Annotated in this window: 58 protein-coding genes and 2 tRNA genes (2 of these 60 cut by a window edge); 18 read left to right on the top strand and 42 right to left on the bottom strand. The window is 65.1% G+C overall.

Annotation, left to right across the window (positions count from 1 at the left end; translation table 11 throughout):
- The 3 genes from ACVWY6_RS05375 to ACVWY6_RS05365 form a co-directional block, all read right to left on the bottom strand.
- On the bottom strand, positions 1–328 hold the start of the coding sequence (locus ACVWY6_RS05375) for a sulfate ABC transporter substrate-binding protein (protein WP_030171908.1). Its footprint begins 740 nt before the window's first position; 328 of the gene's 1,068 nt are visible here — the first part of the coding sequence; the start codon lies at positions 326–328; its stop codon lies off the left edge, out of view.
- 145 nt (positions 329–473) lie between these two features.
- Positions 474–563 carry an Ms4533A family Cys-rich leader peptide gene (locus ACVWY6_RS05370; protein ID WP_317615613.1) on the bottom strand — a complete coding sequence of 30 codons (90 nt, stop codon included), beginning with the start codon at positions 561–563 and terminating at the stop codon, positions 474–476.
- 142 nt (positions 564–705) lie between these two features.
- Positions 706–906 (bottom strand): hypothetical protein, encoded by a 201-nt coding sequence (locus ACVWY6_RS05365; RefSeq protein WP_197037973.1) that lies wholly within the window; start codon positions 904–906, stop codon positions 706–708.
- 147 nt (positions 907–1,053) lie between these two features.
- Between ACVWY6_RS05365 and ACVWY6_RS05360 the strand changes: the two genes are divergently transcribed.
- Positions 1,054–3,066 (top strand): glycoside hydrolase family 15 protein, encoded by a 2,013-nt coding sequence (locus ACVWY6_RS05360; RefSeq protein WP_399511249.1) that lies wholly within the window; start codon positions 1,054–1,056, stop codon positions 3,064–3,066.
- An 81-nt stretch (positions 3,067–3,147) separates the two neighbouring features.
- On the opposite strand, the gene ACVWY6_RS05355 is transcribed toward ACVWY6_RS05360, so the two are convergent.
- A complete protein-coding gene (locus ACVWY6_RS05355; protein ID WP_457536534.1) occupies positions 3,148–4,182 on the bottom strand; it encodes an aldo/keto reductase in 1,035 nt (344 codons plus the stop codon).
- 90 nt (positions 4,183–4,272) lie between these two features.
- Between ACVWY6_RS05355 and ACVWY6_RS05350 the strand changes: the two genes are divergently transcribed.
- Complete coding sequence (locus ACVWY6_RS05350; RefSeq protein ID WP_457536532.1) at positions 4,273–4,878, top strand: TetR/AcrR family transcriptional regulator C-terminal ligand-binding domain-containing protein; 606 nt, start codon at positions 4,273–4,275, stop codon at positions 4,876–4,878.
- On the opposite strand, the gene ACVWY6_RS05345 is transcribed toward ACVWY6_RS05350, so the two are convergent.
- A complete protein-coding gene (locus ACVWY6_RS05345; RefSeq protein ID WP_457536530.1) occupies positions 4,867–6,897 on the bottom strand; it encodes a M3 family metallopeptidase in 2,031 nt (676 codons plus the stop codon). The genes ACVWY6_RS05350 and ACVWY6_RS05345 overlap by 12 nt on opposite strands.
- A gap of 50 nt (positions 6,898–6,947) precedes the next feature.
- Complete coding sequence (lepA, locus tag ACVWY6_RS05340) at positions 6,948–8,810, bottom strand: translation elongation factor 4 (RefSeq protein ID WP_033335880.1); 1,863 nt, start codon at positions 8,808–8,810, stop codon at positions 6,948–6,950.
- A gap of 79 nt (positions 8,811–8,889) precedes the next feature.
- Between lepA and ACVWY6_RS05335 the strand changes: the two genes are divergently transcribed.
- Together ACVWY6_RS05335 and ACVWY6_RS05330 are read left to right on the top strand one after the other, a co-directional pair.
- Positions 8,890–9,531 (top strand): alpha/beta hydrolase family protein, encoded by a 642-nt coding sequence (locus ACVWY6_RS05335; protein ID WP_457536528.1) that lies wholly within the window; start codon positions 8,890–8,892, stop codon positions 9,529–9,531.
- Positions 9,532–9,556: 25 nt separating this feature from the next.
- Positions 9,557–10,063 (top strand): type II toxin-antitoxin system PemK/MazF family toxin, encoded by a 507-nt coding sequence (locus ACVWY6_RS05330; protein WP_457536909.1) that lies wholly within the window; start codon positions 9,557–9,559, stop codon positions 10,061–10,063.
- Positions 10,064–10,084: 21 nt separating this feature from the next.
- On the opposite strand, the gene ACVWY6_RS05325 is transcribed toward ACVWY6_RS05330, so the two are convergent.
- The 4 genes from ACVWY6_RS05325 to ACVWY6_RS05310 all read right to left on the bottom strand — a co-directional run bounded on the left by ACVWY6_RS05325 (position 10,085) and on the right by ACVWY6_RS05310 (position 14,296).
- Positions 10,085–10,555, bottom strand: coding sequence for an OsmC family protein (locus tag ACVWY6_RS05325; RefSeq protein WP_457536526.1), 471 nt, complete (start codon positions 10,553–10,555; stop codon positions 10,085–10,087).
- Between the two features lie 68 nt (positions 10,556–10,623).
- A complete protein-coding gene (locus ACVWY6_RS05320) occupies positions 10,624–11,472 on the bottom strand; it encodes a transglutaminase family protein (protein WP_023954018.1) in 849 nt (282 codons plus the stop codon).
- On the bottom strand, positions 11,469–12,449 hold the full coding sequence (locus ACVWY6_RS05315; protein WP_457536907.1) for an alpha-E domain-containing protein: 981 nt from the start codon (positions 12,447–12,449) through the stop codon (positions 11,469–11,471). Before ACVWY6_RS05315 ends, ACVWY6_RS05320 begins: the two co-directional genes overlap by 4 nt.
- Positions 12,449–14,296 carry a circularly permuted type 2 ATP-grasp protein gene (locus ACVWY6_RS05310; RefSeq protein ID WP_457536524.1) on the bottom strand — a complete coding sequence of 616 codons (1,848 nt, stop codon included), beginning with the start codon at positions 14,294–14,296 and terminating at the stop codon, positions 12,449–12,451. The genes ACVWY6_RS05315 and ACVWY6_RS05310 overlap by 1 nt, the downstream gene beginning before the upstream one ends.
- A 157-nt stretch (positions 14,297–14,453) precedes the next feature.
- Here ACVWY6_RS05310 and rpsT point away from each other — a divergent pair, with 157 nt between their 5' ends.
- Positions 14,454–14,714: a 30S ribosomal protein S20 gene (gene rpsT / locus ACVWY6_RS05305; RefSeq protein WP_023954022.1), complete on the top strand. Its 261-nt coding sequence runs from the start codon at positions 14,454–14,456 to the stop codon at positions 14,712–14,714.
- A gap of 157 nt (positions 14,715–14,871) precedes the next feature.
- Here rpsT and holA read toward each other — a convergent pair whose 3' ends face one another.
- The 16 genes from holA to ACVWY6_RS05225 all read right to left on the bottom strand — a co-directional run bounded on the left by holA (position 14,872) and on the right by ACVWY6_RS05225 (position 31,805).
- A complete protein-coding gene (holA, locus tag ACVWY6_RS05300) occupies positions 14,872–15,834 on the bottom strand; it encodes a DNA polymerase III subunit delta (RefSeq protein ID WP_030171945.1) in 963 nt (320 codons plus the stop codon).
- A 30-nt stretch (positions 15,835–15,864) separates the two neighbouring features.
- Positions 15,865–17,274, bottom strand: a complete 1,410-nt coding sequence (locus ACVWY6_RS05295) for a ComEC/Rec2 family competence protein (protein WP_457536521.1) — start codon at positions 17,272–17,274, stop codon at positions 15,865–15,867.
- Positions 17,271–18,194: a helix-hairpin-helix domain-containing protein gene (locus tag ACVWY6_RS05290; protein WP_457536520.1), complete on the bottom strand. Its 924-nt coding sequence runs from the start codon at positions 18,192–18,194 to the stop codon at positions 17,271–17,273. The genes ACVWY6_RS05295 and ACVWY6_RS05290 overlap by 4 nt, the downstream gene beginning before the upstream one ends.
- A gap of 91 nt (positions 18,195–18,285) precedes the next feature.
- Positions 18,286–19,134 carry a DegV family protein gene (locus tag ACVWY6_RS05285; RefSeq protein ID WP_457536518.1) on the bottom strand — a complete coding sequence of 283 codons (849 nt, stop codon included), beginning with the start codon at positions 19,132–19,134 and terminating at the stop codon, positions 18,286–18,288.
- Positions 19,131–19,892, bottom strand: a complete 762-nt coding sequence (gene octT, locus ACVWY6_RS05280) for a diglucosylglycerate octanoyltransferase (RefSeq protein WP_457536516.1) — start codon at positions 19,890–19,892, stop codon at positions 19,131–19,133. The genes ACVWY6_RS05285 and octT overlap by 4 nt, the downstream gene beginning before the upstream one ends.
- A gap of 7 nt (positions 19,893–19,899) precedes the next feature.
- Positions 19,900–20,568: a histidine phosphatase family protein gene (locus ACVWY6_RS05275; protein ID WP_051406300.1), complete on the bottom strand. Its 669-nt coding sequence runs from the start codon at positions 20,566–20,568 to the stop codon at positions 19,900–19,902.
- A 40-nt stretch (positions 20,569–20,608) separates the two neighbouring features.
- On the bottom strand, positions 20,609–21,016 hold the full coding sequence (gene rsfS, locus ACVWY6_RS05270; protein ID WP_023954034.1) for a ribosome silencing factor: 408 nt from the start codon (positions 21,014–21,016) through the stop codon (positions 20,609–20,611).
- Entirely contained in the window at positions 21,013–21,669 is a 657-nt protein-coding gene (gene nadD, locus ACVWY6_RS05265) for a nicotinate-nucleotide adenylyltransferase (protein WP_062799765.1), read from the bottom strand. The genes rsfS and nadD overlap by 4 nt, the downstream gene beginning before the upstream one ends.
- Before the next feature lie 39 nt (positions 21,670–21,708).
- Positions 21,709–23,103 carry a vWA domain-containing protein gene (locus tag ACVWY6_RS05260; protein WP_457536513.1) on the bottom strand — a complete coding sequence of 465 codons (1,395 nt, stop codon included), beginning with the start codon at positions 23,101–23,103 and terminating at the stop codon, positions 21,709–21,711.
- 8 nt (positions 23,104–23,111) lie between these two features.
- Positions 23,112–23,993, bottom strand: coding sequence for an AAA family ATPase (locus tag ACVWY6_RS05255; RefSeq protein ID WP_457536512.1), 882 nt, complete (start codon positions 23,991–23,993; stop codon positions 23,112–23,114).
- Between the two features lie 51 nt (positions 23,994–24,044).
- Complete coding sequence (locus ACVWY6_RS05250) at positions 24,045–25,340, bottom strand: glutamate-5-semialdehyde dehydrogenase (RefSeq protein WP_457536510.1); 1,296 nt, start codon at positions 25,338–25,340, stop codon at positions 24,045–24,047.
- A complete protein-coding gene (locus ACVWY6_RS05245; RefSeq protein ID WP_457536509.1) occupies positions 25,337–26,146 on the bottom strand; it encodes a crotonase/enoyl-CoA hydratase family protein in 810 nt (269 codons plus the stop codon). The genes ACVWY6_RS05250 and ACVWY6_RS05245 overlap by 4 nt, the downstream gene beginning before the upstream one ends.
- Before the next feature lie 84 nt (positions 26,147–26,230).
- Positions 26,231–27,115, bottom strand: coding sequence for a ribokinase (locus tag ACVWY6_RS05240; RefSeq protein ID WP_457536507.1), 885 nt, complete (start codon positions 27,113–27,115; stop codon positions 26,231–26,233).
- Positions 27,116–27,144: 29 nt separating this feature from the next.
- Positions 27,145–27,786: an HNH endonuclease family protein gene (locus ACVWY6_RS05235; RefSeq protein ID WP_051721867.1), complete on the bottom strand. Its 642-nt coding sequence runs from the start codon at positions 27,784–27,786 to the stop codon at positions 27,145–27,147.
- A 49-nt stretch (positions 27,787–27,835) separates the two neighbouring features.
- Complete coding sequence (gene recG, locus ACVWY6_RS05230; RefSeq protein ID WP_457536506.1) at positions 27,836–30,139, bottom strand: ATP-dependent DNA helicase RecG; 2,304 nt, start codon at positions 30,137–30,139, stop codon at positions 27,836–27,838.
- A gap of 13 nt (positions 30,140–30,152) precedes the next feature.
- Complete coding sequence (locus ACVWY6_RS05225; RefSeq protein WP_457536906.1) at positions 30,153–31,805, bottom strand: DAK2 domain-containing protein; 1,653 nt, start codon at positions 31,803–31,805, stop codon at positions 30,153–30,155.
- 237 nt (positions 31,806–32,042) lie between these two features.
- Here ACVWY6_RS05225 and rpmB point away from each other — a divergent pair, with 237 nt between their 5' ends.
- Together rpmB and ACVWY6_RS05215 are read left to right on the top strand one after the other, a co-directional pair.
- Positions 32,043–32,234 carry a 50S ribosomal protein L28 gene (rpmB, locus tag ACVWY6_RS05220; RefSeq protein WP_023954059.1) on the top strand — a complete coding sequence of 64 codons (192 nt, stop codon included), beginning with the start codon at positions 32,043–32,045 and terminating at the stop codon, positions 32,232–32,234.
- A gap of 4 nt (positions 32,235–32,238) precedes the next feature.
- On the top strand, positions 32,239–33,060 hold the full coding sequence (locus tag ACVWY6_RS05215; RefSeq protein WP_457536504.1) for an enoyl-CoA hydratase/isomerase family protein: 822 nt from the start codon (positions 32,239–32,241) through the stop codon (positions 33,058–33,060).
- Between the two features lie 33 nt (positions 33,061–33,093).
- Here ACVWY6_RS05215 and ACVWY6_RS05210 read toward each other — a convergent pair whose 3' ends face one another.
- The 3 genes from ACVWY6_RS05210 to ACVWY6_RS05200 are packed head-to-tail and all read right to left on the bottom strand — an operon-like array spanning position 33,094 to position 35,338.
- Positions 33,094–33,774: a uracil-DNA glycosylase gene (locus tag ACVWY6_RS05210; protein WP_457536502.1), complete on the bottom strand. Its 681-nt coding sequence runs from the start codon at positions 33,772–33,774 to the stop codon at positions 33,094–33,096.
- A gap of 32 nt (positions 33,775–33,806) precedes the next feature.
- The gene (locus ACVWY6_RS05205; protein ID WP_030171991.1) at positions 33,807–34,328 is read right to left on the bottom strand and encodes a gamma carbonic anhydrase family protein; all 522 of its coding nucleotides are present in this window, start codon (positions 34,326–34,328) and stop codon (positions 33,807–33,809) included.
- Between the two features lie 44 nt (positions 34,329–34,372).
- A complete protein-coding gene (locus tag ACVWY6_RS05200) occupies positions 34,373–35,338 on the bottom strand; it encodes a thiamine-phosphate kinase (protein WP_457536905.1) in 966 nt (321 codons plus the stop codon).
- A 70-nt stretch (positions 35,339–35,408) separates the two neighbouring features.
- Here ACVWY6_RS05200 and ACVWY6_RS05195 point away from each other — a divergent pair, with 70 nt between their 5' ends.
- Together ACVWY6_RS05195 and ACVWY6_RS05190 are read left to right on the top strand one after the other, a co-directional pair.
- Complete coding sequence (locus ACVWY6_RS05195) at positions 35,409–35,717, top strand: Lrp/AsnC ligand binding domain-containing protein (RefSeq protein ID WP_051406303.1); 309 nt, start codon at positions 35,409–35,411, stop codon at positions 35,715–35,717.
- On the top strand, positions 35,714–36,250 hold the full coding sequence (locus ACVWY6_RS05190; protein ID WP_023954071.1) for a DUF3515 domain-containing protein: 537 nt from the start codon (positions 35,714–35,716) through the stop codon (positions 36,248–36,250). Before ACVWY6_RS05195 ends, ACVWY6_RS05190 begins: the two co-directional genes overlap by 4 nt.
- A 10-nt stretch (positions 36,251–36,260) precedes the next feature.
- Here the strand turns inward: ACVWY6_RS05190 and ACVWY6_RS05185 are convergent, their stop codons facing one another.
- Positions 36,261–37,256 carry an NAD(P)H-dependent glycerol-3-phosphate dehydrogenase gene (locus ACVWY6_RS05185; protein WP_457536903.1) on the bottom strand — a complete coding sequence of 332 codons (996 nt, stop codon included), beginning with the start codon at positions 37,254–37,256 and terminating at the stop codon, positions 36,261–36,263.
- Between the two features lie 156 nt (positions 37,257–37,412).
- Between ACVWY6_RS05185 and cofC the strand changes: the two genes are divergently transcribed.
- The 3 genes from cofC (at position 37,413) to ACVWY6_RS05170 (ending at position 41,255) form a co-directional block, all read left to right on the top strand.
- Positions 37,413–38,087 (top strand): 2-phospho-L-lactate guanylyltransferase, encoded by a 675-nt coding sequence (gene cofC, locus ACVWY6_RS05180; protein ID WP_023954077.1) that lies wholly within the window; start codon positions 37,413–37,415, stop codon positions 38,085–38,087.
- A 91-nt stretch (positions 38,088–38,178) separates the two neighbouring features.
- Positions 38,179–40,335 (top strand): RNA degradosome polyphosphate kinase, encoded by a 2,157-nt coding sequence (locus ACVWY6_RS05175; protein WP_152537948.1) that lies wholly within the window; start codon positions 38,179–38,181, stop codon positions 40,333–40,335.
- Positions 40,332–41,255 (top strand): NUDIX hydrolase, encoded by a 924-nt coding sequence (locus tag ACVWY6_RS05170; RefSeq protein ID WP_030172001.1) that lies wholly within the window; start codon positions 40,332–40,334, stop codon positions 41,253–41,255. Before ACVWY6_RS05175 ends, ACVWY6_RS05170 begins: the two co-directional genes overlap by 4 nt.
- 108 nt (positions 41,256–41,363) lie before the next feature.
- On the opposite strand, the gene ACVWY6_RS05165 is transcribed toward ACVWY6_RS05170, so the two are convergent.
- The 3 genes from ACVWY6_RS05165 to leuC form a co-directional block, all read right to left on the bottom strand.
- Positions 41,364–41,981, bottom strand: a complete 618-nt coding sequence (locus ACVWY6_RS05165; RefSeq protein ID WP_415668961.1) for an HU family DNA-binding protein — start codon at positions 41,979–41,981, stop codon at positions 41,364–41,366.
- A 147-nt stretch (positions 41,982–42,128) separates the two neighbouring features.
- The gene (gene leuD, locus ACVWY6_RS05160; RefSeq protein ID WP_023963784.1) at positions 42,129–42,737 is read right to left on the bottom strand and encodes a 3-isopropylmalate dehydratase small subunit; all 609 of its coding nucleotides are present in this window, start codon (positions 42,735–42,737) and stop codon (positions 42,129–42,131) included.
- A gap of 30 nt (positions 42,738–42,767) precedes the next feature.
- Complete coding sequence (gene leuC / locus ACVWY6_RS05155) at positions 42,768–44,189, bottom strand: 3-isopropylmalate dehydratase large subunit (RefSeq protein WP_030172007.1); 1,422 nt, start codon at positions 44,187–44,189, stop codon at positions 42,768–42,770.
- Positions 44,190–44,275: 86 nt separating this feature from the next.
- Between leuC and ACVWY6_RS05150 the strand changes: the two genes are divergently transcribed.
- Together ACVWY6_RS05150 and ACVWY6_RS05145 are read left to right on the top strand one after the other, a co-directional pair.
- Positions 44,276–44,995 carry an IclR family transcriptional regulator gene (locus tag ACVWY6_RS05150; protein WP_030172009.1) on the top strand — a complete coding sequence of 240 codons (720 nt, stop codon included), beginning with the start codon at positions 44,276–44,278 and terminating at the stop codon, positions 44,993–44,995.
- Between the two features lie 88 nt (positions 44,996–45,083).
- Complete coding sequence (locus ACVWY6_RS05145; protein WP_023963788.1) at positions 45,084–45,590, top strand: pyridoxamine 5'-phosphate oxidase family protein; 507 nt, start codon at positions 45,084–45,086, stop codon at positions 45,588–45,590.
- 28 nt (positions 45,591–45,618) lie between these two features.
- Here the strand turns inward: ACVWY6_RS05145 and ACVWY6_RS05140 are convergent, their stop codons facing one another.
- Positions 45,619–45,843 (bottom strand): hypothetical protein, encoded by a 225-nt coding sequence (locus ACVWY6_RS05140; protein WP_030172013.1) that lies wholly within the window; start codon positions 45,841–45,843, stop codon positions 45,619–45,621.
- Positions 45,844–45,987: 144 nt separating this feature from the next.
- On the opposite strand from ACVWY6_RS05140, the gene ACVWY6_RS05135 reads away from it, so the two are divergent.
- A complete protein-coding gene (locus tag ACVWY6_RS05135) occupies positions 45,988–46,218 on the top strand; it encodes a hypothetical protein (protein ID WP_030172015.1) in 231 nt (76 codons plus the stop codon).
- A 39-nt stretch (positions 46,219–46,257) separates the two neighbouring features.
- Positions 46,258–47,289, top strand: a complete 1,032-nt coding sequence (locus ACVWY6_RS05130; RefSeq protein ID WP_062801089.1) for a peptidoglycan recognition protein family protein — start codon at positions 46,258–46,260, stop codon at positions 47,287–47,289.
- 99 nt (positions 47,290–47,388) lie between these two features.
- Here the strand turns inward: ACVWY6_RS05130 and ACVWY6_RS05125 are convergent.
- The 5 genes from ACVWY6_RS05125 to ACVWY6_RS05105 all read right to left on the bottom strand — a co-directional run bounded on the left by ACVWY6_RS05125 (position 47,389) and on the right by ACVWY6_RS05105 (position 50,788).
- Positions 47,389–47,461 (bottom strand) — tRNA-Glu (locus ACVWY6_RS05125).
- A gap of 27 nt (positions 47,462–47,488) precedes the next feature.
- Positions 47,489–47,560 (bottom strand) — tRNA-Gln (locus tag ACVWY6_RS05120).
- A 101-nt stretch (positions 47,561–47,661) separates the two neighbouring features.
- On the bottom strand, positions 47,662–49,134 hold the full coding sequence (gene gltX, locus ACVWY6_RS05115; protein WP_062801091.1) for a glutamate--tRNA ligase: 1,473 nt from the start codon (positions 49,132–49,134) through the stop codon (positions 47,662–47,664).
- A 48-nt stretch (positions 49,135–49,182) separates the two neighbouring features.
- On the bottom strand, positions 49,183–50,010 hold the full coding sequence (locus tag ACVWY6_RS05110) for an alpha/beta fold hydrolase (protein WP_457536498.1): 828 nt from the start codon (positions 50,008–50,010) through the stop codon (positions 49,183–49,185).
- A gap of 1 nt (position 50,011) precedes the next feature.
- Positions 50,012–50,788 (bottom strand): fumarylacetoacetate hydrolase family protein, encoded by a 777-nt coding sequence (locus tag ACVWY6_RS05105; protein ID WP_457536496.1) that lies wholly within the window; start codon positions 50,786–50,788, stop codon positions 50,012–50,014.
- 120 nt (positions 50,789–50,908) lie between these two features.
- Here ACVWY6_RS05105 and ACVWY6_RS05100 point away from each other — a divergent pair, with 120 nt between their 5' ends.
- Positions 50,909–52,150: an MFS transporter gene (locus ACVWY6_RS05100; protein WP_457536494.1), complete on the top strand. Its 1,242-nt coding sequence runs from the start codon at positions 50,909–50,911 to the stop codon at positions 52,148–52,150.
- Positions 52,151–52,178: 28 nt separating this feature from the next.
- Here the strand turns inward: ACVWY6_RS05100 and ACVWY6_RS05095 are convergent, their stop codons facing one another.
- A complete protein-coding gene (locus ACVWY6_RS05095; RefSeq protein ID WP_023963802.1) occupies positions 52,179–53,192 on the bottom strand; it encodes a 3-isopropylmalate dehydrogenase in 1,014 nt (337 codons plus the stop codon).
- Entirely contained in the window at positions 53,189–54,784 is a 1,596-nt protein-coding gene (gene serA, locus ACVWY6_RS05090) for a phosphoglycerate dehydrogenase (protein ID WP_023963804.1), read from the bottom strand. Before serA ends, ACVWY6_RS05095 begins: the two co-directional genes overlap by 4 nt.
- 257 nt (positions 54,785–55,041) lie before the next feature.
- Here serA and ACVWY6_RS05085 point away from each other — a divergent pair, with 257 nt between their 5' ends.
- On the top strand, positions 55,042–55,704 hold the full coding sequence (locus ACVWY6_RS05085; RefSeq protein WP_023963806.1) for a S1 family peptidase: 663 nt from the start codon (positions 55,042–55,044) through the stop codon (positions 55,702–55,704).
- A 290-nt stretch (positions 55,705–55,994) separates the two neighbouring features.
- Here ACVWY6_RS05085 and ilvC read toward each other — a convergent pair whose 3' ends face one another.
- On the bottom strand, positions 55,995–56,383 hold the end of the coding sequence (ilvC, locus tag ACVWY6_RS05080) for a ketol-acid reductoisomerase (RefSeq protein ID WP_200866421.1). The gene runs 613 nt beyond the window's last position; only the last 389 of its 1,002 coding nucleotides appear in the window; its start codon lies off the right edge, out of view; it ends in the stop codon at positions 55,995–55,997.

Here is a 56,383-nt window from a genome sequence, read left to right as displayed (position 1 = left end):
ACTGCTCGGCCCAGTCCTTGTCCACCACCCCTTCTTTCACCAAGCGGGTGATGTCGGGTGCGACGGAGAAGTTGACGACATCGGCCGGGACGCGGCGGGCGACCTTACGTGACTGGTCTCCGGACGCGCCGTACGACTGCGAGAAGCCGATGCCCTTGCCCTCCTCGGTGTCGCGGAAGGCCGGGATGATCGCGTCATAGCCGATCTTCGGCACTGCGTACGCGAAGAGGTTGAGGTGCCGTGAACCGCTGGAGATGTCCTGGCCGCCGGGCTCGTCGGTGGAACCGCCGCCGCAGGCCGAGAGCACCAGCGCGGACACGGTCAGCATGGTGAGGATCCCGGCCGACGATCTCCGAGCGCGCCTTCGCGTACTCGTTCGGCGGGAGAGACGGAAAAGCACGGTTGTGTCCCCTTGTTTCAGGTCGGATGTGTTCGAGTCGAATCAGCGCAGGGCAATGCCCTGGAAATCGTGTTCAGCGACAGAGCGCGTCGAAAACGCAGCGATAATCGACCGCGAACAACGCCAGGGTGTGGCGTACGCGGTAACCGACGGCTGCAGACATAGGCCGAAGACTAGCAGGATGAATTGGTCGGCAAACGCACCAAAGAGGGTCGGATGAGCCCCTGGTCAGCCGAGCAACAGCCAGGCCACCACTACCAACAGGATCAAACCGATCAGGGCCATCGTGACCTTCGAGCGAGGCATCAGTGTTCTCCGGAATCGGATTCGGTGGACTCGCGCCGGTCGACAACCCGAAATGAGGTGTCTACCAGCAGATTCATCAGATAGGACAGGCCGATGGCCAGCGGTACGACCACCGCGGCGCAGACAAGAATCTGGGGGACGAACGACAACGACGTCAGCCACTCCTCGACGCCGTCCCACCACGTTGTCATCGCATCCACCACATCAGCCTAGCCCGACGACTTTTGTTCACCGTGATTCAAAATCGGCCGGGACTGTGTTTGGTGGAGTCGGACGCTGTGCGGCTCGCCCCTACGAGTATCGCTGCATCGGTGGCATGGGGCATCGCGCAACCGCATGATAGAGCGATGACAACCCCAACCGAGGGCAGCAGCATCTCTGACCTCACCGGCAACACAGCGGTCCCCCGCCTGCATGTGAGCCATTCCGCCCTCAGCGGCGCGGCCCCCCATCAGTCCGCTCCAGTGGTGCAATCTGCGTTCCCACCCATCGGTGACTACGCCTTCTTGTCCGATTGCGAAACCAATTGCCTGATCGCCCGGAACGGATCTGTGGAGTGGATGTGCGTTCCGCGGCCGGACTCCCCCAGTGTGTTCGGTGCGGTGCTCGACCGTAGTGCCGGACATTTCAAACTGGCCCCTTACGGGGTGAACGTCCCCGTCGACCGACGGTACCTTCCGGGAAGTCTGATGGTGGAGACCACCTGGCAGACGGATACCGGTTGGTTGATCGTGCGCGACGCACTGGTGATGGGACCGTGGCACGACAACGATGCCCGCTCCCGCACCCACAAGCGGACACCTACCGACTGGGACGCCGAACACATCTTGCTGCGGACCGTGCGGTGCGTGAACGGCACCGTCGAATTGGCGATGAGCTGCGAGCCGGCATTCGACTACCACAAGGGTGGCACGAAGTGGGAGTACTCCGGACCGGCGTACGGAGAGGCGATCGCCACCGCGACCGGGGTGACCGGCGACTTCCCGGCACTCAAACTCACCACCAATCTCAAGATCGGCCTCGAAGGTCGTGAGGCCCGGGCCCGCACCCGGATGACCGAGGGAAGCGAGATCTTCGTCGCCCTGAGCTGGGGTAGTCCGCCCGCCCCGCAGACCTGGGAAGATGCGGCCCAGATGATGTGGGAGACCTCCGAATCCTGGCGGCAGTGGATCAACGTCGGCAGCTTCCCCGATCACCCGTGGCGAAATCATCTGCAGCGCAGCGCACTGACCCTCAAAGGGCTCACCTACTCGCCCACCGGTGCACTCTTGGCCGCTGCGACCACCTCGTTGCCGGAAACACCCAAGGGCGAACGCAATTGGGACTACCGCTACGCGTGGGTTCGCGACTCCACATTCGCCCTGTGGGGCCTGTACACCTTGGGCTTGGACCGCGAGGCCGGCGATTTCTTCTCGTTCATCGCCGATGTGTCGGGCGCAACGAACGGTGAGCACCATCCCCTCCAGGTCATGTACGGGGTGGGCGGCGAGAGAACTCTTGAGGAATCCGAGCTCAATCACTTGTCCGGTTACGACGGGGCACGCCCGGTGCGGATCGGCAACGGCGCCTACAACCAGTCACAGCACGACATCTGGGGCACGATGCTCGACTCCGTCTACCTGAACACCAAGACCACCGAAACCGTCTCGGAGACATTGTGGCCGGTGCTGAAGGCACAGGTCGAAGAAGCCATCAAACATTGGCGCCACCCCGACCGCGGGATCTGGGAGGTGCGTGGCGAACCGCAGCACTTCACCTCGTCGAAGGTGATGTGCTGGATCGCACTCGACCGGGGGGCCAAACTGGCTGCCATCCACGGTGAGACGTCGTACGCCAAGACGTGGGCCGAGAAGGCTCAGGAGATCAAGGCCGACATCCTCGAGTTCGGGGTCAACGATCGCGGGATCTTCACTCAGCGCTACGGCAGCGACGCCCTGGACGCGTCTCTTCTGCTCGTGCCGTTGCTGAGGTTCCTGCCCGCCGAGGACCCCCGCGTGCGCAACACCGTGCTCGCGATCGCCGACGAACTGAGCGAGAACGGTCTGGTGCTCCGATACCGGGTGGAGGAGACAGACGACGGCTTGTCCGGCGAAGAGGGCTCGTTCACCATCTGTTCCTTCTGGCTGGTGTCCGCCCTGGTGGAGATCGGTGAGCTGCCGCGGGCAAAAGCCTTGTGCGAGCGTCTGTTGTCGTTCGCGAGTCCGCTGAAGCTCTACGCCGAAGAGATAGAACCCACCACCGGCCGCCAGCTCGGCAACTTCCCGCAGGCCTTCACTCACCTGGCGTTGATCAATGCGGTGATGCATGTGATCAGGGCCGAGGAAGCCCAGGGCCACGGGATGTTCATCCCCGCCAACTGAACCCGATGATGTGCGGTTCTGGCGACGAAACCGCCAGGTCGGCACCGCCAGAACCCCACATCATCGGAGAGCCTGCGGCGATCAGACCATCGGCGGGTTGAGTCGGGCGAACCCCTCCTGCCGGTGATACGGAAAGTAGGGGTAGGGCGCCTCGCGAACACTGACCGCGTCGAGCCGGGCGATCTGTTCGGCGTCGAGGCGCCAACCCACTGCACCCAGGTTGTCGCGAAGCTGCTGCTCGTTGCGAGCGCCGACGATCACCGAGGAGACGGTCGGTCGGCGCAACAACCAGTTGAGAGCGACCTGCGCGACCGTGTGCCCGGTCTCGGCTGCGACGTCGGCGAGCGCATCAACGATGTCGAAGAGCAGCTCGTCGTCGACGGGCGGGCCCGCATCGGCGGTCGCGTGCAACCGGCTTCCTTCCGGCAGGGGTTCGCCCCGTCGGATACGTCCGGTCAGCCTGCCCCAGCCGAGTGGGCTCCACACGATGGCGCCGACGCCTTCGTCAGCGGCGAGCGGCATCAGTTCCCATTCGTAGTCCCGCCCGACCAGCGAATAGTAGACCTGGTGCGCGACGTACCGCGAATAGCGCTGGCGGTCAGCAATTCCGAGAGACTTCATCAGTTGCCACCCCGAAAAGTTCGAGACACCCGTGTACCGGATCTTGCCCTGCTGCTGAAGGAGGTCGAGGGTGCTGAGCACCTCGTCGATCGGCGTACTCGAGTCGTAGGCGTGCGGCTGGAACAGATCGATCCGGTCGGTCCGCAGCCGCGTGAGCGCGCGCTCGACGGCACCGATCAACCGCGATCGCGACGACCCGTGGTCGGACGGCCCGTCTCCCATCGGCAAGCTCGCCTTCGTGGAGATGAGCACATCGTCTCGGCGCCCTTCGATCGCCGCGCCCAGAACCTCCTCCGAGGCTCCGGCGGAGTAGACGTCTGCTGTGTCGAAGAGGGTGATGCCCGCCTCCAGACACATGTCGACGATCCTCCGGGCCTGGGTGACATCGGTGTCGCCCCAAGCTCCGAAGAGTTCGCCCGCGCCGCCGAATGTGCCTGCGCCGAAACTCAGTTCGGACACCACCAGTCCTGAATTACCCACGCGCCGATACTCCACGATCTTCCTCCTTAACGGGACTTTTGTTCCTTTAATGAAGGTAGCACGACAGTTCGGTTAATGAAACGGCGTTCCCGTTACACTCTTGGCATGACTGAGCCAGGGATGGTCAGACCAGGAGGCCGAACGGCGGCGGTCCGCGCTTCGGTTCTCCGTGCGACCGGAGATGTACTCGCCGAATCAGGCCTACCCGGCCTCGACCTCACCGACGTGGCCAGTCGTGCCGGTGTGGGCAAGACCACCGTGTATCGCCGGTGGGGTTCGGCGCCCGGCCTGGTGGCAGACCTGTTGTCGGAGATGGCCGCCGAATCCGTGCCGCGGGCAGACACCGGCACCCTGTCCGCCGACCTGCACGCCAATGCCGCACTGGTGCGAAAGACCCTGTCGGACAAGCGTCAAGGTCCGTTGTTCAAGGCGATCATCGCTGCAGCGACCTGCGACGCGCGCACCGCCGACGCACTGGCGCATTTCTACGACACCCGCGTCGCCGAATGGGCACCGTGTGTGCTCGAGGGGATCGCCCGTGGGGAAGCGCCCGCCGGCACAGACGCCGCAGCTGCGATCCGGCAGGTGTCAGCACCGCTCTACTATCAGTTCCTCACCTCGACAAGGCCGCTGAAGAAGGTCGATGCCGAACGCGCCGCCGAGTCGGCACTGGCCGCGATCGCGGCGGGCGTGCTGGTCTCAGGCCGGTAGCAGACCGCGCCGACGCAGCAGGGGTTCGATCTCGGCGGGACGGCCCAGGAGTTCCTGGTGCGCGGCAATGGGGTCCACGCTGTCGCCTCGAGAAAGGGTCGTCTCGGCGAACCGGGCGCCCAGATCCGAAGACAGGCCACCGCCGGAGAGGAACCACTGTTCGGTCTCGGCGTCGAGGACCTCGGACCAGATGTACGAGTAGTAGCCGGCCGAATATCCGCCGCCGAAGATGTGATTGAAATAGGCGCTGCGGTATCGCGGCGGGATGAGGTCGGCCGCGGCACCGGCGTTGGCGAGTGCCGCCCTCTCGAAGGCCTCGACGTCGTCGATGTCATCCTCGACGGTCACCCGATGCCAGGCCATGTCGAGGATCGCGGCCGCCAGGTACTCGATGGTGCCGTGGGCCGACTCGACGTCCGCGCTTGCCCTGGCGGCATCGGCGAGGTCATCAGGGATGGGTTGTCCGGTCTCGTGGTGTTTTGCGTACTGTCGCAAAACCTCTGGGTGCAGCGCCCACATCTCGTTCACCTGTGACGGGAACTCGACGAAGTCGCGAGGGACCGACGTCCCCGATTGCGACGGGTACCGCACCGCCGACAGCAGGCCGTGCAGTGCGTGGCCGAACTCGTGGAAGAGTGTGGTCAGCTGGTCCATGGTGAGCAGACACTTCTCACCTTCATCGGGTTTTGTCAGATTGAGTACGTTCACGATCACCGGACGGGACTCGAGCAGCAGGCTCTGATCGATGAAGTTGTTCATCCAGGCGCCACCCCGCTTGCTCGGGCGGGCGAAGAAGTCGCCGAGGAACAATCCGATCGAGGTGTTGGTGCGGTCGAACACCTGCCAGACGCGGACATCAGGGTGATACGTGGGCACGTTGTCCAACTCGACGAACCGCAGACCATAGAGTCGGCCGGCGGCGTAGAACACTCCATTGGCAAGCGCGCTGTCGAGTTCGAGGTAGTCCGACAGCCCGCTCAACGAGACCGCAGCACGCTGTTCTTCCTGCCGCGCAAGCCAATACGTGAGATCCGCCGGACCTATGTCGGTGCCGACGGTCTCGGTGATGGTGGTGAGCTCGCGCCCCCCTGCCCGCATGGCCGACGCGATCAGGTCTCTCAGCAGTTCCTCGACGGCCTCGGGACTCGGAGCGGTCTCTTCCGCGATCACATACTCGGCGTGGTCGCGATAACCCAGTAGACGTGCCCGTTCGGCACGAAGACGGACGATGTCGAGGATGAGTGCCCGGGTGTCGTTGTTGTTGTCACGCGAACAGCGGTTCACCGACGCCTCGTACAGCCGGATCCGGGTGTCGCGATCCTCCAGCACGGCGAGAGCGGATTGGCTCGACGGCAATTCGAGGGTGAGGAGATACCCGGTGTCGTGTCCTGCATCCTGCGCGGCGCGGCGCGCAGCCGCGATCTGGCCGTCGGACAAACCGGCGAGCTTGCCCACGTCGTCGACGAGCACCGCAGAGTCGTTGCTGTCGTTCAGTATTCGCTGACCGAACTCGGTCGTGAGGGTGGCAAGGCGCTCGGAGATCTGCCGCATCCGGGCCTGGCCGTCGGCGTCGAGACCGGCCCCGGCGCGGATCGCGTCGCGATGGCGCCGTTCGAGCAAACGCAGCGATGGCTCGTCCAGACCGAGGCCGTCGCGGTTCTGGAACAACGTGTCGATCCTGGCGAACAAGCCGGCGTGCAGTGCGATGGCGTTGCCGTGCGCGGTGAGCTTCGGTGCGAGCTCGGTGGCGATCGCATTGCGCTTGGGGTTGGTGTCGGCACCGGTGAGGTTGAAGAAGATGCCTGCCGCCCGCGCCAGCGCCTGCCCGCTGCGTTCGAGTGCCTCGATGGTGTTGGCGAAGGTCGGTTCGGCGCGAGCGCCGGCGATCTTCTCCACCTCACGCAGGTGCTCGGCCATCGCCTCTTCGAAGGCGGGCACGAAGTCGTCGTCGGTGAACGACGGGAAGTCGGGCAGACCGTGCAGATGGGGACTTCGGGCCAGGACCGGGTTAGAGGGCATGGCCCGATGGTACTGCGGTGCTTGACTTTCGGTCCTGATTCCCTGCGGCCTTATTTGCCCTTGGGTTTGTCGCTCGACGCATCCGACGACAGTGCAGCCACAAACGCCTCTTGCGGGACCTCCACCCGGCCGATCGTCTTCATCCGCTTCTTGCCTTCTTTCTGCTTCTCGAGCAGCTTGCGCTTACGGCTGATGTCGCCGCCGTAGCACTTGGCCAAGACGTCTTTGCGGATCGCCCGAATATTCTCGCGCGCAATGATCTTGGCGCCGATCGCTGCCTGGATGGGAACCTCGAACTGCTGGCGGGGAATGAGTTCCTTGAGCTTGGTTGTCATCTTGGTGGCGTACGCGGCGGCGCCGTCCTTGTGGACGATCGCACTGAAGGCGTCGACGGCTTCACCCTGCAGGAGGATGTCCACCTTCACCAGGCTCGACACCTGCTCGCCTGCTTCCTCGTAGTCGAGGCTGGCGTAGCCGCGGGTACGAGACTTGAGCGAATCGAAGAAGTCGAAGATGATCTCGGCCATCGGCAGGGTGTATCGCAGTTCCACGCGGGTCTCGGACAGATAGTCCATCCCGCCGAGTTCGCCACGCCGGGACTGGCACAGTTCCATGATCGAACCGACGAACTCGCTCGGCGCGATCACCGTCGTCTTCACGATCGGTTCGAAGATGTTGCGCGCCTTGCCATCCGGCCAATCGGACGGGTTCGTGACGATGTGCTCGGTGCCGTCCTCCATCTCCACGCGGTACACCACGTTCGGTGCGGTGGAGATCAGGTTCAGGCCGAATTCCCGTTCGAGTCGTTCGCGGCTGATCTCCATGTGCAGCAACCCGAGGAAGCCGCAACGGAAACCGAACCCCAACGCCACCGACGTCTCTGGCTCGTACGCCAGTGCGGCGTCGTTGAGCTGCAGCTTGTCGAGGGCTTCTCGCAGGACCGGGTAATCGGACCCGTCCACCGGGTAGAGACCGGAGTAGACCATCGGCCGTGGCTCGCGGTAGCCCGTCAGCGGGGTCTCCGCTCCATGACGCGCAGAGGTGATGGTGTCACCGACCTTGGACTGGCGGACGTCTTTCACACCGGTGATCAGATAGCCCACCTCACCGACGCCCAGCCCCTTGGACGGCTTCGGGTCCGGCGAGACAATGCCGACCTCGAGCAGTTCGTGGGTGGTGCCGGTGGACATCATCTTGATCTTCTCGCGGGGCACGATCTTGCCGTCCACCACACGGACGTACGTGACGACGCCGCGATAGGTGTCGTAGACCGAGTCGAAGATCATCGCGCGGGGCGGGGCGTCGGAATCGCCGACCGGAGCCGGGATCAGCCGCACCACCTCGTCGAGCAGCTCCGTGACGCCGACGCCGGTCTTGCCCGAGACCCTCAGGACGTCGTCGGGTTCACAGCCGATGATGTGAGCGATCTCGGCTGCGTAACGGTCGGGGTCGGCGGCCGGCAGGTCGATCTTGTTCAGGACCGGGATGATCGTCAGGTCCTTGTCCAGCGCCAGGTACAGGTTGGCCAAGGTTTGAGCCTCGATGCCCTGGGCCGCGTCGACGAGCAACACTGCGCCTTCACACGCTTCCAGTGCACGTGACACCTCATAGGTGAAGTCCACGTGGCCGGGGGTGTCGATCAGGTGCATCACGTAGTCGGTGCCGTCCACGTTCCAGGGCAGCCGAACGTTCTGGGCCTTGATCGTGATGCCGCGCTCACGTTCGATGTCCATCCGGTCCAGATACTGCGCCCGCATGTCGCGCCCCTCGACCACACCGGTGACCTGCAACATCCGGTCCGCCAACGTCGACTTGCCGTGGTCGATGTGAGCGATGATGCAGAAATTCCGGATCTTCGCGGGATCGGTGAACGTGGTGTCGGAAAGCCTGGGAATTGAACTCACTCCTTGCAGTGGCCGAGATACCCGTCCAGTTTCTCATGCGCAGGCACATCGACCATCCATCGGCGGTCTCGACGCTAATGTTCAGGACGTGAGCGTCGAGGAGTGGCAGTCAGAAGGTGTGGCCGGCGCATTGCATCGGCCCGATGGCGACCCGCTCGCCGTGGTCGTGCTCGCGCACGGTGCGGGCGGTGACCACAATGCGGTGATCCTGCGCCGCATCGCCGAGGAATTGTGCGACCGCCGGATCGCTGTCGCCCGCATCGACCTGCCCTACCGTCAGAAACGGCCCAAGGGCCCGCCGCATCCGTCCGGCGCGGCAGGCGACCGCGCAGGGATAGCCGCGGCGTGTGACGCCTTCCGCGATCAGGCTGCCGGCCCCCTGATCGTCGGGGGGCATTCTTACGGAGGACGCCAGGCCTCGATGACGGTGGCCGAGAACCCTGACATCGCCGATGGACTGTTGCTGACCTCGTACCCGCTGCACCCACCCGGACGACCGGAGAAGATGCGCACCGATCACCTGCCCTCCATCACCAAGCCGGTACTGGTGGCCCACGGCGCCACCGACCCGTTCGGCACCACAGACGAGCTGACCGCCGCCATCGCGATGATCCCGTCACCGACCCGATTCCTCGATCTTCCCAAGGTCGGCCACGACCTCAAACCCGATCGGTCAGGCGCGCCGCGGCTGATCGCCACCGAGGTGCTCGACTTCTTCTCGATAGGCTGACGGCGTGGCAGGCACCTTGGGGCAGATGGCGATGTCGTTGATCCGTCGACACGGGCCGCGCGTGGTGCGCGAACTCACCCGCTCTGCAGCCACAGGCCCCGGCCGGGAATCTGCGCCCTCACCGCACGGGAACCGGGTGACGCGCACGTCTCCGACGGCCACACACGCGCGGGAGATCGCTTACTCTCCCCGCCTCGACGGCGCAGCCGATCCCGGCGAGGTGGTGTGGACCTGGGTCGAGTTCGAAGATGATCCAGGTCGAGGTAAGGACCGTCCGGTCGTGGTTGTCGGACGGGAGGGACCCGCTCTCCTCGGACTCATGCTGTCCAGTCAAGAGCACCGGCGCGACGACGCGAACTGGATGAGCATCGGGACCGGGGATTGGGACAGCGCCCACCGCGAGAGCTTCGCCCGGCTCGACCGGGTGCTCACGGTGCCCGAAAACGCCATCCGCCGCGAGGGTGCGATCGTCGATCGAGGCCAATTCGACCGGATCGCAACAGTTCTGCGAGACCGGTACGGGTGGCGTTGAATCCGGCCACCCACGTCTGACTCAGGACAGCGGCGCCTGCGTCCAATTGTTGACGAACTCGAGACCGCTGCGCACGAAGAGCTGCGAGACCGGGCACCGTCGTTCGGTTTCGGCGACGAACTCGGCAAATTGTTGCTCGTTTGCGTCTGATTCGACCACGGCCGACACGGTGACCTTGTCGAAGTTGGCGTCACCTTCGGCGCCTTGCACGAGGACTGCGGTGTCGAGATCGCCTTGCACCTCGAACGTGAACTCGCCCAACGTGATCCCGAGGTCCTTGGCAACCAGCGACGCGGTGACCTGGTTGCACGACGTCAGTGCGCCGAGAGCGTAGAACAACGGGCTCGGGGCCTTGTCCTCACCGCCGAACGCTGGGTACGCATCGGTGTGGAACTCGTGAGCCGATCCGCCGGTGACAAGACGTTGCGCGACCCCGCTACCGGTTGCGCTGACAACAAACGGGACAACGGATCGCTTTGCTGCAGTGGTCATTGCACGACTGTGACACCGGAACGGCCGCACACCGAGGGTTTGGTGCACAGCGAGCGAATGGGTGGCGATCACGCCAAACGGGTGATCTCTACCTTCACCTCGAGGTCCTTGGCGCCCGCGCCTGTGTAGATCCCCTTGAGCGGAGGCACGTCAGAGTAGTCGCGGCCCACACCGACCGACACATGCTGCTCGGAGATCGCGAGGTCGTTGGTGGGGTCGTACCCCCACCACCCGCCGGTCCAGGCCTCGACCCACGCATGACTCTGCCCCTCGACCGTGCGGTCGATGACTGCCGACCTGCTCGGGTGCAGGTAGCCGGACACATAGCGCGACGGGATGCCGAGGCTGCGCAACATCACCAAGGACAGGTGCGCGTAATCCTGGCAGACGCCTTTCTTTTCTTTCCAGGCCTCGACCGCGGAGGTGTGGACGCCGGTGGTGCCGGGAACGTACTCCATCTCGGTGTGCACCCATTGGCACACGGCGAGCACAGCCTCTTGAGGGGTGAGCCCCTTGGTGAGGCGTTTGGCCACCTGACCGAGCTGCCTGCTCACCGGTACGTATCCGGTGTTGCTCAGCACCTCGTCATATCGGTCGATCACCGAGTCGTGGTGCAGCGATTCCCAGTCGAGCAATTCGTCGTCCGAAGGCATTGCGTCGGGCTCGGTTTCGACCACCGACAGGCCCGACACCTCGAGTTCCTCGTGAGGAGCATGCAGGTCGAAGGCGGTGACCGCGGTCCCCCAGTAGTCGGTGTACCGGTATGACCTCGTCGCGGGGATCGTCTCCACGCGGTTGATGATCACGTTCTGCCGGGTATCGCTCCGGGGCGTCAGCCGGGCCTCGTTGTACGAAGAGGTGACCGGGGCGTTGTAGGCAAATCCCGTCGAATGCACGACCCGCAATCGCCAGCTCACAGCTCACTCTCCTCGATGAATCGGTCGACCGAATCGCTTGCGGCCGTATCCGCCCACGCGACATACGGCGACACGTGAAAGTACTGGGCCGTCACGGCCTCGCTGACCTCGCGGCACGTCTCCTGCAGATCGAGCAACCGGGTCTGCAAGTCGTCCAACAACATTCCTGGCTGCATGAACTCGAGCCCGCTTCGTGCCCGGCCCAGGAGACGTTGCGCCTCGGCCTGCGCGCCCACCCGGCTCGGCCGGTTGTCGAGCTCGATCAATTGCCGTTCGGCCAGGCTGATCGCGTGGAACACCGATCGCGGGAACAGCCGGTCGAGGAGCAGGAACTCGACCACCCGGGTCGCATCGAGGGCGCCCCGGTAGGTCCGTAGGTAGGTGTCGTGTGCACCCGCGGACCGCAGCACCGTCACCCACGCCGGTGACCCCGACCTGTCACCTGCGCGCGACAGCAACATCCGGATGGTCATGTCCACACGCTCGACCGATCGGCCGAGCAGGAGGTAGCGATAACCGTCGTCGTGGCTGAGGGTGGCGTCGGCCAGTCCGGCGAACATGGCCGCCCGGTTCTTGACGAAGGACAGGAACTCGTACGGCCCCAGCTTGCGCGACGCCCGCTCGGCGTCACCCAGGCCGTTGTAGGTGGTGTTGAGACATTCCCACATCTCACTCGACGTGACTTCGCGTGCGCCCCTTGCATTTTCCCGGGCCTGACCCACGCTGTCGACGATGGAGCCTGGTTCCTTCTTCGAGTAGGCGACCCGGTCGGTCAACGACCAGGCATCCAGTTCCACATCGGCGGGAGGCAACTCCATCCCCAACACCTGCAAGACCAGTCGACACCGGCCGTCGGGATCAACCGTGGCGTCCTCGAGCAATTGGTGTACCGCCACATCGAGGATCCGGGCTGTGTCGTCGGCGCGTTCTACGTAGCGTCCGATCCAGTACAGGGATTCGGCGTTGCGTGCGAGCATCATCGGCGGGCACCACCCTGCTGCGACATCGACTGGCTCTGCGTCTGACCGGTCGGACCCTGACTCTGGATCTGACTGTGTCGACCGGTCACACCCGCCTGCTGTTGCTGCTGTTGTTGCTGATCCTGCATGGCGGCCGTGTCCGGCCCCTGCTCGGTGGGAGTACTCGGAGCCCTGAGGTCTTGGCTCCGGACTAGTTCGTCGCCTGAGAGTTCGCGCTCTTCACCCGAGGTGCGGGTCGCGAGAACCCAGGTGTCCTTGGAGCCACCACCCTGGCTCGAGTTGACCACCAGACTGCCTTCCGGGAGCGCCACCCGGGTCAGCCCGCCGGGCAGCACCCACACCGACTCGCCATCGTTGACGGCAAAGGGACGCAGATCCACGTGACGCGGCGCCAGTTTGCCACCGATCTTGGTGGGCACCGTCGAGAGCTGCACCACCGGCTGCGCGATCCAGCCACGAGGGTCGAGTCTGACCTTGCGGGCCAGCACGTCCAGTTCCTCCGATGTCGCATCAGGACCGAAGACGATGCCGTAACCCCCTGATCCCTCAACGGGTTTCACCACGAGTTCGTCGATCCGGTCGAGCACCTCCTCGCGCTCGTCGTCGAGCCAGCAACGCAAGGTGTCGACGTTGCCGAGGCTGGGCTTCTCGCCCAGGTAGTACTCGATGATCTCGGGAACGTAGGTGTACGTGAGCTTGTCGTCACCGACCCCGTTGCCGACGGCACTGGAGATCACCACGTTGCCGGCACGTGCCGCGTTGAGCAGTCCGGCGACGCCCAGCATGGAGTCGGGACGGAACTGCATCGGGTCGAGGAAGTCGTCGTCGATGCGGCGGTAGATCACGTCTACTCGCTGCTCCCCCTCCGTGGTTCGCATGTACACCACGTTGTCGCGGCAGAAGAGGTCGCGGCCCTCCACCAATTCCACACCCATCTGCCTGGCCAACAGCGAGTGCTCGAAGTACGCGGAGTTCGCCACTCCGGGGGTGAGGACAACGACGTTCGGGTCGGCCTCGTTGAATGCCGCCGACGCCCGCAGGGCCCGGAGCAGGTGGGTCGAGTAGTCGCCGACAGCCCGGACCCGGTGTGAGGCAAACAGATCCGGGAACACCCTGGCCATGGTGCGACGGTTCTCCATCACGTACGACACACCCGATGGCGAGCGCAGGTTGTCCTCGAGCACCCGGAAGTCACCGTGCTCGTCGCGGATCAGGTCGATGCCGGCGACGTGGATACGAACCCCGTTGGGAGGCCTGATACCCACCGCCTGGCGATGGAAGTGCTCACATGAGGTGATCAGCCGTTTGGGAACGACCCCGTCGCGCAGGATCTCCTGCTCGCCGTAGATGTCGTCGAGGAACATCTCCAGGGCTTTGACCCGCTGGGTGATTCCGCGTTCGAGCTTGGCCCATTCACCTGCCGAGATGACTCGGGGAACCACGTCGAGCGGGAAGGGGCGCTCCTGCCCCGACAGCGAGAACGTGATGCCCTGATCGATGAAGGCCCGACCGAGAGCGTCGACGCGGGTGTCGAGGTCGGCACCGTCGTAACTGCCCAGGGACTTGTGGATCCCCCGGTACGGTCCGCGAACCTCGCCGTTGTCGTCGAACATCTCGTCGAACGCGCCGTCATAAGGGCCCGCGGCGTAGCCGTTGAAGATGCCGCTCGGCTTCGCAGCGCCCTTCGCCGCGGTCTTCTTGGCCGGCGGCTTGGAACCGTTGCCTTTCGGCCCGGCCACCTTTGCCGGCTTCCTCTTGCCCGTCGTGGTCTCGGCTGACACCTTGGTACCGGTGGCACGAGTGGCCACGGCGCGCTTTGACCCTGCTGCAGTTGCCGCACTCATGTGAACATCGTGCCGTAAGTGGCTGGTGTTGGCAGTCTTGCCTGCGGTATCCGCTACCTGCGCCGCTGCGATTTGGGTGCACACCGGGCCGGCTGGTAACGTAGTGCGCTGGTGCTGACACCAAAACCCGTATCGCTGAGCTAAGGAAAACACACGCGTGGCAAACATCAAGTCGCAGATCAAGCGGAACAAAACCAACGACAGCGCACGGCTGCGCAACCAGTCGGTGAAGTCGTCGCTGCGGACCGCGATTCGCTCCTTCCGGGAGGCTGTCTCAGCCGGCGAGAAGGACAAGGCTTCCGAGCTGCTGGTCAGCACCAGCAAGAAGCTCGACAAGGCCGCGAGCAAGGGCGTCATCCACGCCAACCAGGCAGCCAACAAGAAATCGGCGATGGCTGTCTCGCTCAACAAGCTCTGATCGAGCCCGCCCGATAACCGGGCACAACTGAACTTTTGATACCTCGCTCACCCCGACGATCCCCCACGCGGTCGTCGGGGTGAGCGTCGTCTGATCACCTGCCGCCTCGCATGCCTCACCCCGGATCGCTCCAGAAGTTTCTGGCCGGTGGGCGCTGTCAGCGACGACGAGAGGGACGCAGATCGGCGACCGCGGCCACCGCGCGTTGCAGACTGTAATCCGCATCGGCGGCTTGACCTTTCACCTCGCCGTTCAAAGTTGCCACCACGGTCATGGCCTTCGCGATGGACACCGAGTCCCATGCCGACGCCTGGCCCTGCACCTTCTTCACCCGCCACGGCGGCATGCCCAGTTCGGACGCAGCCGAATACTGATCCATCCTGCCGATACCGCGAACCCGGGCGATCGCATGCACCGCTTCGGCCAACGCATCGGCGAGCAGAACGTGCGGAACACCGTGATGATGAGCCCACTGCAACGATTCCAGCGCTCCTGGCCGGTCACCGGTGACCGCCTTGTCTGCGACTTCGAAGCCGGTGATCTCCGGGCGACCCGAGTAGTAGCGGGCAACCGCGGCCACATCCACCTTGCCCCCGGTGTCGGCGGCCAGCTGACTGCACGCTGCAGCCAGCTCGCGCAGGTCTGCCCGTACCGAATCCAAAATCTTCTCGATGACGTCGGAGCCCGCCTTCACCCCGTGACTGCGTAACTCGTTGCGGACGAAATCCGCTCGCGCCGATGGTTTGAGCGCAGCGCAGTCGTGTTCTTCGACACCCGACTTCCGCAGGGCAGCGACCATGGATTTCGCACGCCCCGATCCTGAATGGACCACCACCAGCGTGACGCCTTCAGGTGGACTCGCTGCCACTTCGGTGACCAGCTTGGCCGGTTCCTTCCCGGCTTCACCGGCGGCCTCCAGGATCACGATGCGGTCTTCGGCGAACAACGACGGACTGAGCAGTTCTGCGAGTTCGTGTTCGGTCGCATCTCCGGCGCGCAGCCGCGTCACCGGGATATCGCCGGGATTGTCGACCGCCCCCCTGACGGCGGCAACGATGCCCGCGGTTGCCCGCTCACAGAGGAACTCGTCGTCGCCCAACACCAGATGCACACTGCTCACCCGGCCATCGTGCCAGAGACCGACGACAGGTCACCACAGAGTGATCGTGGCCATCGGAAGAGAACTCATCTGCTCGGCCACCACCACCATCCACCACAGGGCCGGACCGACGAACCGGACCAGCAACGTTGCCAGCGGCGGGCAGAGCACCACCAGTGCCGCAGAGGCCGTACCCAGCACGGTGATGGGCGGGACCGCCAGGGTCACCGCGATGTTCGCGGCGATCGCCACGAGGCTGATCTGACCGCTGATCATCACGACGATCGGAAGGGTGACCACCTGCGCCGCGACGGCGACGGCCAACACTTCGGCGAGACCACCCGGAACGCGGTGATGTCGAAGCCAATCCACGATCGGCGGTGCCATCACGATCAGCCCAGCGGTTGCCGCGACCGACAGCATGAATCCCGGATGGACGGCAAAGGCGGGCCAGATCAGCAACAGCACAACGATGGCCGTACACAGCGCAGGCATCGCCTGCGCCCGTCGCCTGACCAGCAATGCGAGCAGTCCCACCGCACCCATCACAGCTGCCCGCACCACACTCGGACTCGGTCGGACCAGCAGCACAAAAACCACGATGGCGCAGGCGATCACAGTCACCGACAGGCGGGGCCCGGCACCCACCGCTCGCACGGCCAGGAGCAGAGCACCGATGATGATCGCAAAGTTGGCGCCCGACACAGCCGTGAGGTGCGACAGCCCGCACGTTCGAAATGCGGTCTTGAGGTCTTCGTCCAGAGTCGAGATGTCCCCCAGCACCATTCCGGGCACCAATCCCGATTCCGGGGTACCCAGTGCCCGTGAGGCCGTCTCCTGGAACCGGGTCCGGACCTCTGCTCCGGCGCGCTGATACCAGGGCGGCGCACGCACCCGGCTGGGCGGTGCGGAGACGGTCAGCGTGGCCACGGTGAGGTCCGGGCGCCGCGGCGCCGACACCTTGGCGACAGTCGAGAGTGTCTGTCCCGGAACAAGACCGGACCATCCGTCCATCGGGCCCAGCACGGTCGCCGCCGTGTCGGCGACATCCCGGCCCCGCACCGACACCACATCGACCGCGAGCACCACCCGATCGGTGCCGGCGATGATGCGCGGGTCGTCTGACACCCGAAGGGTCATGGTTGTCTTGCTTCCGCGCATCGACTCGGCCGCCAGCGGGTGCTCGGCCAGTTGGTGCTGACGCACCACCAGCGCCCACCCGAATCCGGCCATGGTTCCGGCGACCCCCAACACCACAGGCAGAACCAGCAGCCGAGATCCGCGTGCCGTCCAAGCGACCGCCACGAGCGCGACCACACTGGCCGATACGCTCGCCGCAACCGTGATGCCAAGGGGGCCAACAATCCCCACGACCGTCATGGTCCACGCTCCGACTGCCGCGGGCACCAGCCGCACGTCGAGACCCACCGACGTGGGCGCCCGGACGTCGGTGCCGTTCACACCGTGACCTTGTCCTTCAGTTTCTCCAGGCGGGCGGGACCGATCCCGTCGACTTCGGCCAGCTGATCGACCGAGGTGAAGCTCCCGTGGGCCTGCCGCCACGCGATGATCGCGGCCGCGGTGACCGGGCCCACCCCGGGTAGCGTGTCCAGCTCGGCTTCGGTCGCCGTGTTCAGGTTCACCGTGCCCGCCCCATCGGCCGTTCCTGCCGGACCGGGCCCGGATGGTGCGGTGCCGGCAGCGGCCGGCGGACTCCCGGCGCCGTCCACCGCGACGACGGCACTGCGCATCTGAAAGCCTCCCGCCGGATCGGTGAAACCGACCAGCACCTGATCGCCGTCCCGAAGCGGCTGAGCCAGGTTGAGGCTCAACAGATCTGCGTTCGGCTTCGCTCCCCCTGCCTTGTCGATGGCGTCGGCGACACGAGCTTGCGGAGGTAACCGGACCAATCCGGGACGGTGTACCAAACCGACCACGCTCACCACCAGTTCCGCCGGGGGCGCAGCGCTCGACGGCGGTGGTGCAGTGTCCATCGGGGCCGGGACACCCGCCGATTCCGGGAAGGTGACGGGGACCTCTGATCCCGCGTCGGGCCCGGCGAACGCGGTGTACAACGCGATCAGAGTTGCCACGACTCCGACCGCCACCAACCCGATCGCCGCTGCCGGGGTCGAACGCCACCGCCGTCGCAGCGGTCCGACATCGAGGTCGTCGGGGTCATCGGTCCAGTGACCACGTGCGCCGCCGGCCGCACCCGCCGGCGGGGCATCGCCACCGCCATCGGGCGAATCAGGGTTGTCGTGCATCCACTGCGCCGAACCGAGCCACGCAGGGGCCATCGGTTCTGCCACCGGGACGGATGGTTCAGGCGTGTCCGACGCGGTCGGCGACGCCGTCAACCGGTCCAGGTTGCTTCTCATACCCGAACGGTAGGAGGCAGACCTCTGCGTTCAGATCAGAAAGTCACCCGGCAATGCGGTGCTGTGGACAACCCGGCGAGTGTTGACAAAGTCAGTCGACATCGATGTGGTCGAGCGACGTTGTCACAGCGATCCCCACCGCACCGCTGCCCACATGTCGCGACAACACGGGCCCGAGGTCGGATTGCACCAGCGAGGTGATGGTGAGCTTGGACTGCAGGGAGTCGATGATCTGCTCGGCCAATTCGGGTGCGTCGCAATGCTGTACACCCAGCGTGATGGGACGGCGTTCGGCGACGTCCACGGCCGTGTCGATCATCTTGGCGATCGCCTTGGACATGGTTCGCTGTTTTTCCTTGAGCGCCAGCGTGCCATCGACCACCCGAAGTATCGGCTTGATCGCCAGGGCCGAGGCGAACAGGCGGGTGGTGGCACCGATGCGACCACTCGACCGCAGGTTCTCGAGTTGTTGTACACACAGCAGACACTCCGTGGTGGACCCCACCCGGATCGCTGCCTCATACGCCCGGTCCATGTCGGCGCCGGTCTCCGCGGTCTGCGCGGCGGCGATCGCCGCAAACCCGACCCCCAGACCCACGGTGCGGGAATCGACCACTCGGATGCGGCCCTGGAACTTCTCGGCCGCCAGTCTCGCCGAGCCCCATGTCCCGCTGAACCGACGCGACAGATGTACGGCGATCACGCCGTCGCCGTCACTGAGGTCGACCGCCTTCTCATAGGCGGCCTCGAGATCGGCCGGGGAGACGCCGGACGTGGTGGTCTGCGGATCGTTGAAGATGTTCGGGCCGATGTCGTCGACATCCTCGAGCAGATCCTGATCGGCGGTCAGCACATGCATGGGTACTTGCTCGATGCGGTACCGCTCGCGGATCGGCGCGGGCAGGCGGGCCGACGAGTCGGTGACGATGGTGACGGTCACAGTGCCACGCTAGTCGCGGTCGCGGCGGCGACGGCATCGCCCACCAGGTCGGCCACCTCCCGATGACAGCCGAACCCCCAGTGGATCCCGTCCGGGTTGCCTTCACCGTGGTCGAAATGGCGTGCCGTCGGCTCCAACAGGTCGACCAGGGGCACCTGCGCCTGCGTTGCCCAATCAGTGATCGCGCCAACGGTTTTCGGTCGCCCGGCATGTACGTTCCCGTAGTACGGACTCCGATGGGTGGACGGCAGGCAGGCGACCACCGGCAGGTCGGGGCGTATTGCGACCAGCGCCTGGTAAATCTTCGTCAGGTAGTCGGTGGTCAACGCGGGCGGCAGCGCCAACGGCCATCCGAGCGGCGAGAGTCGCGGTTGCAGCCACCCGTATGCGTTGCGGACCTGCTGGCGCAGGGCAGGAGGACGGATGTACCGAATCTGCTCACGGAGCGCCGTCGGAAGTGGTGACGGCAACGAATCCATCCCGCCGAAGGCGAACACCACGGCCTTGGCCCTCGGAACCGCCGACCAGATGCGCGGGTCCTGGGTGAGGGCCCACCACACGTCACGGCTGGTCCAGCCGATGCGCCCGAACAACTCCAGACGCAGATCCAGGCGATCGGCCGCCAGGACCGGCCAGATCCGGGGGTCATCGGCAGGTAGACCACCGGTGGGCCCGTAGTAGGCCAGCGAGTCGGACAGGACCAGCAGGCTGTCGCGGACCGGCGGTCGACTCGGCGAGATGCCGTCGCTTGAACTCATCAACAGGTCACTGCACTGCGTCGTCGGCGACCTCGGCCGACGCGTTCCACACATCGAGCCGCCACGTGGTCTCGTCGTCGGCGCCGTGACCGCTCAGCTGGACCCAACTCGTGTTGGCGAGACCCCCGAGGACGGGCCAGTGGCTCACCGGCAACCGCAGCAGGCCCGCCGTCATCGCAGCGATGACACCGCCGTGAGCCACCAGGACCACGGGGGCATCCGCGTCGTCGCCGCGCCCCCAGTCCCCCAACTCGGCCACGAGTTCGTCGACCACCGGCATGCTGCGCTGGGCCACATCGGTGCGACTCTCGCCACCGGGCGGTCGCCATGAGGCATCGTCGCGCCACACCTTGCGGGCCCCGGGCATCTGGGCATCCACTTCATGGTGGGTCAGACCCTGCCACTCACCGAGATGCGTTTCACGCAGACGACGATCGGTGGCAACCTCCATGCCCACCTGATCGGCAAGGGCAGCCGCGGTGTCGCGGGCCCGCCGCAGATCCGAGGAGATGATCAACCGTGGGCCGCGGGAAGCCAACACTTTCGCCGCCGCAGCGGCCTGCCGAACTCCGAGTTCGGACAGGTCGGTGTCGAGTTGTCCCTGCATGCGGCTGCCTGCGTTGTAGTCGGTCTGACCGTGGCGCAGGAGAAGCAGTCGTCGTACAACCGGGGTCATCCGTTCGACGCTCGAGTCGTGGCCGTCCGGCCGAATCGACTCATTCACCAAGGTCACCCCGATCGCTGTCACCGGCTTCCGCAGTGGATTCGATTCCGGGGATCTCGATGATCGGGCAGTCTTTCCACAGCCGTTCGAGGGCGTAGAACTCGCGCTCCTCGTTGTGCAGCACGTGGATCACCACGTCGATGTAGTCGAGGAGGGTCCAGCGGCCTTCTCTGGTCCCCTCCCGACGGACAGGTTTGTTGCCGGCCTCGCGGAGCTTTTCTTCGATCTCGTCGACGATCGACGCGACCTGACGTTCGTTGTCGGCCGATGCGATCACGAAACAGTCGGTGATCACGAGCTGTTCGGACACGTCGATCACGATGACGTTGGCGGCCAACTTGTCGGCGGCCGCGTGGGCGGCCACGGTTGCCATGGAAACCGCCTCGGATGACGCTGTCACTGAATGCCTTTCGATTGGTATAACTTTCGCTTGCTGATGTACTGCACCACCCCGTCGGGAACGAGATACCACACCGGCCGGCCGGTGCCGGCACGCATCCGGCAATCGGTCGAAGAAATGGCCAGCGCCGGTATCTCCATCAGATGAAGGGTATCGGGCGGCAGCTTGTCGAGGTGCTGGTCGAGATGTGCGGCGCCGAGTTCATACCCCGGCCGACTCACGCCGACGAAGCTCGCGAACTCGAACAGACCCTCCCAGTTCTGCCACGACAGGATCGACGCCAGCGCGTCGGCGCCGGTGATGAAGAACAACTCCGCGTCCGGGTTGAGTGTGTGCAGGTCGCGAAGGGTGTCGACGGTGTACGTGTCCCCGTGGCGATCGATGTCCACCCTACTCACCGAGAACCGGGGGTTGGCCGCAGTGGCGATCACCGTCATCAGATAGCGGTCTTCCGGCGGGCTCACGTTCCGGTCCGACCGGTTCTTCTGCCACGGTCGTCCGGTGGGCACAAAGATGACCTCGTCCAGGTCGAACCGGTCGGCAACCTCGCTCGCCGCCACCAGGTGACCGTTGTGGATCGGGTCGAAAGTGCCGCCCATCACCCCGATCCGCCGACCGCGCGGCTGCTGTCGGTCTGGCGCGATCTCGGGCATAGGGGCTGAGTGTACTGAGCGTGTGAGGTCCACAGCAGATCAGACCGGCAACAGGTTGGCGATGACCTTGGCGAGTTGACCGGCGTTGCGACATTCGTGCATCTCGATGACCGCCGAGTAGGTGCCGGCCACCGAGTCCCCCGTGTCCCAGTTCACCGCAGCTTCCGGATTGAGCCAATAGGCATGCCGGGTGCTTTCGACCATGCGCGTGAGCGCATCGAGTTGGGGGTCGTGGTAGTTGTTGCGCCCGTCGCCCAGGATCAGCAGGGCGCCTCGGCGCGTGAGGGCATCGAGGTGGTCGTCCGCAAATCCGCCGAACGCGTGACCGTAGTCCGAGTGGCCGTCGCGGGTGATCAATCGGGCGCCGGCGAGCATCTCCCGCACAGCTGTCGCAAAGTCGAGATCGGGCCCGTCGAAATGCTCGGTGACCTCGTCCACGGTGTCGACGAAAGCGAACACCCTGACCTTCGAGAACTGTTGGCGTAGGGCGTAGACGAGCTGCAGGGTGAACTGCGAGAACCCAGCCACCGAGCCCGAGACATCACACAGGACAACCAATTCCGGCCGACCGGGCCGAGGTTTGCGGCGCACCAGGTCGATCGGTACGCCTCCGGTGGACATCGACGCCCGCAGCGTTTTGCGTACGTCGATCGACCCACGGTGGGCGCGTCGCCTGCGGATCTCGAGGCGCGCCGCCAGTAACCGTGCCAGCGGAGCAATGGTGCGACGGACCTCCGCAAGATCAGCGGCGCCGGCGGAGAGGAAGTTGACCCGTTCGGGAAGATTGGGGACCGCGTACTGCGAGACCTGCTCGCGGCCGTTCCGCTGGGCCATCCGGCGCCTGGTCTCCTGTTCGATCAACGACCTGAACTTCTGTACCCGGTCGGCCGCTGCCCGCCGGTACAGCGGTTCGGTGCCGGCGGTCTCGTCTCCCGCGCCGGCTGCCATGGCGGCGGCGATCTGCGCGATGAGGGTCTGGGGATTGATCGTCGACATCGCCTGATACGTGGAAAATGCCGGACCGCGATTGGATCGGTAACTGCCGAGCTGCGCCACAGCCATCGCCGCGAATGCGGCCAGTTCGGCCTGCGCCTGCGGTGAGTCATCCGCGAGCAACTCGGCGAGCCGTTCACGCACCGCGTCCACGTCGATGTTCCCGTCGGCGTCAGGCGTGAACGCGTCGTCGTCGACGCCGCTGCGTTCGCCCATGCCCAACGGGAACCAGAGGTCGAAGACCGAATCGAACACCCGGCGGTGTCCGTTGTCGTGCAGGAGTGTGCACGCCATGCCTTCACGGAAGCTGTCCCGGTCGAGCAGATCCAGCACTGCCGTCGCCTGGCCCGCGTCGATCAGGTTGGCCGGTCCGACGACGATGCCGCGGACCCGCAGATCATCCACGAATCCGGTGAGCTGGCTGATGAACGGGGCATCCACGGGCGCGCTCAGCTCAACTTCAGCTCTTTGAGCGCGGTGGCGAGGTCGGGACGATGTTTGAGGACCACGCCGAGGGTCTTCGCGATGACCCCCTCGTCGATCCGTGACCCGGGCTTCTCCCCCACTCCCAGGGCCAGCAAGGTGTTGGCCCAGTCGATCGTCTCCGCAACTGATGGCTTCTTACGGATGTCGAGGGTGCGGAGAACTCCGATGATGCGCACCAGTTCGTTCGCGACGGATTCGGCGAGCTGCGGGACACGACTGGCGAGGATCTCGCGCTCGCGGGCCGCATCGGGGAAGTCGATGTACAGGTACAGGCAGCGTCGTTTGAGGGCTTCGGACAGTTCGCGCGTCGCGTTGGAGGTGAGCAGGACTATGGGCCGCCGGTCGGCGGTCACGGTGCCCATCTCCGGAATGGTGATCGCGAAGTCGCTGAGCACCTCGAGCAGCAGGCCCTCGATGTCGACGTCGGCCTTGTCGACCTCATCGATCAGCAGCACCGTCGGGCCAGGCTGCGAGATCGCTTTCAGCAGCGGCCGGGGCAGGAGGAACTCGTCCGAGAAGATGTCGGCTTTCGTCTCGTCCCATCCGCGCTGCCCTGTCGCCTGGATGGCGAGGATCTGCTTGGCGTGATTCCACTCATACAGTGCGCGAGCCTCGTCGATGCCCTCATAGCACTGCAGTCGCACCAGATCGGCGTTCGTCGACTGCGAGATGGCGCGCGCGAGTTCGGTTTTACCCACACCGGCCGGTCCCTCGACCAGGAGCGGTTTGCCCAGCCGGTCGGCAAGGAACACCGACGTGGAGGTCGCGTCGTCGGCGAGATAGCCGACGCCGGCAAGCGTTTCGCGGACGCCGGGCACATCGGTGAAACTAGGCTGTACGCCCACAGGTCACTCCTCAGGATCGAAAATCAGGTGTCGGCCGGCTCGTCCACCGGGTCAGCGAGGCCGCGTCTGGCCGTTCCCCCACGCGATCCACTTCGTGGACGTGAGTTCCGGAAGTCCCATCGGTCCACGGGCATGCAACTTCTGCGTGGAGATACCGATCTCGGCGCCGAAGCCGAACTGTTCACCGTCGGTGAATGCGGTGGACGCGTTCACCATCACCGCGGCGGCATCGACGCGGTTGGTGAACTCTTCGGCGGCAGCGAGGTCCGTGGTGACGATGGCCTCGGTGTGGCTGGTGCCGTACCGGTCGATGTGGTCGATCGCCTCGTCGATCCCACCCACGATCTTCACAGCGATGTCGAGGGTGAGGTATTCGTCGGCCCAGTCCTGCTCGGTCGCCGGAACCATGCCCGGTTCGTCCCCGTGGATGGTCACCCCCGAGGTCTGCAAGACCTGGGTCAGTCGCGGCAGGGCGGTCTCCGCGATGGCCCGGTCGACCAAGACGGTCTCGGCGGTGTTGCACACGCTCGGCCGGCGGGTCTTGGAGTTGACCACCAGATCCTCGGCCATGTCGAGATCGGCGGCTGCGTGAATGTAGATGTGGCAGTTGCCCGTACCGGTCTCGATGGTCGGCACGGTCGCGTTCTCCACGACTGCTTTGATCAACCCGGCCCCGCCACGTGGGATGACCACATCGACCAGTCCACGAGCCCGGATCAGATGGGTCACACTCGACCGGTCGTCGGACGGGAGCAGTTGGACGGCATCAGCGGGCACACCAGCGGCGGTCAGTGTCTCGCGCAGGATGCGTACCAGCTCTGCGTTCGAACCCGCCGCGGACGACGACCCACGAAGCAGCGCTGCGTTACCCGATTTCAGCGCGATGCCGAATGCGTCGACGGTGACGTTGGGCCGCGCCTCATACACCATCCCGACGACACCGAGGGGCACGCGGACCTGACGCAACTGCATCCCGTTGGGCAGCGTCTTGCCCTGGATGACGTCGCCGATCGGATCGGGCAGAACGGCGACTTGCCGCAGGCCCTGGGCGATGCCCTCGACGCGGTCGGCGGTCAGACGCAGGCGGTCGATGAGACTGGCCTCCACACCTGCCGCCTCGGCCCGGGCGACATCGTCGGCGTTCGCCGCCAGGATGGCATCGGTCTGGACGAGAAGAGCCTCCGCTGCGTCATGCAGCACCTGGTTCTTCTGGATGGTCGTCAGTCGGGCCAGCATCCTGGACGCAGCTTTCGCCGCGGTCGCCTGGGCACGAACGATCTGTTCGACATCAGCCGCAGTGGTGATGGAAGGACTCATCGGTCCAGGATAAGGGTTCAGGGAGTTCATCCCTGATCGACGTCATCCTGGCGGCCGTCTTGTGCCCTGTCGAACGAGCCATGGCGGCCCGCTCCCCCTGCGAACCGAGAAGCACCGGCCACGGTGTCGCTTGCCAACGACGTCAGTCCGTGCGCGAACTCATTGCTCAGTGCATCTCTCTCTGCCATACCTTCCTGCTCGATCACCGACAGCCGGTCCTGACGTAGACACGTCTGCGGGAAGGCAGCGATCTCGCGCGCGAGATGCTTCGCGGCGCGCACCGCTTCGCCGTGCGGCACCACCCTGTTCACCAAGCCGATCTGATGGGCTTCTGAAGCCGAGACCGCCCGTCCGGTCAGGATGAGATCCATCGCATGCGAGGTGCCGATCAGGCGCGGCAACCGCACGGTGCCGCCGTCGATCAGCGGCACACCCCAGCGGCGACAGAACACACCGAGCACCGCGTCATCCTCGGCTATGCGCATGTCGGCCCACAAGGCCAGTTCGAGTCCGCCGGCGACCGCGTGTCCGCTGATGGCTGCGATCACCGGTTTGGACAGTTGCATCCGGGTCGGTCCCATCGGGCCGTCGCCATCGGGCTCCACCCGGTTGACCTTGTCTCCCGTCGCGACCGCTTTGAGATCTGCACCGGCGCAAAAGGTTCCACCCTCTCCGTGCAGTACCGCGACCGCGGCGTCGGGATCGGCGTCAAACGCGCGAAAGGCGTCCGCCAGCGCTGCGGCGGTCTCGCCGTCGACGGCGTTGCGCACCTCGGGCCGGTTGATGCCGATCGTGGTGACCGATCCTTCGCGGCGCACCACCACTGTGTTCGTCATGTGTCTCCCTTGGCCGGATGGGTCCGAACGTATCGCCGAAACCGCAGCGGCGACGCCTCTTCGACGCACATGCGCGCGGCAGAGCTACCTGAGGGAAGCGACGTAGTCCGTCGCCCTGGCTGCGGACCGGCGTGCCGCCGACTGCAGATCCGATCCCGCGGCCAGGTATGCAGCAAGAGAACCGACGAAGTGGTCACCGGCTCCCGTTGTGTCATGTGCGTGCACCTTCTCGACGTCGAATGTCTCGACCGAGCCGCCTGTGGCAACCACCACCCCGCGGGCGCCGAGAGTGATGACCACCGACCGCGCCACCTCCAGCAGTCGCCGGGCCATGTCGCCGGGATCAGTGAGCCGCCGGTCGCCGCAGTAATACTCGGCCTCCACCGCGTTGACGACCAACGGGTCGGCCGCGCCCAAAATGTTGTTGTCCAGCGGGGCGACCGGGCTGGGGTTGAGGATGAAACGGCAGTCGCCGGCTTCGGTCCATCCCACCACGGCCGCCGTCACCGATCGTGGGGATTCCAGTTGCGTCAGAACCACTTGCGGGGCGAGAGCGTCGAGCGCAGCGGTGACATGGTCCGCCGAGACCTGATCATTGGCACCGGAGATGACGATGATGCTGTTGTCTCCATCGGCATCGACCTCGATGACGGCGCGGCCACTTGCGCCGGCCACCTCGACGACGTGGCGGGTGTCCACACCGGCGGCGTCCTGGTGCCGGCGCATCGTTGTACCCGCGTCGTCGTCGCCCACTGCACCGATCAGGGCGGTGGGGCCGATGTCTGCCGCCGCGAGAGCCTGATTCGCTCCTTTACCGCCGGGTCGTTCGACGTAGCTCGTGCCCATCACCGTCTCGCCGACCCGTGGCCGGCGGTCGGTGCGGACGACGAGGTCCAGGTTCAACGTGCCAACCACTGCCACGAGGGCCGTATCGGACCTTGAAGATGTCGACGTCTGAGGATTGTCCATGTCCACCATCGTCCCTCACTGTCACAGATTCAACAGGTTGTCAGGGCCTTTCGGAGCACGGGATACGACGCGCGGTCGAGATACAGCCCGTAGGCTCGCACCACCCTGACGAACTGGGTTGCATACTGACAGTGAAAGGCCGCGTTGGCGGGCATCCATCGCGAGGGTTGCTTGTCGCTCTTGTCCTGGTTCGCTTCCCCGTCGACCGCCACCAGGTTCGCCGGATCGTTCGCAAACCGTTGTCTCACAACGGCATTCCAACGACGCGCACCCATCGACCAGGCGTAGGCCAATGGCACGATGTGGTCGATCTGCACCTTGGCGCCGGACCCTTTGCCCCGCCGGAAGACAATCCAGCGCCCGCTGTACGGGCTCTGCAGTTCACCGGAGGCCACCGCTCGCGGACAGCTGTCGATGGCCGTGAACACCTTGTCGCGCAGGTCCCGATCGAGGATGTCGTTGCGGGTGTCGCATCCGTTGCCGGCTCCGCGCGCATCGGTACCGTCGGTCCACGCCTCGCCGAAGGAGCTGCGTTCGTAGTCGGTCGATTTCGGGCGCTCCGCGAGCGCCGGGATCAACGTCAAGTCGGCCAGAACCGCTCGGGCATCGGTGGACGCGATGTGCGAATCCACCCCGGTGAGCCCGTCACTCGCCGCGAACACCGCCGCCATCGCGAAAGCGAACAGCGCCACCCACCACTTCAGGGCAACGGTACCGCCGTCACGACTTGTCCAGATAGGCCAATCGGACGGGCCCGAGGATCGAGTCGACGAGACCCGCCATCGGCTTGTGGTCGACGAGCGTGAGGTCGCGGCCCACCACTTCGTCGGCCAGCGCGCGGGTGTCCTCGATGAGGTCGCCGTCGGTGAGGAGAGAGAGGAACTTGAGCGACGAGGTCTGCCCCGATTGGAGGGAGCCAAGCAGATCACCTTCCCTCCGCTGCGCCAGGTCGACGATCGACAACGCGAATCCGTCATTGGACTCCGCGACAGCCCGTAACCGTTCCATCGCCGGCGACATCTCCGCCGCACCGGTCACCAGAAGACACAATCCGGGCAGACCACCACGGCCGACGCGGCCCCGCAATTGGTGCAGTTGGCTGACCCCGAAACGCTCGGCGTCCACGATCACCATGGTGGTCGCATTGGGCACGTCCACTCCCACCTCGATCACCGTTGTCGACACCAAGATGTCGATGTCCCCTGCGGTGAAGTCGGCCATCAGCAGGGCCTTCTCGTCCGCGGGCAGTCGACCGTGCAGGAGGCCGAGGCGATGAACACCCAACGGCCCTTCGCTCAGCGTCGTGAACATGTCCACCGCGGACGTGGCCGGTTCGGCTGCGGCTTCGGCGCCTTTGCGCTCCGACTTCTGCCCGGCCGCAGTCCCGTCGTCGCCGATCCGGGCGCACACCACGTACACCTGTCGACCGGCCTCGACCTCCTCGTTCACCCGCTCCCAGACACGCTGGACCCACTTCGGATTCCCACGCGGGACCACACTCGTGGTGATGGGTTGACGACCACGCGGCAGCTCTCGGAGCGTGGAGGTCTCGAGGTCTCCGAACACGGTCATGGCCACAGTGCGCGGGATGGGCGTCGCGGTCATCACCAGCAGATGCGGGACGATTCCGTCGCGTCCACGGGACCGCAACGTATCGCGCTGTTCCACACCGAATCTGTGCTGCTCGTCGACCACGACAAAACCGAGGTTGAAGAAGTCGACGTGTTCCTGGAGGAGCGCGTGGGTGCCGATCAAGATGCCCACCTGGCCGGTGACGGTTTCCAGAAGCGCGGTGCGTTTGGCCGCCGTCTTCATGGATCCGGTGATCAGCGCGATCCGGGTGGCTCCCTCCTCACCGTCGAGCTCACCTTCGCGCGCGAGTCCTCCGAGCATCGCCTCGAGCGTCCGGAGATGCTGAGCGGCAAGGACTTCCGTCGGAGCCAGTAGCGCGCACTGGTAGCCGTTGTCGATCACCCTCAGCATCACCAGCAGCGCCACCAGGGTTTTGCCCGACCCGACCTCTCCCTGGAGCAGCCTGCTCATCGGCGCGACGCTGGACTGATCGGCCGCGGCGATCGGGGCTGCGAGGTCGGCGCTGATCTCGTCGATCACGGCCGCCTGACCTTCGGTCAGAGTGAAGGGCAGCCGCGCGATCATCTTGTCCTCGAGGCCACCGGGTACGTGCCGACAGACAGGGCCGGCCGCACCGCGGTCGACGTGGCGTCGCTGCGCCAATGCCAGTTGCAACGCGAGCGCCTCGTCGAACTTGAGTCGGGCACGCGCCTGGTCGATGTCGTTCTGCCCCTCGGGCACGTGAATCTTGCGAAGCGCCTCGTCGGCACCGATCAACCCGCGGGCGAGCCGCTCGGTGTCGGGCAACGGGTCTTCGATCGGATCGAGTTGGCCGAGAACGGCGCGCACACACTGCCAGATGGTCCACGCCTGCAACTTGGCCGTGCCCCGGTACACGGGGATCACATCGCGCAGGAACTCGGAGAAGTCGATCGACCCATCTTTTTCTCCGCCGCCGTCTCCTGCGTCCACCGCAAGCGCTTTGGCGATCCCCGCCATCACCGCCGACCCCACAGCATCGTCGGCCTCGATCGAGGTGCCGTCCTCTGGCAGCAGCAGCCAGTTCGGGTGTGTGAGCTGTAGTTCGTTGCGGAAGTACTTGACCTCGCCGGCCATCATCACCCGCGTCCCCTTGGGGAGCTTCGCGGCGATCCACGGCGAGTTGAAGAAGGTGACAGCGATCCGGACGTTCCCGTCGAAGACAACGAGTTTGACCATCTTCCGGCGGGAATTGCGGATCGGGATCGTCTTGTTCTCCTCGACCCGGGCCACCACGGTGAGGCGCTCACCGGGTTCGGGTTTGCGTTCGCCCGAGAGATCACCTTGTTTGACGTAGCGGTCGGGAACGTAGCGTAGGAGCTCACCGACGGTCTGCACCTTGATCTGTTCCTCGAGCATGTCGGCTGCTTTGGCGCCGAGCACCGTCTCGAGCGAGTCGGACAGCGAAACCACTAGCGTGCCATGCCTATTCGACTCCGACCTGCAAGAGCTCGCCGACCTGGCCGCCGGGGTAGCTGACGAACTCGACCCCGGGGTGGTTGGTGTTCACATGGTGCTCGAGCTGCTCCAGAACCCCTGGATCGAGGTTCCGGCCCGCCAGCACGCTGACCATCTCGCCACCTGTGCTGAGCAGCAGATCGATCAGACCTGTCGCAGCGCCGAGGATCTCCCTGTCGATCACCAGGACTCCGTCGCCGATGAGTCCGAGATGGTCACCCGGCCGACAGGTTCCGGCAAAGGTCAGGGCGGTCTCGGTGGCCACCACCACCGCGCCGAAACGCGTTGCGGCGGCTGCTTCAGCCATCGCGTAGGCGTCGTCGTCGGCCAGTTCGGTCGGGTCGTGGACTGCCATCGCCGACAGACTCTGCACCATCGACCCGCCCGGGAGGATGACCACCGAGCGCTCCCGCGAGCGGGCAGCGGCAGCGACGGCGACGAGTTCCTGCGCCGGCAATGCCCCATTGCCCATCAACACCACATGTGCACTGTCGACCTCGATGATCGCCTTGGCCAACGCGTCCGCATCCAGTTCGCCGGCACCATCGGTGTCGGCGCGGACCACCACGGCCCCCTCCTGTTCGAACAACTCGGCAGCCTCGTCGCCGGTGACCACGGCCACGACCGCGCGTTTACGTTTGGGAAGGTGACCGGAGTCGTCGTCCTGGCCTCGATGGGCATCGAGCAAAAAGCAGCTGATCCGGATGTCGGAGACCCTTCCCAGGGCCAGCCCCGCCTCGATCGCCGCACCCGGTTCACAGGTGTGCACGTGAATCGAGAATCGTTCACCTGCTTCGTCATCGGCACTGTCACCGACGATCACCACCGCATCACCGAGATTGTCCAGATCGCGCCGCAACGTCGAGATCTGCTCTGCGGCAGCGCCTTCGAGGAGGTACATCACCTCGAAGTCCATCTCATCGTCACTCTCGCACGTCTCGCCGATCTGGTGTCCGATGCGGTCACCGCCACCGGCAAGCGCGCCCTGATAACGACGGCGGCGTGCAGATACACCGGTGAGTACCTTGACCAGTTCGTCGAAGATCACGAGCAGACCTCGTCCACCGGCGTCGACCACCCCGGCCTGAGCCAGCACGTCGAGTTGGCCGGTGGTGAGGTCGAGATCCTCGGCGCAGCCGTCGGCGATCGCCCTGGCGAGGTCGGCAGGCGTCGCCTCGATGTGTTCGGCGGCATTGTGCGCCGCGCGCCGCAGCAACGTGAGGACGGTGCCTTCACGCGGCTGGCTCACCGCGCGAGTGGCGGCCAGCGATCCGAGACGCAGGCCCGCGACCCACAATTGGTTGAAGGAGACACGGCCACCGATGGAGTTGACCTCGGCAGCGTCGGCCAGTCCGACGAGGACCTGCGAGAGAATGATGCCCGAGTTACCCCGCGCCTTGCCCACGGCACCATCAGCCATCGCCCTGGCGACCGTCGCCGTGTCGGCATCGGCCTGTACCTCACCCACTGCGTCGGCTGCCGCCATCATCGTGTGCAGCATGTTGCTGCCGGTGTCCGAATCCGGGATGGGGAAGACGTTGAGGTCGTTGATCTCGGCGCGGACGGCACCGAGTCCTGCCACCGCACCCTCGATCCAGTCGCGCAACAACCCGGGATCCATGGCGGGTACACCAACCTGCTCCGTCAATGTCCGCACCTCCCCTCATGTGGTCTGTTCCACAGACTAATCTGAGGGGACGACCAACCGGACCCGGCCGTATCAGCGGGACGGGGACGTGAGGCTATTTGGATCGCGGCCCACCCAGCCGCTATCCTTGCAGGGTTGCCTATCGGACGCTGGCGTCACGCCGAACACCGAGGGGCCATGACCACCAGTTTCTCACTAAGGAGTTCGACGATGGCTGCCGTCTGCGACGTATGCGCCAAGGGCCCCGGCTTCGGTAAGTCGGTCTCTCACTCACACCGGCGTACCAACCGGCGCTGGAACCCGAACATCCAGACCGTTCGGGCCCAGATCGCTCCCGGAAACCGCAAGCGCCTGAATGTTTGCACCTCATGCCTGAAGGCCGGCAAGGTCGTCCGGGGCTGACCCCGTGACCGACACACGGCCGGAGTCGGCCGTCGAGTCCGATTCCGTCCAGCTCAGCGACGATGGCGTTCTGCGGATCGCCGTCGCGTCTGACAAAGCGGGCAACTCCCTGGACCGCGGTTATTTCAACCGCGGCACCGAGGTCTTGCTCCAAGTGGCGCGTGGCGAGATCAAAGCCGGTGCCATTCTTCTGATCGGTACCGGAGCCAACTTCTGCGCGGGCGGCAACGTTCGCGACTTCGCGGCTGCCGACGACCGACCTGACTTCCTCGGTGGTCTCGCCGGTGACTTCCACCACTTCATCCGAGCTCTCGTCGGAGCCGGTCTCCCGATCGTCGCAGCAGTGCACGGTTGGGCTGCCGGCGCGGGGATGAGTTTGGTGACGCACAGCGATGTCGCCATCGGTGGCACATCCACCAAGATGCGTCCGGCCTACATCGGGATCGGTCTCAGTCCGGACGGCGGCCTCACGTGGTCGCTCCCCCGGGTTGTCGGAGCCGCCCGTGCCCGCGACATCATCTTGACCAACCGGATCGTGGACGCGGCCGGTGCACTCGAACTGGGTTTGCTCTCACGCATCGTCGAGGACGACGAGGTTCTGGCGACCGCAGAAGCCGCTGCATCCGCGATCGCGGCCGGTCCGTGGCGAGCGTTGTCCGCCACCCGGGCACTTCTCACGAACTCCCCGACATCCACGCTGAGCGATCAGCTCGATGCCGAGGCCGCATCGATATCGGCACTGTCCGGCCAGCCCGACGGAGTCGAAGGCGTCGACGCGTTCGTCGGCAAACGCAAGCCGGACTTCTCTTCCATCAACGGCAAGTAGTCGCCGGTACCGGACTTGCTGTGACGCCGCTGTTCACGGCAGGCGCCAGTCCACCTCATCGGCGCCCTGTTCGGTGAGCGCTGCATTGGCACGCGAGAACGGCTTCGACCCGAAGAATCCGCGACTTGCCGACAGCGGCGACGGATGGGGAGACGTTATCGTCGCGACCCCGGGCAACCAGGGCGCAAGTGATGCGGCATCTTTCCCCCACAGAATCGCGACCAACGGCTGATCTCGGGCCGCCAAGGCCTTGATGGCGCACTCGGTGACCGCCTCCCACCCCTTGCCGCGATGACTCGCCGGGGTTCCGGGCGCGACCGTGAGAACCCGATTGAGCAGCAGTACCCCTTGATCCGCCCAGGGCGTCAGGTCCCCGTTCGCCGGTCGCGGAAATCCGAGATCGGAACCGTACTCGGTGAAGATGTTCCCCAGGCTGCGAGGAACCGGTCTCACCTCCGGTGCCACCGAAAAGCTCAGTCCCACAGCATGTCCGGGCGTCGGGTAGGGATCCTGGCCCACCACGAGAACTCTCACCTCGTCGAAGGGACGGGTGAACGCGCGCAAGACGTTGGGCCCCGACGGCAGATACGTTCGCCCTGCGGCCAACTCGGCACGCAGGAACTCGCCCATCCGCGCGACATCGTCGGCCACCGGTTCGAGGGCTTTTGCCCAGCCCGCGTCCACGAGTTCGGACAGTGGTCGCCCGTCGGACATATCGCTCCTCACCGTGGGAAAGTGCCGATCACCTAGTCGAGCCGCCTCAGGGCGGTTCGATAGTAGGCGGCATTGTTGGCATACAGATCGACGTTCAGGTCGATGTGACCTTCCGGAACCTGGTAGCCCTGACGTATTTTCGCCGGAACACCGAGCGCCATCGAACGGTCGGGTACCTCGAACTTGAACGGCACCACCGCCCCGGCACCGACAATGGAACCGGCTCCGATCCGAGACCCGTTGAGTACCACCGACCCTGAAGCGATCAGGCAGTTGTCGCCGATCACGGCGCCCTCGATGTGCGCGTTGTGCCCGATGGTGCACCGCGCCCCGATCACCGTCGCGTCCACGAGTGTGCAGTGGATGACGGTGCCGTCCTGGATGTTTGTCCGCTCGCCGACGGTGATGGTTCCGTAGTCGCCCCGAAGCACGGCACCGGGCCATACCGAGACCCCCGCCTCGAGCGTGACGGCTCCGATCACCACCGCATCGGGATGGATGTAGACCCCTTCGCCCAGTTGCGGTTCTCGGTCATCGAGTGCGTAGATCGCCATGGCAATCACAGTATCGCGGGCGCCCAGTCGGTCGACCGCAGCGGTCAGAATGTCCGCCAGCCGCTATCGAGGTCGGACACATCCAAGCCCGAGACCACCACCGACGGGCCGCTTTCAGCCGCATGAACCGACCCGATCGCGGTCCACCCCGTCGGCAGCTCACCGGGCGCGAAGGCAGCCAAGAGTTCATGGTCTTCTCCACCGGCCACGGCCCAGCGGACCGGGTCGACATCCAGCTCGGCTGCTGCCGCGGCCAGGTCGGGGGGCACCGGAATGGCAGCGGGGTCCACCCGAAGCGACAGACCCGACATCCTTGCCATCGTTCGCAGTTCACTCGACAAGCCGTCCGAGATGTCGGTCATCGCGTGCACGCCCGACTCCGCCGCGGCCAGGGCCAGCTGCAGGTGCGGTTTCGGAACGCAGTGCGCGGCAACAAGATCGGCGAACTCATCGACGCCTGCCAGCAGGAGAGCAAGGCCCGCGGCGGATCCACCGAGCGGGCCCGATACGGCGAGAACGTCGCCGGCTACCGGTGTGGAGAGTCGAACCGGTGCGCGGTCGTCCATCGCACCGATCGCCGTCACCGCGATCACCAGTTGATCGCCCGCGGTGAGATCGCCACCGACGACCTGCGCCCCGTACCGCGCTGCGGCCTCACGCATTCCGTCGCGGACACCGACCAGAGTTGTGGTGGGGGTTCGATCCGGGCACGTCAGCGACACCACAAAACCGGTGACCCTGGCTCCCATCGACATCACGTCGGCGGCATTGGCCACCACCGCTTTGGCGCCCACCTGACGTGGCGTGCTCCAGTCGAGTCGAAAGTGCTGTCCGTCGACGAGTGCATCGGTGCTCACCACCACCGGTCCGCTGCCGACGAGAACCGCGGCGTCATCACCCGGGCCCACGATCACCCCATCTGCAGGAGCGGAGTCGTTCTGTGCGGTGAACAACGCGATCAGCTCGTGCTCACCGACGTCGCCGACCGTGCGGACGGGATCGCTGGACAGGTTCCCTCACCGCCCCTCTGTTCATCTCGAGTCTGTTGATTGGCCTCTGAGCACCGTTGTCGGTGAGAATATGTGCCAGTGTATTTGGGTCAGCCACCGGTTGATCGCAGTCGCCAGCGAAAGGAACGCCGTGGTTCAGGCATACATACTGATCCAGACCGAGGTCGGAAAGGCCGCCGTGGCAGCGGCCACCATCTCGGAGATCGACGGCGTCGCCTCGTCGGAGGAGGTCAGCGGCCCTTACGACGTCATCGTGCGCGTGGATGCGACCGATGGGACGCACCTCACCGAAGCGGTGGTACCGAAGATCCAGCAGGTCGAAGGAATCACCCGGACGTTGACCTGCCCGGTGGTGACCGGTACGCCGAGGCAGGGGTGAGCGACTCGTCGACGCGCCGGCTCAGTCCGGCCGTGATCGCCAGCATCGTAGCGATCCCGGTCATGGTGATCGTGGGGTTCATCACCTATGCAGTGGTCGGCACAGACGGTGCAACCTCCGACGACACCCCGCTGAAGACGATGGCAGCGCCCGAACGGGACTCTCCGGAGTGCGCGAAACTCATTGCCGCCCTTCCCGAAAGTTTTGAGGGATTCGGTAAGCGAGAGACCGCTGCGGACGGCCTGGTGACCTGGGCGCCGGGCGACCAGGTGGCCGGACCCGTCCAGGTGCGTTGCGGAGTCGATCGGCCCGAATCGCTCTCGCCGACCTCTGGCTTGCAGGTCGTCGATCCGGTGCAGTGGTTCTCGGTGTCGGCGACAACCGAGGCCAAGGGCTTCCTCTGGTACGCCGTCGACCATCGGCCCTATGTGGCCATCTGGCTACCCGAGAACGTCGGAAATGGCCCCATTCAACAGGTTTCGCAACTGATCGACCAGAACCTCACGAGCGCACCCATCGATCTGGGCGGCTGAGGACGTCACGTCACTCGGGCTTGGTCCGCCGGCCGAGCAGTGAATAGATGGCCTCGGTGACCGTGAGGCCTTCGTGGCAGACCTGGTGAACCGCTTCGGTCAAAGGCATGTCCACACCGTGTTTCTCGGCCAGTGCCCGTACCGACGTGCACGACTTCACACCCTCGGCGACCTGACCGTTGGTGGCTTCTTGAGCCTCTGCCAGAGTCTTGCCCTCCCCCAATCTGCTGCCGAATGTGCGATTGCGCGACAGCGGCGAGGAGCATGTGGCGACGAGATCACCGACCCCGGCCAGCCCGGCGAGTGTTTCCGGTCTCGCCCCCAGCGCGACCCCCAAGCGGATTGTCTCGGCCAGACCGCGAGTGATGATGGATGCCAGGGTGTTCTCCCCGAGGCCGACACCGGACGCCATCCCACATGCGAGCGCGATGACGTTCTTGACCGCGCCCCCGATCTCGCAGCCGACCACATCCGTGTTGGTGTACGGCCGAAAATATCTCGTACTGCACGCCTTCTGGATGTCGCGCGCCCGGGACTCGTCCTCACACGCGACCACGGTCGCGGCGGGTTGGCCGACTGCGATCTCGCCGGCGAGATTGGGCCCCGACAGCACCGCGACGCGATCTGAGGCGGCACCGGTCACCTCGGCGATCACTTCGCTCATCCGCAGCAGCGTCCCGGTTTCCACGCCTTTGGACAACGACATCAGGGTTGCGGTACCGGCGAGGTGCGGCAGCCAGGTCTGCATACTCGCGCGCAGCGACTGGGAGGGCACGGCACAGACCACCAGGTCGGCACCCGCGAGAACCTCGGCGAGGTCGGCGCTGGCGCGCAGGCCCTCGGGCAGAGGTACCTGTGGCAGGTAATCGGGGTTGGTGTGGGTGCGGTTGATGGCGTCCGCCAGTTCAGGCCTCCTCGACCACAAGACCGTCGGGGTGCCCGCGTCGACCAACACCTTGGCCATCGCAGTGCCCCACGAACCCGAGCCCATCACGACCGCCTGCATCACGCCACCACCTTCTCCATCGTTCTCTGCCGTCCGACTGTGTCGACATCCGCTGCCCGGACCGACCCGATTCTCTCGAACGGTCCAAGACTAGAGGCCACGGAGGTGGTGGGGTGCCTTTTCCCCCCGCGACCACCGGCGACCATGATGGAGGTCATGGATACGCGATCGATCGCAGTCGTCATCGCGGTCAAAGAGCTGAGCGCAGCCAAGACACGGCTGTCGCCGGGCGTCGACGGCAACGCCCGACGCCAACTGGTGCTGGCCATGCTGACCGACACCCTCGCAGCGGTGCGAGCCGCGGGACTCGATCAGGTGGTGGTGGTCAGTCCCGACACATCGGTGGCCGAGGCCGCGCAGGCGAGTGGCGCTCGCACTGTGGTGGACCGCGGCGACGTGCTCAACGGCGATGTTCTCAACGCGGCGTTCGCGATCGGCATCGACCACGCTCTGTCGTTGTGGCCCGGCAGCCGAATCATGGTGCTGCAGGCCGATCTCCCCGCCGTGAGGCCCGAGTCGCTCACGGCCGCCATCGACCGGTCCGCGGATCTGGAGCGGGCCTTCATCGCCGACCATTCGGGCACCGGCACCACCGCACTGTTCCTGAACGCAGCCGATCTCAGCGCCGCCGACACCCTTCGGTTCGGGGCCCATTCGGCCCGAGAACATCGTCGCCGGGGTGCGGTCGAACTCACCGAGGACTCCGGTCGCTGGCCGGACCTTAGGATCGACGTCGACACCGTCGAGGATTTGCTGACCGCACGGCGCCTTGGCCTGGGAACTTCCACCAGTGCGGTTCTCGAACGCTTGCAATTGGATGAACAAACCTGATCTCCCGGTGTCGGGGCCCTGACAGATAGGCCATGATGGTCTGGTGAGCACAGCCGAATCAACGACCCCCGCTCCCCGGCCGCGATCGTCGATGCCGGCCGCCCCGCCGGCAGCCACCGCCGCCCCCACCGCCACAGCGGACCTTCCCGAAGACCGTTACCTGAACCGGGAACTGAGTTGGCTCGACTTCAACGCCCGGGTTCTGGCGCTGGCAGAAGACACCTCGCTGCCCTTGCTCGAGAGGGCAAAGTTCTTGGCCATCTTCGCCTCGAACCTCGACGAGTTCTTCATGGTGCGTGTCGCCGGGCTCAAGCGCAGACACGAAACCGGCCTGTCGGTACGGTCGGCCGACGGGCTGTCACCGCGCGAGCAGCTCGCACTCATCGCACAGCGCACACAGGTGCTGGCCGAACGCCACGCCCGGGTCTTCCTCGACTCGGTCCGCAAGGCCCTGGCGGACAACAACATTCACGTCATCACCTGGGACCAGTTGACTGACGACGAGCGCCGCCGGATGGCCGAGTACTTCCACGAAGAGGTCTTCCCGGTTCTGACGCCACTCGCGGTCGACCCGGCGCACCCGTTCCCGTACATCTCCGGCCTCAGCCTCAATCTGGCGGTGACCGTCAAGGACGTCACCGAAGGCGGCGAACATTTCGCGCGCGTCAAGGTGCCCGACAACGTCGACCGCTTCGTTCAGGTCGATCGGTTCATGCCGCCGGAATTCCGGCAGAACTACGCGAAAACCGCCGACACCCCGGCGAAAACGGTTCTGCTGCCGCTGGAGTATCTGATCGCAGCTCACCTCGATCAGCTGTTCCCCGGGATGGAGATCGTCGAGCACCACGCTTTCCGCATCACTCGCAACGCGGATTTCGAGGTGGAGGAAGACCGCGACGAGGATCTCCTGCAGGCACTCGAACGAGAACTGGCGCGGCGACGTTTCGGTTCGCCGGTGCGCCTCGAGGTCGCCGACGACATGACCGAGCACATGCTCGAACTGTTGCTGCGTGAGCTCGACGTCGACCCGGCAGACGTCATCGAAGTTCCCGGGCTGCTCGACCTGTCGAGTCTGTTCCAGGTGGCCGCCGTGGACCGTCCGGCTCTCAAGGACCCGCCGTTCGTCCCGGCCACCCACCCGGCTTTCGGTGAGCGCGAAACACCCAAGAGCATCTTCTCGACCCTGCGTGACGGCGACGTCCTGGTCCATCACCCGTACGACTCGTTCTCCACGAGTGTGCAGCGGTTCCTCGAGCAGGCCGCGGCAGATCCCCAGGTGCTGGCGATCAAGCAGACGCTGTACCGCACCTCGGGCGACTCCCCGATCGTGAACGCATTGATCGACGCCGCCGAGGCCGGCAAACAGGTTGTCGCGCTTGTGGAGATCAAGGCCCGCTTCGACGAGCAGGCCAACATCAAGTGGGCCCGACAGCTCGAGCAGGCCGGCGTGCACGTCGTCTACGGACTCGTCGGGCTCAAGACACACTGCAAGACATGTCTCGTCGTGCGCCGTGAAGGGTCCACCATCCGCCGGTACTGCCACATCGGAACCGGTAACTACAATCCGAAAACCGCGCGGCTCTACGAAGACGTGGGCCTGTTCACCGCGGCCCCGGACATCGGTGCCGACCTGACCGATCTGTTCAACACCCTCACCGGCTACTCACGGAAGGTGGCCTACCGCAACCTGTTGGTCGCCCCGCACGGAGTGCGGGCGGGCATCATCGACCGGATCCTCGGAGAATGTGAACGGCGTCAGGCCGGTCACACCGATGCTCGGATCCGGTTGAAGATGAATGCTCTGGTTGACGAGCAGGTCATCGACGCCCTGTACCGGGCGTCGCAGGCCGGTGTTCCTGTCGAGGTCGTGGTGCGTGGGATCTGTGCGCTGCGGCCGGGCGTTCCGGGTATGAGCGAGAACATCACCGTCCGCTCGATACTCGGACAGTTCCTGGAGCACTCACGGGTTCTGCATTTCCAGTCCCTCGACGAGTTCTGGATCGGCAGCGCCGACATGATGCACCGCAATCTCGACCGCCGCGTGGAAGTGATGGCGCAGGTGCGCGATCCACGACTGACCCGCGAACTCGACGACGTCTTCAACTCGGCGATGGACCCGACCACCCGCAGTTGGGTGCTCGGCGAGGACGGCGGCTGGACGGCGTCGCCTGCCGCAGGTGAAGAGGTACGTGATCATCAGCGCCAGATGATGCGTCGCAACCGTAGCCGGGCCGACCTGATCCAGTGAGCAAAGGGGCAGACGGCAAGAACACTGTTGTCTATGCGGCCGGCGGAGTCGTGTGGCGTGAGAACTCCGCCGGTGACGTCGAAGTCGTGATCGTCCACCGCCCGCGGTACGACGACTGGACGCTGCCCAAGGGCAAGGTCGAGCCGGGCGAGACGTTGATCAGCACCGCGGTACGGGAGATCAAAGAAGAGACCGGTTACGACGTCCGGCTGGTACGGCACCTACGCATGGTCAGCTACGACCTACGTGGACCCGGTCGCAAGCACGTGCATTACTGGTCCGCCGAAGCGGTCGGCGGCAGCTTTACACCCAACCACGAGGTTGACGAAATACGTTGGCTGCCAATTGAATTGGCTGCCGAGCAACTTTCCTTCCGGCTGGACCAGAAGGTCCTGGCAACTTTCGAACAGCTACCCGCACGACTCGATACGGTCCTGCTGGTGCGTCACGCCAAGGCGGGCCGCAAATCTCGGTACCACGGCGATGACCGTCTGCGACCGTTGGAGAAGGTCGGCCGAACCCAGTCCGAGGCATTGCTCGGACAGCTCCTCGCGTTCGGGCCCACGCACGTGCACTCCGCTGACCGCGTCCGGTGCGAGCAGACAGTGGCACCGCTTGCTGATGAGCTGGGTGTGTCGATCATCAGTGAACCCAGCCTGGCCGAGGAAGCGTTCAACGAAGATCCCAAACCGGGGAGACGGCGGATCCGAGAGATCGGTTGCGAGAGCGGGATCCATGTCGTGTGCAGTCAGGGCAAGGTCATCCCGCCGCTGATGAAGTGGTGGTCGGCGCACGACGGTGTGAAGCTGCCGCCCGCACGAAATCGTAAGGCGAGCGTGTGGGTGCTTTCTTTGTTGGACGGCAAATTGGTTGCTGCCAACCACATCGACAGCCCACTGCCCGGCAACCCCGGCACCTGATCTCAGGACGTCCCCCGTTGCCTTGTCGCAGGGGTGGCCACACAACGCAAAACAAACCCCGGCGGAGGGAAGGTCCGCCGGGGTTTGTTCGGTCTGATGCTGGTCTGGCTACTTGCTTGTGCGCTTTGCAGCGGTCTTCTTGGCCGGAGCCTTCTTGGCAGCGGTCTTCTTGGCCGGTGCTGCCGTGGTCTTCTTGGCAGCGGTCTTCTTGGCCGGTGCTGCCGTGGTCTTCTTGGCAGCGGTCTTCTTGGCCGGTGCTGCCGTGGTCTTCTTGGCAGCAGTCTTCTTGGCCGGTGCTGCCGTGGTCTTCTTCGCGGCGGTCTTCTTGGCCGGAGTGGCCGCCTTCTTGGCCGGAGCCGCCTTCTTGGCGGCGGTCTTCTTGGCCGGTGCACTGCTCGAAGCAGTTGCGCTGCCCCGCTTGACTGCTGGTCCCGACGCGCTCAGCTTCTGCTTGCCGGAGACCACCAACTTGAACTGGGCGCCCGGACGGAATGCCGGAACCCAAGTCGGACGGACCTTGACTGTTTCACCGGTGCGGGGGTTGCGGGCAACCCGTGCAGCGCGGCGACGCTTTTCGAAAACACCAAAGCCGGTGATCGTGACGCTCTCGCCTTTGTTCACAGCGCGAACGATCGTATCGACGATGTGCTCAACGGCATCTGTAGCCGTCCGGCGATCGGTCCCCAACTTCTTTGTCAGTTCCTCGATGAGCTCTGCCTTGTTCATGGATTCAACCTCCGCAAACTGTTGGCCCACTTTGGGCCAGCTACAGGACACGGTAAACGTCAAATGGCAAAACGTCCACGATCCACGCCAAATTCACCCGGCGTGGCGAAAGGTTTGTCCTCTAACAGGTTACGTCAGAGGCCGGCTTCAGGCTCCCGAGGGAGGGACCGGCAGGGTTTTCGGTTTCCATACGGGCCTTACCTTTTCATACGCAGAAATGGCTTCGACCTGCCGCAATGTCAGTCCGATGTCGTCCAGACCCTCCATCAGACGCCACCTTGTGTACTCATCAATTGCAAAGCGCACCACTAGGTCCCCTGCGGTGACGGTCTGATCTTCAAGGCTCACCGTCAATTCCAGTCCGGGCTGCTCTTCGAGCCGTTTCCAGAGCAGTTCGACGTCCGACTGCTCCACCTGCGCGGCCACCAAACCCGCTTTTCCGGCGTTCCCGCGGAAGATATCGGCGAATCTCGACGAGATGACAACCCGAAATCCGAAGTCGGATAACGCCCAGACGGCGTGCTCGCGCGACGACCCGGTGCCGAAGTCGGGCCCGGCCACGAGCACCGAGCCGCGGTTGTACGGCTCGGTGTTGAGGACAAAATCGGGGTCGTTGCGCCACGCGGCGAACAAACCGTCCTCAAAGCCCGTGCGAGTCACCCGCTTCAGGTAGACCGCCGGGATGATCTGATCTGTGTCGACGTTGCCCCTGCGCATCGGGACGCCGATGCCGGTGTGCGTGGTGATCGGTTCCATCGTCTGTTCTTTCTTTTCGGCCTGTGAGATTTATCGGACGGGATCGGGCAGATCCGTGGGCGCAGAAAGCCGACCTCGGATCGCAGTGGCCGCCGCCACCGCCGGGGAGACCAGATGGGTTCGGCCGCCCTTGCCCTGTCGCCCTTCGAAATTCCGGTTCGATGTGGACGCACACCGTTCGCCTGGCGCCAGCTGGTCCGGGTTCATCCCCAGACACATCGAGCACCCCGCCTGTCGCCACTGTGCGCCCGCGGCATCGAATATCTCACCGAGGCCCTCCTGCTCGGCCTGCAGCCGCACACGGGTGGACCCGGGAACGATCAGCATGCGCATCCCGTCGGCGATCTTGCGACCGTCGAGGATCTCGGCCACCGCACGTAGGTCCTCGATGCGCCCGTTGGTGCACGATCCGACGAAGACGGTGTCCACCTCCACATCACGCAGTGGGGTTCCGGGCTTCAAATCCATGTACTCGAGCGCCTTCTGCGCCGAGGCGGCCAGCCCCTCGTCGGTCATCTCGGCCGGGTCCGGCACCGTGGCACCGAGAGGTGCGCCCTGTCCGGGGTTGGTCCCCCAGGTGACGAACGGCGTCAGCGACGCCGCGTCGATGTGCACCTCGGCATCGAAGACAGCGTCCGGATCGGTACGCAATTGCCGCCAATTCTCCACCGCCGCGTCCCAATCGGCACCCTGCGGGGCGTGCGGACGGCCCTTGATGAACTCGAAGGTGGTGTCGTCGGGAGCGATGAGACCCGCGCGTGCACCGGCCTCAATCGACATGTTGCACACGGTCATCCGTGCTTCCATCGACAGCTTCTCGATCGCCGATCCGCGGTACTCGAGGACGTAACCCTGCCCTCCGCCGGTGCCGATCTTGGCAATGATCGCCAGGATCAGGTCCTTGCTCGTCACGCCGGGCGGCAGCTCGCCGTCGACGGTGATCGCCATTGTCTTGAAGGGGCGCAACGACAAAGTCTGAGTCGCCATGACGTGTTCGACCTCAGAGGTGCCGATGCCCATTGCGATCGCACCGAAGGCGCCGTGGGTCGAGGTGTGGCTGTCGCCGCAGACCACTGTCATACCCGGCAGGGTGAGTCCGAGCTGTGGACCGATGATGTGGACGATGCCCTGTTCGGCGTCGCCCATCGAATGCAGTCGGATACCGAACTCTTCGCAGTTGCGGCGGAGGGTGTCCACCTGCAATCGCGAGATGGGGTCGGCGATGACCTTGTCGATGTCGACCGTCGGGACATTGTGGTCCTCGGTCGCGATCGTGAGGTCGGGCCTGCGCACCGGACGGTTCGCCAGGCGGAGCCCATCGAATGCCTGCGGACTGGTCACCTCGTGCACGAGATGTAGATCGATGTAGATCAAATCGGGGTTGCGTGAGGATCCTTCTCCCTCACCGCGGACCACAACATGCTCTTCCCAGACCTTTTCGGCCAGGGTCATCGGACGGTCGGTCACCACAATCACCACTTTTCTGTCTTACCGAGTTGGGGCTGGCATCTCAGTATGCGAGAGCATAGTATCGGCTTGTGAGAAATGATACCGCATCGGCCACCTCCAGTGGCATCGGTGTTCTGGACAAATCCGTTGCAGTTCTGCACGCCGTCGCCGAGGGCCCGTGCAATCTGGGAGAGCTCTGTTCACGCACCGGCCTGCCCCGCGCCACCGCGCACCGATTGGCGGTCGGCCTCGAGACCCATCGACTGCTGGCACGCAACACATCCGGCTTGTGGTGCCCCGGTCCGGTCTTGGGCGAATTGGCGGCCGGTGCCACCGACACGGTCCGCGAGGCCGCAGCTCTGGTGCTGCCGAGGCTTCGCGAGATCACCGGGGAAAGTGTGCAGCTCTATCGCCGCGAGGGTGCCGACCGCATCTGTGTCGCGGCGATCGAACCGCCGTCGGGACTTCGGGACACGGTCCCGGTCGGCGCGCGTCTGCCGATGAACGCCGGTTCCGGAGCGAAGGTCCTTCTTGCCTGGGCCGATCCGGCGACCGCGCGATTGTTGTTGGGGGAGAACGGATTCAGCGAGCGAACATTGCTCGAGGTGCGACGACGCGGCTGGGCACAGAGCGTCGGAGAACGCGAGCCCGGCGTCGCGAGTGTGTCCGCCCCGGTTCGCAGCCCCAGCGGCGAGGTGATCGCGGCCATCTCGGTATCCGGCCCCATCGACCGTATGGGCCGGCGTCCGGGATCGCGATGGGCCGCTGACCTGCTGGCTGCAGCCGATGCGATCAACAAGCGGCTGTAGCGCGGCATTAGTGTGTGAGAACACGTTCATCTGAGATGGAGATTGAGGGTCGTCGACCCATCACTCTCCCGCGGCGAGAGGGCACCGAGTGGGTACGAACGAGCGCGGCAAGATTGTCATGAGCGAGGACGAGATCTCGACGTTCATCGTCCAGAGCCGAACCGCGACACTGGCAACGGTGTCCGCTCAGGGCAGGCCGCACCTCGTCGCGATGTGGTACGCGGTGATCGACGGCGAGATCTGGTTCGAGACCAAGGCCAAGTCACAGAAGGCGGTGAACGTGCGCCGCAACCCGATCTGCACCGTGATGATCGAAGACGGCCTGACCTACGACAAACTCCGCGGCGTCGCGATCGAAGGCACGGCATCGATCCACGACGATCCCGACACCATCCTGAAGGTCGGGATCAGTGTGTGGGAACGGTACAACGGCCCGTACACCGAAGAGATGCGACCGTTTGTAGACCAGATGATGAACAAGCGCGTGGCGGTCCGGGTCTCACCCGACCGCGTCCGCAGCTGGGATCACCGCAAACTGGGTATGCCCGAGATCCCGTTGGCCGGCAGCACAGCTGAGTTCCTGAACCAGCAATGATCGCGTGCACCGACCGCCGAGTGTGTGATCACTCGGCCAGGTGCGCGGCGATTTCGTCCAGGACCGGGTCACCGTCGGCGGCATTCTGGACCTGATCGCGCCACGACGACAATTTCGCATCCCTGGCGTGGATGTCGTCCGCACTCTCGGTGGCGCTGGTGGTCGATGACGTCCCCGGCATATCCGGTGATGATGATCCGATCCTCAGGTCGAGTTCGGCGAGCAGCTCGTTCTTCGTCATCTTCTTGGTCATTGGCCAATCCTGCGTCAGGCACGTAGCTTTCTTCAACTCGTCGCCCGATCGACGGCATCAGAGACGCACACGCGGTGGATCCAGTCGGCTGTCCGACGGCTTTTGTACGCTCATCGGGTTGACCCCGTACTCGAGGAGGTACCGATGGTGCACTATCTGCGCCTCGTCTCGGACTCTGGTCGCGAGTTGAACTACCGGCTCCATCACGATGCCGATCCCGACTCGATCCAGACCTGGCTCGCCGAAGGCGTTCGAGCGCAAGCGTTCGTCAACGTCCCGATCGTGATGGACGGCCAGGTGGAGATCACCACGCTCGCCGTGCAACCGGGGCGCTGGGCGGCCTGGATGGTGTTCCACGTCGCCCAACCTCTCTGACGCGACCGCCACCCGACAAGACACCAAGGAGACGCTGCCGTGGCAGATCCCGTCTGGCTCGCCGACGTTCTGCGCGCAGAGGGTGTGGAGACCGTGGAGTATCCGGGCTGGCTTGACCGCGGCCACGGCGATTTCGGCCAGATCACCCACGTCATGGCACACCACACCGGTGGTAATGCCAGTCCCCGATCCATCGCCGAGCATCCTGAATTGGGACTGAGTTCCCAGATACACCTTGCCCGCAACGGCGTCGCGACAGTTGTGGGCGCGGGCATCGCATGGCATGCCGGTCCTGGCGACTGGCCCGGCATTCCCACCGATGACGCCAACCGGGTCTCCATCGGGATCGAGGCGGAGAACAGCGGCACCGAAGGATGGTCCGCGGCGCAGTACTGGGCTTACGTGAAGGTGTGTGCAGCGATCTGCCGTCAGCTCGGACTGGGCGCAGATCGCGTCATCGGTCACAAGGAATGGGCCGGCCGCTCGCAGGGGAAGTGGGACCCGGGCGGTATCGACATGGACGCGTTTCGGCAAGACATCCAGCAACAGATCAACCGAGGCCCGACACCGCCGGCGGTCAACCAGATCGATGAGGTCCAGAAGGTCGCGGGTTTTTGGCTGGGAGAACGTGAGACACCCGGAGAGATGATCTGCGGATCAGACGGCGCAGGCAGGTACGCGAAATTCCGCGCCGGCTACGTCTACTGGCACCCGCGGTTCGGCGCACATGCGGTGAACATGCGCATCTTCGAGTACTGGGCCGGATTGAACTGGGAGAACGGTCCTCTGGGATACCCCGTGCAGGGTCACACCTACGTGGAGGGGGTGGGCGACATCCAGGCGTTCGAACGCGGCGTCGTGTTCCGCAAATTGGGAGACGACCCCGGACACCATGTTCACGGCGTGATCGGCGACGCGTACTACCGCCGAGGGGCCGAAACCGGTGAGCTGGGTTGGCCGGTGTCCAACGAGTACGAGTACAACGGCGGCCGAGCACAGGACTTCGAAAACGGCTCGCTGGCCTGGCATCCCACCGGGGCCGTTCGTATTTCCACACCGTCCGCCGACTGAACCGGGGAGACAGGCCCCGCCGACCCGAAAACCTCGCTGCCGCGGCCCAAAACAAAAGACCCTCTCCCCTGCGTTGCAGGTGAGAGGGTCTTTCTGTTGTAGCCCCGACGGGATTCGAACCCGCGCTACCGCCTTGAGAGGGCGGCGTCCTAGGCCGCTAGACGACGGGGCCAGAACTGTCACAGCTGCGCTGTGAACGCTGGGGTACCAGGACTCGAACCTAGAATGGCGGTACCAGAAACCGCTGTGTTGCCAATTACACCATACCCCAATGGGTGCTTTCCAAGCCGCTTGTGACCGCCGGAAAAGCGCCGAAAAGAAGGGTATCAAACCCCCCGCCAGAACCTACAATCGCCAGCTCAGAACGGGTTTTCAGCAGAAGTTTGCCCGGGCTTGCCGCAAACGATCGAGACTGCGCGCCTCGCCGAGCAGCTCGAGCGACTCGAACAGTGGCGGGCTGATGTGGGATCCCGTCACCGCCACCCGCACCGGGCCGAACGCCTTGCGCGGCTTGAGCTCCAGCTTGTCCACCAGCGCATCTTTGAGGGCCGCCTCGATCGCGGGGGTGGTCCACTCGTCCAGAGCGCTCAGAGCGGCGATGGTGGCGTCGAGCACCGGCCCGGCATCAGCTCCCAGGTTCTTGCGCGCAGCCGTCTCGTCGATGGCGAACTCGCTGTCGGGAACATAGAGGAACGCGATCAGACCCCATGCGTCACCGAGAACCTGGATGCGGGTCTGCACCAGATCGGCGACCACGGTGAACTGTTTGTCGTCCACAGGCTGGGTCAGCAGCCCAGCGGAGACCAGGTACGTGCGCAGCCGGTCGGCGAAGTCCTCCGGAGCCAAGCGTCGAATGTGCTCGGCGTTGATCGCGTCGGCCTTCTTCTGGTCGAACCGGGCCGGGTTGGAGTTGACCTGACGGATGTCGAACGCCGCGATCATCTCGTCGAGGGTGAAGATGTCGTGATCGTCGGCGATGCCCCAGCCGAGTAGCGCCAGGTAATTCAGCAGCCCCTCGGGGATGAATCCCCGGTCGCGGTGGTGGAACAGACTCGATTCCGGGTCGCGCTTCGACAGCTTCTTGTTGCCTTCGCCCATCACAAATGGAAGGTGACCGAATTCTGGTGTGCGCTTTGCGATTCCGATCCGGGCCAGCGCCTCGTACAGCGCGATCTGGCGCGGCGTGGACGACAGCAGGTCCTCGCCCCGCAGTACGTGGGTGATGTTCATCAAGGCGTCGTCGACCGGATTGACCAACGTGTACAACGGATCACCGTTGCCGCGCGTCAAGGCGAAGTCAGGGACCGTGCCCGCCCGGATCACCGTGCGGCCGCGCACCAGATCGTCCCACTCGATGTCCCGGTCGGGCATCGGCAAACGCACCACCGAGGTTCGGCCTTCGTCGCGATAGGCCTGCTTTTGCTCATCGGTCAGCGTGCGGTCGAAGTTGTCGTAACCCAGTTTGGGGTCACGGCCGGCCGCCTTGTGACGGGCCTCGACCTCGTCGGCCGTCGAGAAGGCCTCATACGCTTCGCCGGCCTCGAGCAGCTTGGCCACCACGTCGAGATGCTGCGCCTTGCGCAGCGACTGACGGTACGGCTCGTACGGGCCACCAACCTCGGGGCCTTCGTCCCACTCGAGCCCGAGCCAGCGAAGGGCGTCGAGCAAGGACTGATACGACTCCTCGCTGTCTCGCGCCGCGTCGGTGTCCTCGATCCGGAACACGAAGGTGCCGCCGGTGTGCCGCGCGTGGACGAAGTTGAACAGCGCAGTGCGCACCAGACCGACGTGGGGGGTGCCGGTCGGTGATGGACAGAAACGGACGCGGACCTGCGAATCACTCATGTCCCCAGGCTATCGCTGACCGCCGGCCGGCCCTCGCCCGGTCGTGGCTCAGCGGGCGTGCTGGTCGAGGAACCCGATCAGCAACGAGTTCACCTCGTCGGGTTGCTCGAGATACCCGTAGTGTCCGGCCTTCTCGACAACGCGGTACTCGGCACTGCCGATCGCGTCGGCGACCTCGCGCGCAAGGTGAGGTGGCAACGTCCGATCGTCGGCGAAGCCGACCACAAGAGAAGGCGTGTTGATGGCCGCATAGGCCGACAGCCGGTCGCTCTCGCCGTCGTGCAACGCCAGTTGCGCACGAACTCCCGCGGTGTTGGATTGACCCGAGAATTCGATGACGTCCAGCCAATCCCGGACCGCGGCGTCGTCGTCGAGTGTGTGTCGCGACAGGTTCAGGTGCGCGGTGATCGCAGCGTGATAGCGCGGCGGGAGCGTGATGCCCTGGTCATACAGCGCACGCTCACCCTCTGAGATCGCCTCTTGGAGAGGCCCACTGCGGCCGTACGTGGCGATCATCGCCGCGCACTTGACGAGTTCGGGACGAGCCAGCACCAACTCCTGGGTGATCTTCGCTCCCAGCGAGGTGCCGATCACCGCGGCCGGACCCGCACCGATGAACTCGATCAGCGCAGCGGTGTCGGCCACCATGTCGGCAAGGGTGAACCCACCTGGACACTCGCTCGACGGCGAGATCCCGCGATTGTCGAACGTGATGACCCGGTAGCCGGCCTTGACCAACGCCGGCTGCTGGTGCGCTTTCCACACCCGGCCGGGGCTACCCGTCCCCATCACCATCACGACCAGCGGACCGGTCCCCGCGTCTTCATAACTCAGCTGAATTCCGTTGACCTGAGCGGTCTTGGGTTGTGGGCGCATGTCACTTGCCCCGATCGGCGATCGGGTTGGTGAGGGTTCCGATGCCCTCGACCGTCACGCTCACCGTCTGTCCGGCGTTCATGGGGCCGATACCTTCTGGGGTACCCGTCAGGATGACGTCGCCCGGGAGCAGGGTCATCACCGCGCTGATCCACTCCACGATCTCACCCACGTCGTGGAGCATCAGACTGGTCCGACTGCGCTGCCTCACCTCGCCGTCGAGTTCTGTGCGGATCTCGAGATCGCTTGGGTCGAGCTCGGTTTCGATCCATGGGCCGAGAGGACAGAACGTGTCGTGCCCCTTACCGCGGGTCCACTGACCGTCGGCCTTCTGCTGATCGCGAGCAGTCACATCGTTGCCGACCGTGTAGCCGAGGATGACGTCTTTGGCGGCAGAGGCCTTCACATCACGGCACGGTCGCCCGATGACAACGGCCAGCTCGCCCTCGTAGTCGACCCGCTCCGACGACTTGGGTCGCAGAATCGGCACCTGGGGACCGATGATCGACGTGTTCGGCTTGATGAAGATGACCGGGTTCGCCGGCACGTCCGTCTCCATCTCCGCCGCGTGCGCGGCGTAGTTCTTACCGATGCAGATCACCTTGCTGGCCAGAATGGGCGCCAACAGCCTGGTGTCGACCAGTTGCCAGCTGCGGCCCGTGAACGTGGGTGTGCCGAAGGGATGCTCGGCGATCTCGCGAGCGGTGGCATCACCGCCTTCTCCCTCGATACTGACAAAGGCAACCCCGTCGGGGCTCGCAATTCGACCTAGACGCATGGTCGCCACACTATCGCACCGGCGCCGTCTCACAGGGCGGGAGCCGGGTTGGTTGCATTCCCTAAGTGTTTTAGAATGTGGACTATAAGTTTCATATGTTGAGATCGATGGAGGTGTGCGGTGCCTACGGAAACCAGACGTCGGGCGATGCTCGCCGCTTCCCTGACGGCAGCAATGGCAACCACGTGCGTGGTCAGTGGAATAGCTTTCCTGATCCCGGAGCTGCACCGGTCCGAGGGGATGTCGCTGACGGCCGCCTCGACCCTTGCCGCGGTCCCCATGGTCGGCCTGCTGCTCGCGACCATTGCGTGGGGCGTTGCACTGGACCGCTTCGGTGAAAGACGCATCTTGCTGCTGTCGCTGACGTTGACCGTCGCGGCCACCGGATCCGCCTGCCTGGCCAACGCTTTCGAAGCGCCGACCGTCATCCTCGGCGCGTGCCTCCTGGTCGCGGGAATCACTTCGGCGGCGACCAACGGCGCCGGCGGGCGCATCGTCGTCGGATGGTTTCCTCCCGATCGCCGGGGCACCGCGATGGGGGCCCGGCAGATGGCGCAGCCGTTGGGCATCGGGGTCTGCGCGTTGACGATCCCCGTGCTGGCCGAAACCTTCGGCGTCACCGCAGGTTTGGCTGTACCACTGGTGGTCACAACATTGGCGGCCGTATTCGTGGCAGTAGTCATCGCGGACCCGCCCCGTGAGACCAAGGCCGACGGATCCGCCGTCGAGTCCCCGAATCCCTATCGTGGGAGCAGTTTTCTGCCGCGAGTACACGGCGTCAGCATCCTGCTGTCGATCCCGCAGGGAATGTTGTGGACCTTCGTCCCGGCGTGGCTCATCGTTCAACACGAATGGTCAGCCCTCAGCGCCGGGATACTGGTGACGATCAGCCAGGTCCTCGGCGCATTCGGCCGTATCGCCGCCGGGCGGTGGTCGGACTCGTGGGGGTCGCGCACCAAACCCATTCGGCTGATCGCCGTCGGCGCGGCTGCCTCGGTCGGCTTGCTCGCGTTCACGGACTGGCTCGACAGCCCGACCGCAGCCATCGTCATGGTGGTCGCGAGCGTGATCACCGTGGCGGACAACGGGTTGGCCTTCACCGCCATCGCCGAATTCGCGGGCCCCGGGTGGAGCGGGCGTGGACTCGCGATCCAGAACACCGGCCAGTATCTCTGGATGGCTGGATCCACTCCCCTGTTCGGAATGGCGATCGGCGCCTTCGGCTATCCGGCGGCCTTCTTGATCTCCGCGGCCGCGCCGGCCATCGCGATCGGCTTGGTCCCGGCCGACGAAGAGCCACCAAACAAATCCGCTCCACCTACTTTCGTTCGCACCGCTTGCGACGGGAGCGAACAGAAGTAGGTGGAGCGGATTTTCGGAGGTATCCGATTCAGCCGAGTGCAGCCTTGATCCGGGTTCCGACCTCGTCGGTGGTCACCGGCTGATCGCCGCGGCCCGCGAGGTCGGCAGCGACCGCTTGGTCGATGCGGTCGGCTTCGGCGTCGTGACCGAGATGGCGCAGCAGCAGTCCCACCGACAAGATCGCAGCCGTCGGATCGGCCTTGCCCTGCCCGGCGATGTCGGGTGCGCTGCCGTGAACCGGCTCGAACATCGACGGGTTGGTACCGGTGGCATCGATGTTGCCGGACGCCGCCAACCCGATACCGCCACTGACCGCCGCGGCGATGTCGGTGATGATGTCGCCGAACAAGTTGTCGGTGACGATGACGTCGTAGCGCGACGGGTTGGTGACCATGTAGATGGTTGCCGCGTCGATGTGGTTGTAATCGACCGTCACTTCCGGGAACTCGGCCGCGACCTCGTCGACGGTGCGCTTCCAGAGCGACCCGGCGAAGGTCAGCACGTTCGTCTTGTGGATCAGGGTGAGGTGCTTGCGGCGTGCCTGCGCACGCGAGAAAGCATCTCGGACAACACGTTCGACGCCGAAGCGAGTGTTGACACTGACCTCTGTGGCGACCTCGTTGGGGGTGCCCACGCGGATCGCGCCACCGTTTCCGGTGTACGGACCCTCGGTGCCCTCACGTACCACCACGAAGTCGATGTCAGGGTTTCCGGCCAGCGGCGAACGCACGCCCGGGAACAGCTTGCTGGGGCGCAGGTTCACGTGGTGATCGAGCGCAAATCGCATCTTCAGCAGCAGCCCGCGCTCCAGGATGCCCGGCGTCACCGACGGGTCCCCGATCGCACCGAGAAGGATCGCGTCGTGTTCGCGGATGGCGGCGAGGTCGCTGTCCGTGAGCAGCTCGCCCGTGCGGTGGTAGCGCTGGGCGCCGAGGTCGAACTCGGTCTTCTCGACACCCGGGAGCACCTGATCGAGAACGTCCAGCGCCTGCCCGACGACCTCGGGTCCGATGCCGTCTCCCGCGATGACAGCCAGTTTCACGACAGATCCACCTGCTCGATGAGGGTGGCGTCGACGGCCTCGCCGATGGCCTCGACGACAGCTGCCGGGACTTCCTGGCTGACACGGAGCAGAATGGTTGCGCCTTCACCTTCGGCGTCCTGGGAGAGGCCGGCAGCCTGGATGTCGATACCGGCGTTGCCCAGCAGCGTGCCGATCTTGCCGAGCGATCCGGGCTTGTCTCCGTAGGCGACAACGAGGTTGCGGCCTTCGGCACGCAGGTCGAAGTTGCGGCCGTTGATGTTCACGACCTTCTCGACCTCGGCCGGACCCGAGAGGGTGCCGGCCACGTTCAGCACGGTGCCGTCGCCGAACACAGCGCGCAGGTCGACCAGGTTTCGGTGGTTCGGGCTCTCGGACGCGGTGGTGACCTCGGAGGTCACGCCGCGCTCTGCGGCCAGAGCCGGAGCGTTCACGAACGTGACCGGCTCCTCGATGACTGCCGAGAACAACCCGCGCAGCGCGGACAGTCCGAGGACGTCCACGTTCTTGACGGCGATCTCGCCGCGCACGTCGACGGTGAGGTTGGCCGGAACCTGACCGGACAGCGCGCCGACGAGGACGCCGAGCTTGCGCACGAGTTCGAGCCACGGCGCGACCTCATCGTCGACAGACCCGCCCGTGATGTTGACTGCGTCGGGAACGAAATGGCCGGCCAGGGCCAACCGAACACTCTTGGCGACGTCGGTGCCCGCGCGGTCCTGGGCCTCCGAGGTGGACGCGCCGAGGTGCGGGGTGACGACGACCTGCGGCAGCTCGAACAGCGGCGAATCGGTGCACGGCTCGGTGGCGTACACGTCGAGCCCGGCAGCGAAGACCTGACCGGACGCGATGGCGTCGGCGAGAGCCTGCTCGTCGATCAGACCGCCACGCGCGGCGTTGACCACGATGACGCCCTTCTTGGTACGGGCCAACTGCTCAGCACCGATCAGCCCGAGGGTTTCCGGCGTCTTGGGCAGGTGCACCGAGAACATGTCGGCACGCTCGAGCAGTTCATCGAGGCTGACGAGCTCGATGCCGAGCTGCGCGGCGCGCGCCGGGGACACGTAGGGGTCGTACGCGATGATGTTGGTCTCGAAGGCCGCGAGGCGCTGCGCGAACAACTGCCCGATCCTGCCGAGCCCGACGACACCGACGGTTTTGCCGAAGATCTCCACGCCGTTGAAGCTCGACCGCTTCCATTCGTGCTGACGCAGCGTCGCATCGGCTGCGGGGATCTGTCGGGCCGCGGACAGCAGCAAGCTGACGGCGTGCTCTGCGGCGGTGTGGATGTTCGAGGTCGGCGCATTGACGACCATGACCCCGCGTTCGGTGGCGGCCGGCACGTCCACGTTGTCCAGGCCCACTCCAGCGCGGGCGACGATCTTCAGATTGGGGCCGGCGGCCAGGACCTCGGCATCAACCTGAGTGGCCGATCGGACCAGGATCGCATCGGCGTCCTTGACGGCTTCGAGCAATTTGGGACGATCCGGGCCGTCGACCCAGCGCACCTCGACATCCTCACCCAGTGCAGTAACGGTGGACTGGGCCAATTTGTCGGCGATCAGGACGACTGGGCGGCCGGTGGGACTCACGGTGATTTTCTCCTGGTGTCGGGCCGCGCCCGGTGCTCTACCGGGAGCAAACTCAGTTGGCAACTCCAGCGATCAGCTTAGAGGCCCTCTCCTGCGGATTTCCCGCGGGTGGGTAGACCGACAAGCATCCGACCTGCGCGATTAAAGAATCTTCATTCGCGTGCAGGCAATCTAGCTCCCTGTGACTTGCGTTACGGTTATATTGCATCCGGGCGGGGGGCGCTCAGGTGGCCCGCACACACGATTGGGGAATCGAAATGTTCAGGAAACTGCTCGCCGTCTGCGCTGCGATCGCAATGGCCGCACTCGTGCTGGTGGGGGCCGGCACGGCGAGCGCGGATCCCGCCAAGGTCACCCTCGGAGGCGGGTCGGGAATCCTCATCCTCACCGGGGGCAACACCGCAGCCGCGTGCACCCTCACCACCATTGGCACCGACAACCGGGGCGACCTCTACGGGCTGACGGCGGCACACTGCGGCGAGGGCGGCCAGCGGGTCATCTCCGAACAGTTCCAGAACCGCGGTCTACTCGGCCGCATCGCGTTCTCCAACCACAAACTCGACTACGCCATCATCAAGTTCGACAACACCAAGGTGACCCCCACCCGCACGGTCGGCAGTGTCACCATCCGCGGCGTCCAGACCACTCCCCCGGCCGTCGGCAGCATCGCCTGCAAAGAAGGCCGCACCACCGGCAACACCTGTGGCATCACCTGGTTTTCCAACGGCACCGAACACATCAGCCAGATCTGCGTTGTCGAAGGCGATTCCGGAAGCCCCGTTGTCGTCGGCGACAGGCTCATCGGCATGGTCAACGCCTACTACTTCGTAGGCTGCATCGGGCCGGAGACCGGCACCAACATCAAGGCGCTCCTCGATGACATGCCCAAGCGGGGGGTCGAGGGTTTCCGGGTGTTCTGAGCCATCTGCTCGCTGCGCTCGCTATCGGGGGGCTCCAAGTTAGCCTTTCGCTCACTCAGCTGTCCCCCAGTCAGCTCTTCGTCTCACCAGCTGTGTCTTTGGCTCGCTGGCGCTCGCGTGCGGGCGGCCCTTTCTCGCGTCGTCTTCCCTCGTCGACTCGGTCGCTGCGCTCCCTCGCTCCTCAGTCCAGACGACGCGGGCCGCCCGCGTTGTGGTCGAGATCGCGACAAATGCACAACAAACAAACCCCGGTCCAAAGGACCGGGGCTTGTTGTAAAAGCTACTGCAAGCTAGGCAGTTTCGGTGATCGGACGATCAACCCAGCTCATCAGGTCACGCAGCTTCTGGCCGGTGACCTCGATGGGGTGTTCGGCGTTCTGCTTGCGCAGGTTTTCGAGCTCTTTGTTGCCGCCTTCGACGTTGGCGACCAGGCGCTTGACGAAGGTGCCGTCCTGGATGTCCTTGAGGATGCCCTGCATACGCTCTTTGGTACCCGAGTCGATGACGCGGGGACCGGAGACGTAGCCACCGAACTCGGCGGTGTCGGAGACCGAGTAGTTCATGCGGGCGATGCCGCCTTCGTACATGAGGTCGACGATGAGCTTGAGCTCGTGCAGCACCTCGAAGTACGCCATCTCGGGCGCGTATCCGGCTTCGACCATGACCTCGAAACCGATCT

Source organism: Williamsia sp. R60, assembly GCF_054063855.1.
This window is presented reverse-complemented; position numbering and strand designations above follow the sequence as displayed.

What these genes read in the sequence shown, in the direction of transcription:
- ACVWY6_RS05370 (WP_317615613.1), bottom strand. Translation starts at nt 563, where the DNA reads ATGTCTGCAGCCGTCGGTTACCGCGTACGCCACACCCTGGCGTTGTTC.
- ACVWY6_RS05360 (WP_399511249.1), top strand. Translation starts at nt 1,054, where the DNA reads ATGACAACCCCAACCGAGGGCAGCAGCATCTCTGACCTCACCGGCAAC.
- ACVWY6_RS05350 (WP_457536532.1), top strand. Translation starts at nt 4,273, where the DNA reads ATGACTGAGCCAGGGATGGTCAGACCAGGAGGCCGAACGGCGGCGGTC.
- ACVWY6_RS05345 (WP_457536530.1), bottom strand. Translation starts at nt 6,897, where the DNA reads ATGCCCTCTAACCCGGTCCTGGCCCGAAGTCCCCATCTGCACGGTCTG.
- ACVWY6_RS05330 (WP_457536909.1), top strand. Translation starts at nt 9,557, where the DNA reads ATGGCGATGTCGTTGATCCGTCGACACGGGCCGCGCGTGGTGCGCGAA.
- ACVWY6_RS05325 (WP_457536526.1), bottom strand. Translation starts at nt 10,555, where the DNA reads ATGACCACTGCAGCAAAGCGATCCGTTGTCCCGTTTGTTGTCAGCGCA.
- ACVWY6_RS05315 (WP_457536907.1), bottom strand. Translation starts at nt 12,449, where the DNA reads ATGCTCGCACGCAACGCCGAATCCCTGTACTGGATCGGACGCTACGTA.
- ACVWY6_RS05310 (WP_457536524.1), bottom strand. Translation starts at nt 14,296, where the DNA reads ATGAGTGCGGCAACTGCAGCAGGGTCAAAGCGCGCCGTGGCCACTCGT.
- ACVWY6_RS05290 (WP_457536520.1), bottom strand. Translation starts at nt 18,194, where the DNA reads ATGAGAAGCAACCTGGACCGGTTGACGGCGTCGCCGACCGCGTCGGAC.
- octT (WP_457536516.1), bottom strand. Translation starts at nt 19,892, where the DNA reads ATGAGTTCAAGCGACGGCATCTCGCCGAGTCGACCGCCGGTCCGCGAC.
- ACVWY6_RS05275 (WP_051406300.1), bottom strand. Translation starts at nt 20,568, where the DNA reads ATGACCCCGGTTGTACGACGACTGCTTCTCCTGCGCCACGGTCAGACC.
- nadD (WP_062799765.1), bottom strand. Translation starts at nt 21,669, where the DNA reads ATGCCCGAGATCGCGCCAGACCGACAGCAGCCGCGCGGTCGGCGGATC.
- ACVWY6_RS05250 (WP_457536510.1), bottom strand. Translation starts at nt 25,340, where the DNA reads ATGAACTCCCTGAACCCTTATCCTGGACCGATGAGTCCTTCCATCACC.
- ACVWY6_RS05245 (WP_457536509.1), bottom strand. Translation starts at nt 26,146, where the DNA reads ATGACGAACACAGTGGTGGTGCGCCGCGAAGGATCGGTCACCACGATC.
- ACVWY6_RS05240 (WP_457536507.1), bottom strand. Translation starts at nt 27,115, where the DNA reads ATGGACAATCCTCAGACGTCGACATCTTCAAGGTCCGATACGGCCCTC.
- ACVWY6_RS05235 (WP_051721867.1), bottom strand. Translation starts at nt 27,786, where the DNA reads ATGGCGGCGGTGTTCGCGGCGAGTGACGGGCTCACCGGGGTGGATTCG.
- ACVWY6_RS05225 (WP_457536906.1), bottom strand. Translation starts at nt 31,805, where the DNA reads ATGGATCCCGGGTTGTTGCGCGACTGGATCGAGGGTGCGGTGGCAGGA.
- rpmB (WP_023954059.1), top strand. Translation starts at nt 32,043, where the DNA reads ATGGCTGCCGTCTGCGACGTATGCGCCAAGGGCCCCGGCTTCGGTAAG.
- ACVWY6_RS05210 (WP_457536502.1), bottom strand. Translation starts at nt 33,774, where the DNA reads ATGTCCGACGGGCGACCACTGTCCGAACTCGTGGACGCGGGCTGGGCA.
- ACVWY6_RS05205 (WP_030171991.1), bottom strand. Translation starts at nt 34,328, where the DNA reads ATGGCGATCTACGCACTCGATGACCGAGAACCGCAACTGGGCGAAGGG.
- ACVWY6_RS05195 (WP_051406303.1), top strand. Translation starts at nt 35,409, where the DNA reads ATGTGCCAGTGTATTTGGGTCAGCCACCGGTTGATCGCAGTCGCCAGC.
- ACVWY6_RS05185 (WP_457536903.1), bottom strand. Translation starts at nt 37,256, where the DNA reads ATGCAGGCGGTCGTGATGGGCTCGGGTTCGTGGGGCACTGCGATGGCC.
- cofC (WP_023954077.1), top strand. Translation starts at nt 37,413, where the DNA reads ATGGATACGCGATCGATCGCAGTCGTCATCGCGGTCAAAGAGCTGAGC.
- ACVWY6_RS05175 (WP_152537948.1), top strand. Translation starts at nt 38,179, where the DNA reads ATGCCGGCCGCCCCGCCGGCAGCCACCGCCGCCCCCACCGCCACAGCG.
- ACVWY6_RS05165 (WP_415668961.1), bottom strand. Translation starts at nt 41,981, where the DNA reads ATGAACAAGGCAGAGCTCATCGAGGAACTGACAAAGAAGTTGGGGACC.
- leuD (WP_023963784.1), bottom strand. Translation starts at nt 42,737, where the DNA reads ATGGAACCGATCACCACGCACACCGGCATCGGCGTCCCGATGCGCAGG.
- leuC (WP_030172007.1), bottom strand. Translation starts at nt 44,189, where the DNA reads ATGACCCTGGCCGAAAAGGTCTGGGAAGAGCATGTTGTGGTCCGCGGT.
- ACVWY6_RS05140 (WP_030172013.1), bottom strand. Translation starts at nt 45,843, where the DNA reads ATGACCAAGAAGATGACGAAGAACGAGCTGCTCGCCGAACTCGACCTG.
- ACVWY6_RS05135 (WP_030172015.1), top strand. Translation starts at nt 45,988, where the DNA reads ATGGTGCACTATCTGCGCCTCGTCTCGGACTCTGGTCGCGAGTTGAAC.
- gltX (WP_062801091.1), bottom strand. Translation starts at nt 49,134, where the DNA reads ATGAGTGATTCGCAGGTCCGCGTCCGTTTCTGTCCATCACCGACCGGC.
- ACVWY6_RS05110 (WP_457536498.1), bottom strand. Translation starts at nt 50,010, where the DNA reads ATGCGCCCACAACCCAAGACCGCTCAGGTCAACGGAATTCAGCTGAGT.
- ACVWY6_RS05105 (WP_457536496.1), bottom strand. Translation starts at nt 50,788, where the DNA reads ATGCGTCTAGGTCGAATTGCGAGCCCCGACGGGGTTGCCTTTGTCAGT.
- ACVWY6_RS05085 (WP_023963806.1), top strand. Translation starts at nt 55,042, where the DNA reads ATGTTCAGGAAACTGCTCGCCGTCTGCGCTGCGATCGCAATGGCCGCA.